The organism is Leisingera sp. ABM4_103 (assembly GCF_056158685.1).
On record NZ_JBSWTU010000004.1, the window covers coordinates 1 to 57,671 of the forward strand.

Sequence of the window (57,671 nt, forward strand, 5' to 3'; positions counted from 1 at the left end):
TGAATATGGTATCTTGGAACGGCAGAGTGAACCGCATGGCCGAAGGAAAGGCACCCCGGGCCACAGGTGCAAACAACAGCATTAATAGGCCAAAAGAAGACGTCCAGCGGATCCGGCCGATGCGGCAGGCGCAAAATCATATGTGGAGCAAGCTCATTAAGGCAGCACCGGAAAATTCGCCATTGTTCGGGCGGGTTGCTGCATTCAGCTGGGGCCGTGTGGAAGCCGCCCTTTATCAGTAAAAGCCGCTTTGCAGGCATCCGCCGGGGAAGGGCGGCGCAAATGCCGGCGGATCACAGCGCAAAAATGTCCTGCCGCTCGGAAAATCCCTTAAACTCCACTTGCTGAATTTTTTCTGCCACGGAGGGATCCGGCAGGCTGTTCCGGGTTTGCATGTCAACCAGGATCCTGCGCCCGGAAGCCTTGGTGTGCGCTTCCAGCCGGGCTGCCAGGTTCACGGTCTTGCCGACACAGGTGTACGCGGCCCGCTCGTCTGTTCCGGCATAACCCGCCACCACTTCCCCGGTGGCAATGCCGGCTCCCAGCCGTATTTCCGGTGAGCCAGCCGCGCTCTGCTGCTGATTCAGAACCGCTATCATGCTGAACATTTCCTTGGCCGCGGCCACCGCGTTCAGCGCCGGGTTTTCCAGAGGCCGCGGCGCGCCGAACAGGGCCATCAGCCCATCGCCGATCATCAAGTTCACTATACCGCCGTTGCTGCCGACGGCGTCGAACATCAATGTGTAGTATGTGTTCAGCAACTCGATGGTGGTCTCTGGCGGCAGGTCCTCGGACAGCGCCGTGAAGTCGCGGATGTCGCAGAAAAGGACTGATGCGGTTATCCGCCTGCCGCCAATGGCAAAGCCGGAGTTCTGCAGGTCCAGCGCCACCTCTTGGGTTGCAAACCGGTCCAGCAGCCGTTTCTGTTCATCACGCAGGCGCTTCTTTTCCAGGCTTGAGTTCAGCCGGGCGCCCAGCAGCACCTGGTTCACGGGCTTGGGCAGGTAGTCCTCCGCGCCCAGTTCAATACAGCGTACGATATTGTCCAGCCCCTCCAGCGAGGAGGTGACAATCACCGGTATATCGCGCAGGTCCGGGGCCGCCTTGATCGCCGCCAGCACTTCGAAGCCGTCCATTTCGGGCATTTCGATGTCCAGCAGGATCAGGTCAAACGCCCCGGTCCTGAGCTGTTCCATCGCGATCTTGCCGTTTTCCGCGGCCTCGGCCCGGTGCCCCAGCAGCTCGACATTGCGCGCAAGCAGCAGCCGGTTGACCTTGTTGTCGTCCACAATCAGCACCTGCCCCTGGGTATCAGCCATCCAGCAGCTCCCGCAGCGCAGCACCGGCGCGAATGTGCTCTGCATCCAGCGCGGCAAGATCCGGTACCGGACCGCTGAGCCCAGACAATTCCATCTGCCGCGCCAATTCCGCCAGCGCACTGGCGCCAAAGGTGTTTGCGTTGGACTTGAGCGAATGCGCTGCGCGGCGGAAACTGTTGCTATCACCCGCTGCCGCCGCCTGCTTCAGTTCCGCAATCATGCCCGGCGCCTCTTCCAGGAAGGTGGCGGCCAGTTCCGCCGCGAAATCCGCGCCGGTGGCGGCCTGCAACTCGGCAAAGACGGCGGGATCCAGGGGGCTGCCGCTCATGGGGTTTCCTTTCCGCGCGGTTGAATACCTTCCAGCGCCTCAATCAGCCGCTCGACACGGATGGGTTTGGCGATGTAGCCATCCATGCCCGCCTCCAGGCACATCTCCCGGTCGCCTTGCATCGCATTTGCGGTCATCGCAATGATCGCGGGCCTGTCGTCATCGGTGTATTTTCTGGTGATCCGCCGCGCGGCCTCCAGCCCGTCCATTTCAGGCATCTGCACATCCATCAGCACGACATCGTAGACTTGACGTGCCACGCTTTCCAGCGCCTCGATCCCGTTGCTGGCAAGGTCGGCGCGGTAACCCATCTGCTCCAGCAGCCGGACCGCCAGCTTCTGATTCACCAGATTGTCTTCTGCCAGCAGGATCCGCAGCGGGTGGCGCGCGGCGAGTTCCGGATCGGTCATTGATTTGCCCGCCGTGCCCGCCGCAGCCGGAGGCACAGGAGCCGAGGCAAACAGCCCGGCCAACGTATCGAACAGGTGCGACTGGCGCAGCGGCTTCGCCAGACAGGCCGCAAACAGCCCGTCCTCTGTCCCCGGGGCGCGTTCGCCAAGGCTGCTGAACAGCACCAGCGGCAGGTCGTTTTGCGTCTGCCTGATCCGGCGCGCCAGCGTCACCCCGTCCATTCCGGGCATATGCATGTCCAGGATCGCGAGATCGAATTCAGCATCTGCCGCCAGCACTTCCAGCGCCGCGCCGGCGGAGGCGACGGCGGTTGTCTGGGTCCCCCACTTACGGGTCTGCGCGGCCAGAATCTTGCGGTTGGTTTCGTTGTCATCCACCATGAGAATGCGCTTGCCGGCCAGTTCCGGCTGCTTGCCCAGAAGGCTGCGGGCCTCCGGTTTCGGCAGTCCGGTCGGTTCTGCAAGGATGGTGAAACTGAACACTGATCCCCGGCCCGGCCCCTCGCTGGCTGCCTGCATTGTGCCGCCCATCAGCTCTGCCAGCCGTTTCGAAATTGCCAGACCTAGCCCGGTGCCGCCATATTTCCGCGTGGTTGAGGAGTTTGCTTGGCTGAAGGACTGGAACAGGCGGCTCATCCCTTCCTCAGACAGGCCGATGCCGGTATCGCGGACCTCGAAATGCAGTTTCACCCGGTCATCTGCAGGCGGCTCTGAGGTGACTGACAGCACCACCTCGCCGGTGTCGGTGAACTTGACCGCGTTGGACAGCAGGTTGAGCAGGATCTGCCGCAGCCGGGTCAGGTCGGTGCTGATGGCAGGCGGCACGCTGTCGTCCATGATATAGGCGACATCCAGCTGCTTTTTCGCAGCCCGCCCGCTGATCAGGTCCAGTGCGGTTTCGATGCAGTCGCGCAGATCAAATGGGTGCGCCTCTATGGCCATTTGCCCCGCCTCAATCTTGGAAAAATCGAGGATCTCGTTGATGATCCCCAGCAGCGCGTCGCCGCTGTCGCGGATGGTCCGGGCATAGTCGGCCTGCTCACCGTCCAGTTCGGTGTCCATCAGCAGCCCGCTCATGCCGATCACTGCGTTCATCGGAGTGCGGATTTCGTGGCTCATCGTGGCGAGGAATGCGCTTTTTGCCTCATTCGCCATTTCTGCTGTGGCGCGGGCCTCCTGCACTTCCTGGAACAGGCGAACATTGCCGATGGCGATAACCGCCTGGTCGGCAAAAGACTCCGCCATTGCAATCTCATCCCGTGAAAACGCACGCGCCGCTTTGCGGATGAACCCCAGGCCGCCGATACACTCGCCATCCCGCAGCAGAGGAAGCATCAAGGAGGAGCGGAAGCCGCTGGCGTGATAGATCCGGCGGTCCATCGGAGGAAGCTTCACTTTTGACCAGTCGGGAATGTGCAGGATCTTCTTTCGGGTATAGGACTGCGACGGAAAGTTCTGTGCCGGGTCGATTGGATGCCGGGTCTGGTTGATTTCATCTTCCACACCGGCAGGCGACGCCACCGCCGCTTGCCAGAACTCTTTGCCATCGCTTTCAGTAACAATGGCCAGGTCGCAGGAGATCAGTGATACAGCGAGGCGCACGATCTCGTCGAAGACCGGCTTGGTGTTGGTCGGCGACTTGCTGATCACCCGCAAGACATCGGCACTAGCGGTCTGACGCGCCAGGGCTGCCTGGGTCGCGTTGAACATGCGCGCATTTTGAATGGCGATAACCGCCTGGTCGCAGAAACTTTCTGCCAGCCGGATTTGCTCGCTGGTGAAGGCGCGTTTGCTGTCCGCACGCGAAAACGCAAGCACGCCAACGCAGCTGCCGTCGCGCAGCAACGGCAGGTACAGGCAGGACTGCAAACCGAATTTTGCCACGGTTTCAACTTCATGCGGAGGCAGATCCGCTTCGGCGAAGTCCGGCACATGCACCATCTTTCCGGTTTCAAAGACCTGGCTCGGGAAATTGAGCTTTGGATCAATCGGAACCGGTTCGGGGTTTAAAGTGTCCATCGGCCCGGTCCTGCGCATCCCCGCGACAGGGGAGAAATGATCCCCGTCCCGGATCAGCACTGCGGCCCCGTCGCAGTCCAGCAGCCGCACCCCCGCCTCTGCAATTGCCAGAAACACCGGTTTGGCATCCTCCTGGGCGCTGCTGATTACCCGCAGGATATCGGCGCTGGCGGTCTGGCGGACCAGCGCATTCTGCAAATCCGTGAACAGCCGCGCATTGCTGAGTGCAATCACCGCCTGTGCTGCGAACGTTTCGAACAGCGCGATCTGCTTCGGGCTGAAGGCGTTCTTGCGGACATGGGCCAGCGTGATCACGCCAAGGGTTTTGCCGCCCTTGATCAGCGGTACTCCGAGGCTGGACAGGAACCCGCCCTTGCGCGCTTGCTCCCGCCAGCCGTAATCGGGATCGGCCTCAATGTCGGGAATATAGGTTGTTCGGCCGGTCAGCGCGGCCCGTCCGGTCGTCGTAGCCATTCCCGGCACAAATTCCTGTTGCGCCAGAATCTCCTCGAAAATTTCATTGGCATTGTGAGTGACGGCCACTTCATAGGCGCCGGTTTCCTCGTTCAGGAGCGCTACATAGGCAACTTCCGGGCTGCAAATCCGCACAGCTACCTTTAACACCGACTGCAGCACCGGCTCCAGCTCGTTGGGTGAGCGCGAGATCACACTCAGCACCTCCGATGTCGCGGTCTGATACTCCAGCGCTTCGCTCAGTTCAGCTGTGCGCGCCTGCACCTCTTCGAACAGCCGGGTGTTGCTGATTGCGATCACCGCCTGCGAGGCAAAGGTCTCCAGCAGGCCGATTTGCCGTTGCGAGAAGGCTTGCGGCTGGCTGTGCGCCATTACAATCACCCCCAGGACCACACCATCCTTGATCAGTGGCACACCCAGCGTGCTTCTGAAATTGCCGATCCCTGCCGCTTCCTTCCAAGTGTAGCTGTCGTCGTGCAGCGTGTCGGCTACATAGACCGTCTTTGCGGTCAGAGCAGTCCGGCCGATACAGCTGCCTTCCCCCGGTGCAATCGGATTGTCCTCAAGATAGCGGAGAAACCGCGGCCGCACGTTGTGCGACTGGCTGATCCGGTACAACCCGTCTGACGCGTCCAGCATGGCAAAAAACGCATACTCAGGGTCGCAAAGGCGGGAGGCCACCTGGAGTATGGCGGCCAGCACTGGCTCCAGCTCATTGGGCGAACGCGAGATCACGCTCAGCACTTCTGATGTCGCAGTCTGATACTCAAGCGCCTCGCTCAGTTCCGCCGTGCGTTCCTGCACCTCCTCGAACAGCTGCGTATTGCTGATCGCAATCACCGCCTGCGCCGCAAATGTCTCCAAAAGGCTGATCTGTTTCTCTGTGAAGGCGCCGGGCTGCGCGTGGCCAAGGGTAATGACCCCAGCCACGACACCATCCTTGATCAGCGGAACCCCCAGCGCCGAACGGAAATTACCCTGCTTGGCCGCAGTCTTCCACTTAAACCCTGCATCAGTCTCCGTATCCCTGATATACACGGTCTCCTTCAGCAGCGCCGTCCTCCCCGTGCAGCTGCCGGTTTCAGGTTCAAACGCCTGCTCCGCTAAGAAATGGCGGAAATCCGGTGTCATGCCGTGCGTCGCGGCAACCCGGTATTTGCCGTCGGTGTGATCCACCAGTGTCGCATAGGCGGTCTGCGGCCTGCAGATATCTGAGGCCACTTCCAGAATGATGTCGAGCACCGGCCTGATTTCGTTGGGTGAGCGCGAGATCACCCCCAGCACCTCAGACGTCGCGGTCTGATGCGTTAGCGCTTCCTGCGTATCTGCGAAAAGCCGCGCATTGCCGATGGCGATGCAGGCCTGCTCTGCAAAGGTTTCCAGAAGGTTGATGTCGGCCGCCAGGGCAGCCCTCCCCGTTGGCCACCCCAGAACAAGAACACCCCAAATGCCCGGCCCGGCCTTTACTGGGACGGCAACCATCTCCTTGTAACCGAACTGCCGCGCCGTTTTGCAGTCCGAATAGTCCGGGGCCTGGGCATCGGCCAGATGAACTGTACGGCCCGTGCGAATTACCGGCCCGGTAATGGATCCCTCAACAGGCGGCGCCGGGTAATTCGCCAGGTAGCCGTCCATGAACGCCTGCCCGAAGCCATGGCTTGCGCAGTAATGGATCATGCCGCCGCTATAGCGCCACAGCATGCAGAATCGTGCCCCGCACAACTCACTGGCGTTCTTAACTATGGTGTCAAAAACCGGCTGGATGTCTTCCCGCGACTGCCCGATTACCCTTAGGATTTCGGAGGTAGCCGCAAACCGCGCCTTTTCCTGCGCCAACTGCTGCTCAAGCGCTCTTACAGCATCTGCAGGAGGGATCTGCGGCTCTGATTGCGTTCTTCCGTATCCCATCAATAAGCAAAATCCGGTTGCCGGCAGTCCGGTGCAAATTCAGGATTTTGCCTAAGGCTGGTCTCAAATCTTAGCGGATTTTCGGGAAATATCACAGATTTTGTTGCTCAGCCCGCTCGCCGCGCCTCGGACGGGGTCATCAAATTGCGCAACGCTGTGCAAGCGGTTGGCCTCGTGGGCGGATGCAACCAGCGCTGAGCGCAGGCATGCTGTTCAAGTATGACGCTGTAATGCGGCGCGTCAAACCGGGTCTTTCTGAACGGCGCATTGTCCGAAGATTTCTTTCTCTTTGTGACACTGCTCACAGAGAAATCCCGGCAAACTGGCTATGCCGCACCAGTCCCGGCATCTTGACTTGCACCAGAGCTTGCACGGCCTGTAACTGTCACGTGACGCGGAACAGCAAGAGAACTGCCCCAACAGGAGTGATACGCATGCGCTTGCCCAACTCATTTGCATTTGCCGTGGCCTTGGCTGCGGGGTTTGGCGCCTTGCCTGCTGCTGCCATGGCCCAAGAGGGTCTGAAACCGGTCAAACTGCTGCAAACTTCCTCGGAAGCATTGCTTATGGAACGGCAGTTTTTTGGCCAAGTGGCGGCCAAGCAGACAGTGGACCTTGCGTTTCAGGTTTCCGGGCAAATCTTAAGATTTCCAGTAACTGAAGGCAGTGCAGTGGCGAAAGGCGGTTTGATTGCCGAACTTGACCTGGAACCGTTCGAACTGCAGCTGGAGCAGGCGCAACTTAGAAAGGAACAGGCTGACCGCACCGTAGCGCGCCTGAAAAACCTGACTGGCACCGTCAGCCAGGTCTCAATCGACGACGCCGAGACCGAGGCAGGGCTGGCACGTGTGGCGCTGCGCGATGCGGAGTATGAATTCGAGCACGCCACCCTGGACGCGCCCTTTGATGCGCTGGTGTCCAGCCGCGAGGTGGAGCAATTCACCACCGTCAGTTCGGGGGCTCCCATCGTGCGGCTGCACGACATGTCTGAACTGTACATCAAAGTTGGTGTGCCCGAAGTCCTTTTCCAAAGAGCGGAGGAAAGCGATATTCTGACGATTTCCGCAAACTTCCCTGGCCAGGAAACTGAGTATCCGCTGGAAATACTGGAATATGACGCCGAAGCCAGCAGCGTCGGCCAGACCTATCAGGTGACATTCCGCCTTTCCCCGCCTGAAGACCGCCAAATCCTTCCGGGAGCATCTGCAACTGTAAACGTGCGCGTGAACACCGGCGATACAGGCATCAGAGTGCCCGCCACTGCCTTGGTTACTGCAACCGATGGCAGCACCGGTGTTATGGTCTTTTCTCCTGCGGGCGCTGCGGAGGGCACCGTCGCATGGACCAAAGTGGAGGTTGAAGCCACTCAGAACGGAGAATTCCGCGTGGCGGACGGCCTTGCCGGAGATGAAGAGATCGTGCTGACGGGAGGCGGCGCACTGAAAGACGGTCAGCAAGTCAGACGCTTTACTGGCTTTGGGAACTGAGGGCAGGCTGATGGACATTGCACGCGGGTCGATCAACCGGCCTCTCTACACCTGGATTATCATGCTGGCTGCTCTGCTTGGCGGCATCTGGGGTTTCCTGAATTTGGGCCGCCTCGAAGATCCGGCCTTCACCATCAAATCTGCGGTCATCGCGACACAGTATCCCGGTGCCAACAGCGAACAGGTTGCGCGCGAAGTCTCCGAGCCCCTGGAATCCGCGATCCAGAAAATGGGCGAGGTCAAGCTGATCACATCCGTGAATCAGCCCGGCTTTTCCCTGATTGAAGTGGAAATGCAGGATACTTTCGACGGCACCGAATTGCCTGCCATCTGGACCAAACTGCGTGCGGAAGTCCGTGATGCCGCCCGCGCTTTGCCCGAGGGCGTCAGCCAGCCCGTTGTGAACGACGGTTTCGGCGATGTGTTCGGCCTGTTCTATGCGGTGACGGCGCAAGGTTACACGGACGCTGAAAGGCATGATCTGGCAACCTACTTGCGGCGTGAACTGCTGACGGTGGACGGGGTGGCCGATGTTGAAATCGCCGGATTGCCGCAGGAGGCGATCTTTGTCGAACCTACGCTGGCTGTTTCGGTCAATCAGAATGTTCCGATTGACGCGGTGAGCAGCGCTCTGGCCTCATCCAACTCGGTCCGCTCAGCCGGCAGCCTCGACGCAGGGCCCGCAGAAACCCTGATACGTGCGCCCGAAGGTTCGGACTCTGTCTCCGAAATTCAGGGCCTTGCGATTGGCTGGCAGGGCGAGGTGGTCAACGTGATCGACATGGCCGATGTGCATCGCGGCCGCATTGACGACCCGGATCTGATCATCCGCTTTGACGGGGTTGAGGCGTTCACCCTCGGTATTGCTGGCCTTGCCACCGAGAACATTGTCGAAGTGGGCAAGAACGTTGACGCCAAGCTGGCGGCACTGGACAGCCAGATCCCCTATGGTGTCGATCTGAAACCGATCTACCAGCAGCATGTGGTGGTCGAGCAGGCCTCGAACGACTTCCTTGTGAACCTCGCCATGTCGGTGTCCATCGTGGTGATCGTGCTGGCCTTGTTTATGGGTTGGCGTGCGGCTGTTGTTGTGGGCACCACCCTGCTGCTGACCGTGGTGGGCACGCTGTTCTTCATGAACATGTTTTCGATCGAGATGGAGCGGATTTCGCTCGGCGCTTTGATCATTGCCATGGGGATGCTGGTCGACAACGCAATTGTTGTCGCAGAGGGGATGCAGATCGCCATGCTGCGCGGCAAGTCCTCGCGCGAGGCGGCGCATGATGCGGCTTCGAAAACCCAGATTCCGCTGCTTGGCGCCACGGTGATCGGCATCATGGCCTTTTCCGGCATCGGTCTCAGCCCGGACGCCACCGGCGAGTTTCTGTTCTCTCTGTTTGCGGTGATTGCCATTTCGCTGCTGCTCAGCTGGTTCCTGGCACTGACGGCTACCCCGCTGCTGGGCCACTATTTCTTCAAGCAGGGCAAGGAGGGGGACAGTGATGCCTATGGTGGTATCCTGTTCCGAACCTACGGCGCAATTCTGCGGGCGTCGCTGAAGCTGCGATGGATAGTCGTCGCTGGGCTGATCGCCGTCACCGTGGTCTGCTTTATCGGGTTCGGACAGGTGCGGCAGCAGTTCTTTCCGGATTCCAACACACCGCTGTTCTTCGTCCACTACAAGCTGCCGCAGGGTACCTCGATCCAGACCACCTCTGAGCATCTGAAAGTGTTCGAGGACTGGCTTACTGAACGCGAAGACGTGGTTTCTGTGGCGTCCTTCACCGGTCAGGGCGCAACACGTTTCATGCTGACCTATTCCGCCGAAAAGCCGAACCCCAGCTACGGGCACCTCATCATCCGTACGGAAAACCTGGACGCAATCCCGCTTCTGCAGGCGGAGCTGGAAGAATTTGGCCAGTCCAAATTCCCTGAGGGTGAGTTCCGCACCAAAAGGCTTGTCTTCGGCCCCGGCGGCGGCGACCCGATCCAAGTGCGCTTTTCCGGGCCCGACCCCCGCATTCTGCGCAGTTTGGGCGAGGAAGCAATCCGGCGGCTGGAAGCGGCCTCGCCAAATATTCTGCTGCCGCGACATAACTGGCGCGAACAGGAGCCGGTCCTGAAACCTGTCTACGCCACTGATCGTGCGCAGACCGCTGGTGTCACCCGCGAGAACATCGCCGACGCGCTGAAATTCTCCACTGACGGCCTGCAAATGGGCGTGTTCAGGGAGCGTGACCGGCTGATCCCCATTGTGGTGCGCCGCGCACCAGAGGATACATACAATATCTATGATCAGGTCGTGTTCTCTTCCTCTGCCGGAAAGTTCCTGCCGCTGGAGCAGATGATCGACGGCATTGATGTTGAGGTGGAGAACACTCTGGTGCATCGCCGGGACCGGCTGCCGACGCTGACTGTCGGTGCGGACATTCCGCCGGACATGACCGCCGCGACCGTTTTTGCCGAGGTGCAGGAAACAATTGAGGCAATGCAGATACCGCCCGGCTACCTGATGGAATGGGGCGGCGAGCATGAAAGCTCGGGCGACGCCAATGAAAGCCTTGGCAAGCAGCTGCCGGTGACGCTCCTGATCATGGTGCTGATTTCGGTGCTTTTGTTCAACGCGATCCGTCAGCCGGTGATCATCTGGCTGCTGGTGCCGATGTCGGTGAACGGTGTGGTGATCGGGCTTCTGGGCACCGGTTTCCCCTTCACCTTTACCGCGCTCCTGGGGCTGCTCAGCCTGTCCGGCATGCTGATCAAGAATGGTATCGTGCTGGTCGAAGAGATTGACCTGGTACGCGAAACCGGCAAGCCGCTGCGCGAAGCCATTGTCGAGGCCTCGGTCTCACGTTTGCGCCCTGTAATGCTGGCGGCGGTGACCACTATCCTCGGTATGGCGCCTTTGCTGACTGACGCTTTCTTTGTGTCTATGGCGATCACTATCATGGGCGGTCTGGCCTTTGCCACTGTGCTGACGCTGGTGGCTGCGCCGGTTTTCTACCTGATCTTCTTCAGGGGTGTTGAAAGGCGCGAAATGGCAGAGGCCTGATCATATCCTGCAACTCGACCATCAATGCCCCGGCGGAATGCGCCGGGGCTTCCCTGTCAGGATTTGTTCGCGGGCCAGTTTCGGTCTTTTTCGAGTTTCAAAGCCACAAGACCACCGGCCCGGAAAACGCGATTGCGAAGGAATAGCTGCAATTCTAACAGACCGCTCCCTCTCAAGGACTTCCTGCCTGTTTTTCGGATGATCCCGCTCAGGATAGGTTGCCTGCATAGGCAGAGTTGAAGGCGCCTGCTGCGTTGCGAGGAGTCTAATTGCACAATGCCAAGGGTGTTGCGCTTAGGCTCAGGACCCATTGATTTCCGCCAAGAGGCATGAACACGAAGCTGCACGCCGTCTGCGACAGCCTGGGGTCGACCGATCAGCTTCTCTGCCACTGCCGGGCAGGTCAGCGACTACATCGGCGCACGGGCATTGGTGAGCAGCCTGCCAGATGTCGATTGGCTGCTGGGGGATCGCGGATACGACGCTGTTGGGTTTAGAGAAGCGTTGAAAGACAAAGGAATACGCCCCTGCATCCCTGGCCGGAAGCAACGAAAGAAGGCTATCAGATACGAAAAGCGACGATACAAACGGCGAAACCGCATCGAAATCATGTTCGGTAGGATCAAGGATTGGCGTCGGGTTGCAGCCTGATACGACAGGTGTCCCAAGGTGTTCTTGTCTGCCATCGCTCTCGCTGCAACCGTCATGTTCTGGTTATGAAACGATAACGTGTCCTGACCCTAGGGAGCTTTTGAAACCGTCTGTTCGCTGCAGGTCTGCAGAAGACGCGGGACGCGCAGACATCGCCGCCTATTTCAGTCGCGGCCAATGCCCCTGCATCAAAAGTGGGATGAAGTTCGCGCACATGTCGCCGGAAATTTTTCAGTGCAGCAGGTTTCACCGAAGCGGTCATCCAAAACCTGCCTGCGCCATGATTTTCAATCGCCATTCGCTGCGGCCTGCGTCAACAATCAAGACGCGGGAAAATGGCGTCGATCGCATATCAAGGGCAACTCACCGGAAAGGACGCCCCGGCAGGGCGGAATCAGCCGGGGCGATCAGGAACTGGGTTCTGCGCCGATGGGACTGGGACGCGGCGGGCTGCGCCGGCTTGCCCCGCGGCCGGCAATCCAGAGATTGCGGCTGCCGCGATGCCGCAGACCTACGCGCTCGCTGCATCGCGTCCCAGGCGGGGCGGCGGATCAGAACGCGCGGGTGTAGCCGAAGCTGAGGCCGTAGCTCTCATAGCCCGCGCTGCCCAGACCGTCGTAGCGCAGCGCCACCGACAGTTCGCCACCGTTGTCCCAGACCCGGGTGAGGCCGGCGTTCAGCTTGCCGCGCCAGCCCGAATAAGCGGGGAGCACGGTCTCGGCCACCGCGGTGCCGCTGGCGGAGGACCAGACGCCCGCGAACCCGCCGGTCAGCAGCAACTGCCCCGTTCCCAGCGCCACCGGCCGCGCCATGTCGAGACCGAAAGATGCCTGGCGCAGGTGGATCTTCTGCGCCCCCACCAGATTGCCGAGGCTGTCGGTATAGGCCTTCTGCTCCTCGTTCGCATAAGCCGCGTCGAGATAGGGGGTAAGCCGGACGCCTGCGCGCTCCAGATCCCCCGCCAGGCGCAGCTGCGCCAGCACGCGGGTGGTGTCGAAGTCATCCTCGTAGGTGCCGAAGGGGGCGATGCTGTTGCTGGAGCGGCCGTAGAGCAGCCGCACGCTGGCATAGAGGTGCTGCCCGTCCAGGCGTGCCACCGCGTAGGGCCCGGCCAGCCAGCCGGTGCCGCTGGCGGAGCTGGCGCCGTCGTCCTCGCTCTGGTGGTCGAACTGCAGCATCGCACCCAGCAGGAGTCCGTCTTTCACCATCAGATGGCCGCCTGCCGCGCCGAAGGCTTGGCGGCTGTCCGCGCTGCCGTTTTCGCTCCAGGAGCCGCGCAGCTGGAACCAGACCGGCTGGCCCGTCCGCGAAGCAAAGGCGAAACTGCCAACGCCTCTGCTCACCTGCGCCTGGGCCGTGCCGCTGCCGGCGCCTGCCTGCGACAGGAAGCCGGTCAGCTCAGGCTGACTGGAGATCAACTGGTTAGCGCGGTTGTAGAGGAATCCTGCGATCTTCTTCTGGGTTTCGGTCACCGTCGTGTCCGCAATCACCAGCGTGTTGGAAGCGGTGGTATCATTCCCTGCCGCATCTTCAGCTGCGCCTGCGGGCACTTGCACGCGGATTTCACCGCTGCCGGTTGCGCGAAGCTGCGCCTCGTAGATAGCGCCGGAGCCGCTCAGCCCGGTCACCGCCGCGTTGCTTGCGGAGATGTCCGCGGCGGTGAAGCCGGTCACGTCCTCGCTGAAGGTCACGGTGAGCGTGAAGCTCTCCTGATAGCTGATGCCGTTGACCGGGCCGCCGCTGATCACCACGTCCGGTGCAGTGGTGTCAACCGTGGCGGTAGCGCTTGCAGTCGCCGAGCCGGAGCCGCTGGGGGTGGAGACGATCACGTCGCCGCTGGGCTGCGCGCTGGCCGAGGTGGCGCTGTAGGTGCCGGTTGCGCTGCTGCTGGCCGCCAGCGGCCGCATCGGGCGCGCCGCCGTGGTAGCAGTTGCGGTGGTCTCGACCTGGGAGCCGTCCGGGAAGGTGACCGTGACCAGCGCACCAAGCGCCGCTGTGCCGGTGACGGTGACGGTCCCATTGCCATTTACGGTGACATCGCTGATCGTCGGATCGGGCAGCGGGGAGCCATCTTCGACCGTGACGGTAAAGCTGACCTGCACAGCCGCATTGCCGTCGCTGTCGGTGGCGTCCATGGTCACCGTGGTCTCGCCCACCGGGAAGTCGTAGGTGCCGGTCAGCACGGTGCCTTCGACCGCGTAGGTGATCGCCGGATCCGTGCCGCTGTCATCGCTGACAGAGCCAAGACCGGTCACATCCAGCGAGACGCTGCTATCGCCAGCAGCCGCGGTTGCGGTCTGATCCTCGGGCGCCGTCAGCACCGGGGCTTCGTTGCTGGACACAGTCACGGTAAAGCTGACCTGCACCGCCGCATTTCCATCGCTGTCGGTGGCGTCCATGGTCACCGTGGTCTCGCCCACCGGGAAGTCGTAGGTGCCGGTCAGCACGGTGCCGTCCACGGCGTAGGTGATCGCCGGATCCGTGCCGCTGTCATCGCTGACGGAGCCAAGACCGGTCACATCCAGCGAGACGCTGCTATCACCAGCAGCCGCGGTTGCGGTCTGATCCTCCGGTGCCGTCAGCACCGGGGCTTCGTTGCTGGACACAGTCACGGTAAAGCTGACCTGCAGCGCCGCATTGCCGTCGCTGTCGGTGGCATCCATGGTCACCGTGGTTTCGCCCACCGGGAAGTCGTAGGCGCCGGTCAGCACGGTGCCGTCGACCGCGTAGGTGATGGCAACTGTGTTATCCGCATTGTCCGCGCTGGATCCCAGACTGGTCACGTCGAGAGAGGCGCTGGCTTCACCCGCAGCGGCCTGGATCGTCTGGTTTTCCGGCGCGGTCAGCACCGGGGCCTCAGCGTCGCTGACGGCGACGGTAAAGCTCACCTCGGTGGCGGCATTGCCTGCCGCGTCGGAGGCGTTCATGGTCACTGTGGTGTCTCCAATGGGGAAGTCATAGGCACCGGTCAGGGTGGTGCCGTCCACCGCATAGGTGATCGAGGGCGTCACGCCCGAGTTGTCCGCCACGGAGCCGAGCGCGGTCACGTCAATCGACGCGGTTGCGGCGCCTGCGTCCGTGCTGGCGGTCTGGCTGCCGGGGGCAGTGAGCACCGGGGCTTCGGCGTCGCTGACGGTGACGGTGAAGCTTACTTCGGTGCCGTCATTGCCTGCCGCGTCGGAGGCGTTAATGGTCACTGTGGTGTCTCCAATGGGGAAGTCATAGGCACCGGTCAGGGTGGTGCCGTCCACCGCATAGGTGATCGAGGGCGTCACGCCCGAGTTGTCCGCCACGGAGCCGAGCGCGGTCACGTCAATCGACGCGGTTGCGGCGCCTGCGTCCGTGCTGGCGGTCTGGCTGCCGGGGGCAGTGAGCACCGGGGCTTCGGCGTCGCTGACGGTGACGGTGAAGCTTACCTCGGTGCCGTCATTGCCTGCCGCGTCGGAGGCGTTCATGGTCACTGTGGTGTCTCCAATGGGGAAGTCATAGGCACCGGTCAGGGTGGTGCTATCCACCGCATAGGTGATCGAGGGCGTCACACCCGAGTTGTCCGCCACGGAGCCGAGCGCGGTCACGTCAATCGACGCGGTTGCGGCGCCTGCGTCCGTGCTGGCGGTCTGACTGCCGGGCGCGGTCAGCACCGGGGCCTCAGCGTCGCTGACGGTGACGGTAAAGCTCACCTCGGTGGCGGCGTTGCCTGCGGCGTCGGAGGTGTTCATTGTCACCGTGGCTTCCCCGATTGGAAAGTCGTAGGCGCCGGTGAGCGTGGTGCCATCCACCGCATAGGTGATCGTGGGGGTCCCGCCAGCGTTGTCCGCAACCGACCCTAGCGCGGTCACATCGAGCGAGGCGACCGCCGCGCCCGCATCCGTGTTGGCGGTCTGGTTGGCGGGGGCGGTGAGCACCGGGGCCTCGGCATCCGTGACGGTCACGGTGAAACTCACCTCGGTGGCAGCATTGCCCGCGGCGTCGGAAGCGTTCATCGTGACCGTGGTGACGCCGATCGGGAAGTCAAAAGCGCCGGTGAGGGTGGTCCCGCCCGCGGCGTAGGTGATTGATACGGAAGTGTCGGTGTCGTCACTGCCGGAGCCGAGCGACGTCACGTCAAGCGAGGCCGTAGCCGTGCCGGTGTCGGTATTCGCGGATTGATCGGCCGGCGCGGTCAGGACCGGGGCGGTGGTGTCGGTCAGTGGTGTCGTGGTGTGGCCGTTGGTGCTGAATTCGTGATTGCCCACAGAAAGGCCGTCTGCGTCCTCCGCGAGGGTGAAGGAGAAACCCATGTAGGTGTCGTCTGCAAAGGTCCCGTCGGCGCCATTCTGAACCAGATTGGAAATATGCGATACGTTTGCCCCAATACAGCCGGCGATGGCACTTTCGGTTATTGCGGGGGCACCGTTATCAATTGAGCTTGCGCTGAAATACGCCCCGCCCGCAACGTAACTTAAATTTACGGAGACATACCCGTTTTCGAGATTGGCATCAATATATGAATCAATAGCGCAGCCATTACTGCCTGTGTAGTAATTGTTGTAGCCAGCATCTGCGTTCGTGAACGCGAATCCGAAGGACGGCACGAGGCTTAGCAATGTCAAGCTGCCAATGCGTGCAAAATAATCAAGTTTCAATTTAACGCTCCAAAACCACGGTTTTCCGCAACTCCACTCCTTAGCCCGGAGAAGACTACTCAATTGTTAACAAGGTAAGCATGCAGAGCATCTTTCCGCGGTAAAAATGTCGTAAAAAATCAATACCATGGCGCGAACTCCTGGCCCTGGTTCGCGGTTCGCTCATCGGGTTACGCCGCGTTAATTGCGCCATTTGGCTGTAATGAGGTTCAGGTGGGGCGGTCCCGAAAACGGCAACTTGGGTTGGATTGCAAGCAACCGCAGCTCAAGGATCCAGGCCGCGCGTTCCGCCCAAGAGGGTGAGATGGCGTAACAATACTCCGCCGCTTCACGTCCTATGCTGGTTTTTGAACGCCTGACCAAAGGGTTGAAAACATGACGGCAAACAGTCGTCCGATGACCTATGTGGGCCTGAACGTCTCCCTCAGAAATCGAAAAGGTGAGGTGTGATTGAGCAAAGCGGCCATCCGGGCAGTCATAGCGAATTCATACTTCGTCCCGCATTCTGTGAATTTGAGCTTTCATTGTTGCTGCGTGATTCATGAATGGCCGGATCTCCCGCTGTGCCGCGAAACGAGGATTTGTGCGCATGCAGAAAAACCGGCAATGTGCGCGCATGCAGAAGAAACTCGAGAGATCCGGTATGGGCTCACTGCCGCCGCATGGCGGCAGTGAGCCCAATTAGTCCCTAAGTTAAGGCAGTTAGGACAATCGGATTAATTACATCCGGTTTGGTCATCGCTGCCATGTGACCACCGTGCTCAATCTGCTTGAAGTGCCATTCAGGAATATGCTCTTCCATCAGCTCGACTATCTCACGAATGGACCGGACCGTATCACTTGCTGATATAACAGTCGTATCGTTGGGCAAATCCCTCTGCCATTCAGCAAATGACTTTACCTCATTCATCACGGCATCCCATTCATGGAAGTTTGGAACTAAAGCGCGTGCGAATTTGGCTTTTCGATCATCAGGCATAGCATCCCAACTTCCAGCGCCGGTCCAATAATCCGCAAACACTGCAGCGGCGGTTTCCCATGCCCCGGATTTCCCATTGGACTTGATCGTATCCCGCAAAATGACCGCTTCTTGGTAAGCTTCGAACCGTCCTGATTTTTCCAGAAGATAGAATGGATTAGGCTCGATGAGGACCAAACGGTGAACTTTGTTCTTGAACATAGCAGCCGCCATCATCGCAACACTGCCGCCGAATGAGTGTCCAACGATCGAAACCTTGCCAGCTCCTTTAGGCAAAAGGGGTTCGATTAACCTAGCGTGGTCCGCCAGTCGTTGTGTGCCATCAACTTCCCATGACCGGGTGTCGCCATAGCCAAACAGGTTGATTGCAATGGTATGGAAATCGTTAGCAAGCGTCTCCATCAGGCGCCGCCATTGTTTTGCACCTGCAACACTTGAGTGAATAAGGATTACCTTTTCGCCACTTCCCAATTCGATGAAGTCGGTCTCTTCTAGCTTCATTGTCAGCCTCCAAATGGCTTAATCAACTAGATGTAACATAAGACTGGTAAATTCAGAACAAGCCCAGGATCCGGCGAACCCTCATCGGCAGCTTCGTCCGGCCGCCTGGTCACTCGATGCCAGCTTCATGCTGCGCCCTTGACGTGAGGCAGTTTTCGGTCGCGGCAGCGCGGCGAAAATTGCGCCCTGATCTGGCTACTGGCATGGATTTGCAAAGCGTGCATTCTGCGCTCCGCTGCCCCCTGCGCATACCGCAGCATCACATGAGGCAGCTTAGCCCTGCCGCGGTTCCGCTTCCGGGAAGAGACCCAGATGTTTCGCACGCGCAGCATCGTTGGCCCAGGGTCTTCGGTCTACGGCCGCTTTGGGCTGCCTGCTGTCATTCACGCCTGGTGCGGCGAATGCCCGGTCAGAGCTCATTTTACCGATCTAGCATTTGCAGCAATTTGCATTTGCAGCGAATTTGCGCAAGTTATGCCAACCCAAAGCCGGTTAGGAGGGAACGCAGAAACTGTTGCACGGCGGCCTGCAAAACCCGACCTTGCTCCACTTCGGAGCACGATTGAAACTGAGATCAGGCGACTAGGAATAGACAGCCTTTAACAGAAGCGTCAGCGCGGGCCTTCTAAGAAGTCGGAAATGTACACAGAATATGCATCGGCCAGAGGTGTTCCGCCAGGTAAATCGTTGGGTGCGGGCAGCACCGTTCAGGCCGGGGCGCCGCCGGTAGGTCGGCAGGCTCCACTCTTCGGGAACCTAGAACACGCGCCGGCCAGATCGAAGCTGACGAAGCGTTCTCAGATCCGTGCAGTAACTCTCGGCGCTCAAAAACACAGCCCGCCGGTGAACTCTTTCACTGTGAAGCAATGTCAGGCGACAAAAACAGCGTTCTCCAACAGTCGGAAAAATGTCTTTCGTAGTTGTGAGCGTGCCCTGGCCCGCGGGGGCTCGGTGGTGCAGCAAAAAGCTCCTCTAGTGCGCTCTGCCAGGGTTTAATTCCTGCGCCGTCAACCAGTGCGGCTCCATGGGGCAAATGATCCGTAAGTCCATCGACGTTGCTGACAAGCAGCCTGCGTCCCGCTGCCAGGGTTTCAATCGCAACCAGTCCGTAGGCCTCCCATCGCGACGGCATCATAACCGCGTCAAGACCGGCCATGGCTGCCACCGGATTGGACGAAAAGCCTTTGAAACGAATGCGGGGATCACCGGCGGCAAGGTCACGGAGCATCCTCTCCTCCGCCCCCTGCCCGTAGATATGAAGGGCAAGGTTGGGGTCGCTGAGTTCGCGGAAAGCCTTGATCAGGATATCGAACCCCTTTTGCGGTTCCAGCCGTCCAATGGCGCCGATTGTTTTCACCGCGACCTCTGGCGGTGCCAGTTCCCGGAAAGCAGACAGATCAACGCAGGAGGGAATGACATGCAGAGCGTCCGGCCGCACGAAACCCTCATCCATCAGCCAGTTCCCCTGCGCGGCACTGACGGCAACGACATCGTGGAACAGGGCATATGAAAGCTTGAGGAGAGCACCGAACCGCCGTTTCCGCCTGACATTCAGAGCTGTGAAGCTTTTGGTGTAACTGTGCTCGACATGAACAAGCCGTGCAGCGGGGTTCAAGACACGCAAGGCGGCCAGCAAGGGTAGAAGGCGCCAGCTGATCGCAAGATGCGAAACGATCACATCCGCTTCCACCCGCCCTATGCAAAGCCTGTTCCGTTTCACCTCCAGCAAACTGTGATCAGTCTCGCGCGTAAGATCAGGCGTTGTCATCATGTGGCCGACGACGCGCATCACACCGCCTGCAGTGGTGTCATCAACCAGGTGGGTTACGCGGATAACGGTCATGACATTGCCTCCGTCCGGTGTGCCCGTGCGGCCAAGTCTATTGTTTTCTGCAAAGCCTTCGGCCCGGTCACGGCAAGCAGCCCAGTCGCCGCTAGGGTTGCGCCGGATTTCAACGGCTCCTCCCAAAGCGGCCGCAGGGAACAGGCGAGCCACGCCCTGGCAAGACGTACTGCGCGGCGGCTGTCCAGATCGCTGATGGCGCGACGGTTGAGGTAGCGGAGCTGATATGCCCGCGCCGCTTCTGTTTCTTCCGCAAAAAACTTGGGGTTGAACTGAGAAAGCTTGCGAACCATCCGCTCCCATGCGGCAAGCTGGCGGTCTGTCGCCGCCGAAAGCCCGCCTGAATTGATCCGGTAGCGTGTGAGCAGGCCCGGGATCCCCTCAAACGCCCAGTTGGTCGTCAATGCGATCCGCAGCCAGCATTCGATGTCCTCGGATTGGCGGAAAGTCTCGTCGAAATACCAGTCGCGCTCGGATTCAGACCGGGGCCGGAAGGCAATTTCGTCAAACACTGCCCGCCGGATCACGGCCGCAGAACCGTTTCCGACCGGGTTGCGCTTGAAAATGTGTTTGGCATCAATGTTTTGCAGCCGCGGCCGCTGCGCCTGGCCCGTAAGGGCGCCATCTTCCGAGATGAAAGCAGATCCCGCATAGCTTACGCCTACATGGGGCTTGGCCTCCAGATGGCTGATATGGCGGGCCAGCTTTCCCGGCTCCCACATGTCGTCTGCGTCGCAAAACGCCACCACATCGCCCTGTGCGCCAGCAATACCCGCGTTCCGCGCTCCAGCAAGGCCGCGGTTTTTCTGGTGAACCACGCGAAACCGCGGGTCGCTGCAGAAGCCCGCAGCAATCGCGGCGGTTGTGTCTGTGGAGCCGTCATTGACCACAATGACCTCAAACTCCGTACAGGTTTGCCTCTGCAAGGAAAGAAGAGTGTCAGCGAGCGTTTTCTCGGCATTGAAAGCAGGAACGACAATCGATGTGAAGGCCATGGTTGTGAACCTCGAAAAAGTTAACGGGAAAACAGGTTCCGGCGCAGCGGCCGGGGCAGGAACGGCGCCAGAAGAGAGCCGGCCAATGTCAGGCCGCCCCTGCGGAACGGGGAGAAAAATCCGCGCGGGCTTTTGAGAATGCCGGACACAGCTTGTTTCAGCGCATAAGCCGGAGCCCCATTCAGACGAAGCGCCCGGCGGGCAAGGTAGCGGTGGTGAATAGCATGAGAGGCGGCGCTCGGAACCACGCCAAATCCGGCGGCGGTTGCTATTGCCTGTTCACGGCCTGCCCGCATTGCCTCAAGATCCGTCGACAATCCGCCAACGGAAGTGCGGTAGTAGGTATGCAGGCTGTCAATTCCGGTCACCCGCGCGCCGCCGCCAACCAGGCGGATCAGCCACTCCAGGTCTTCGTTGTGGACCATTGCCTCGTCAAAGCCGCCGGTCGCCGCAAAGACCCTGCGCCGCACGGCAAAGTTCGACATAGTGCAGACCGGGTTTTCCCCCAGCAGCATGGCGATGGTCAGATCCTGCACGGGAACTGTTGAAAACACGCGGGCATCTGCCGGGTTGGCGCGGAAGAAACCGATCCGTCCATAGGCACCATCGACGGACCCCTGCCGGAAGCCCGCACGGAGCTGCGACAGCTTATCCGGGTGCCAGATGTCGTCCGCATCGCAGAACGCGATCACATCACCGCCGGCGTGCTCCATAGCGCCGTGGTTGCGGGCTGCACTGGGGCCTTTCCCGGTGTTTTGCACCAGCTGGATCCGGGCATCGGCGTCGGCAGCGGCCCGCACCAGGGCTCGGGTCTCATCCGTGGACCCGTCATCAATCACGATCGCTTCCCAGTCGGTGCAGGTTTGTGCCTGGAGCCCGGCCAGAGTTTCCCGGATCGTGGCGGCAGCGTTGAAGCTGGGAATGACTGCGGAGAAATACGGCATGGTTCAAACCTCTGCGGTGCGGTGGCGGAAGGCCCTGGAAAGGGTTGGCAGCGATGCGCCCGTCATCATCAGCGCGGCGACGACGGCATAGCCTGTGGCGACCGCTGTCAGACCATGGGGCGCAAGCAGGCAGGTGTTCAGTATCAGCGCCCCGGTGGTAGCAAGCGTGACCCGGAATTCCTGGCCTGGATTGCCGTTTGCCCGCAGCCAGCCCGCGGTTGCGGACCACAGCGTGGTCGGGATCGCAACCAGGCACAGGATCGACACAACACCCTCGATGCCTGCCCAACCCTCTCCGAACAGGACCGGGACGTAGAGCGGGGCCAAAAGCGACTGCGCGATGACAGCAGGTGCGATGATCCCGATTGCCAGCAGCACGCTCTGGCGCAGCGCTTGCAGCTTGTCCGCGCTGGCACAGAGATGCGGGAACAGAACAGTGGAGAAAGCCACGGTGAAGGAGTTGGACAGGCTGAGACCGGCATTGAAGGCCATGAAATAAAGGCCAAGCGTCTCTGCCCCCATCAGGGCGCCCACGATAACCTTGTCGGCCTGCAGGCGCAGCGCCTTGACCAGTTCGACGCCCAGAACCGCCCATCCATAGGCTAGGAACGGGCGCAGCGGCGCATAGCCTTGGGACGGATCGGGGCTCCACGGATGCAGGCGGCGCATGGCGACCAGCCAGAACGGCGCTGTCAGCAGGCGCGGCAGCACCAGCGCAAGGGCAGACGGCCAAAGCAGCGCCAGCACCACCGACATCAGGTTTGATGCCACGATCTGCGTGCCCGAAATGGCGGCAGTCTGGCGCAGCTTTCCTGCCCGCATGGCGAGGCCGGCCTGCACCAGTCCGGCGGGCATGAACAGGTATTCGCCTGCCAGAAGAAGCACCAGAGCCAGCAGCATGACGCTGCCGCCGCTGGCATAAAGCACAAGCCCTGCCAGCGACTGAAGCAAAAACAATCCGACGCACCATGCCCAGAAAATGCGGTGCGCGGTGGCACAGGTCTGCTGCAGCTGAGCCTGCGGGGCCGCGATGATCTTTTGAATGACGCCGTTTTCCGTCAGCGACTTGACAATATCGGCCGCCGCCAGGGCAGCCGCGGCAATGCCGATCTGATCCAGGTCGAGCGTGCGCGCCACCGCGACAACCACCAGAAGCCGCGAAACCTTGGCTGCCGCCTCAGACGCGCCGTAGGCAAAGAGGTTCTTTGCGAAGGAGGGAAATTGCAGGGTGCGGGGCATAGGGACCTGTCCATAAGGCTGTTGGATCAAGTCATACCGGGCGTGAGAACCCGCTGTCCCTTGCCCCCCAGGACAGGGCAACGGTGCAACAGAACTGTCGCATATCCGAACGGATAGCGCCGCGATATCAACGGGCTCTCGACCGCTGAGGCCGAATTCCGTATCACCGGTACAACCCGCAGTGATCGCTTGAGCAGTAGAATGATGAAGCCCCTCAAAAATGGAACGGCAATTCTGGCGGTTTTGTCTTTGAGCGGCTGCGCGCAGATAGATCCGCCAGACAACCTGGAGCCGATTGCCTCTGGCGACGGGTATCAGGCGCAATACCGTGAACCGGAGGTGTCCCGCAGCGAAGCCGGTTTCCTGCAGTCTCAGACAATGAACGAGTCCAGGTGCCGGCCCGCCGCCGGCGGAACCGGCGGCAAGTGGGCCGGAACGGCGCAGGCTGCGCTCGCAGGTGAGAGGTTCACCCGCAATGATCTGGTCAATGTGCGCATCGGCGATGATGAGACCTTCAATGGTGACTACGTCATCTCCAGGGATGGCTCGCTGAAACTGCCTTTCCTGTCACCGATCCGCGCCCAGGGCCGAACGGCCATCCAGATCGAGGATGATATTGCCGCGAAACTGATCGCCGAAGACTTCTATTCTGACCGCCCGCGGTTGTCGGTCCGGGCAGCTGATTTTGCCTCGGTCACAGTGGGCGTTTCGGGTGCCGTTTTCGAGCCTAAAGCCGTGGAAATCGGCGGTGTGCCAGGTGACGAAGTGGATTCCCGCAGGCAGGGCGCACTGGGGGCCTCGACCGAAGCCCGCAACCTGTCTGCCGCATTGCGTGCGGCAGGCGGTGTACGCCCGGATGCGGACATTTCGGCAGTCGAGGTGCGGCGCGGCAGCAGCCTCTACCTGCTGGACATGCGCGGAGTGTTCGAAGGCCAGAACGCCGTCGACATCATGCTGCTGACAGGCGATCAGGTGCATGTGCCCAGCCGCGGATGCTTCCAGGAAGACCTGATGCGGCCCAGCCCCATCAGTCCTCCGGGGGTGACACTGTTCTTGTCGAACCTCACCCAGCCGGCAGCAGGCAACGCGCTCTCTGCTATTGGCCGCGAGGTGCGCGAGTTTCCCTACGGCACGCGGTACCTGCAGGCGGTGGTGGACACCAACTGTGTAGGCGGAGCACGCGCCACCAGCGCGCACCGCTCCTCGGTTCTGTTCTCCCGCAATCCGGTCACCCAAGTGTCTGTCGTCATCGAGCGGAGGATCGAAGACCTGCTGCGCCGCGCTGACCGGGACGATTATGACCCCTTCCTCCTGCCCGGAGACGCCATTGCCTGCTATGACAGCACAATCACCAATCTGGGAGAGGTCGGCCGCCTCATCGGCGCCTTCAGCTACTAAGCCAGATTGAGCACCGGCTTGGTGGAGGCCCAGGCCTTCCTCAAGGGGGGCAACGCGTCTTCTGCCGCTTGGTAGTCCTGGCTGAGTGACGCTTTCTCGAGACAGATCAGCGCACTGCGCAGCTCCGGAAGCCCAAAGGTCGCGGCGCTGCCGGCAATCCGGTGGGCTTCGACTGCGGTTTCGTTCGCAGCCAAATCCTGCCCGTTCTCTAGGGCTTTGAGGAAGGCTTCCATTTCAGCTGCAAAGCGGTTCAGGAGAGGTTTTAGCGCCTCGGCACCAACCGTTTCTTCCAGTTCAATTAGCTGCTGCGACCGCAGCGCAGCACCTTCCGGTGCTGGCGGAGGCGGAGAAGGATGGTCTGCAATCAATTGCAACAGGCCTTCACGCGTCAATGGTTTGGTCAGCACATCATTCATGCCGTCCTTCAGAAAGGCTTCCTGCTCCTCAGCCATCGCGTTTGCTGTCACGGCAATAATCGGCGCGCGCGCTGACGCGCCGCCACCGCTCCGGATCGCCCGCGCGGCGCTGCGCCCGTCCATGACCGGCATGCTGATATCCATTAGGATCAGGTCAAAGCCAGTTTCTTCTGCCATCTCGACCGCTTCCCGGCCGTTGTGCGCTTCGGTCACAAAATGCCCCTGTGCTGTCAGCATCTCCCGGGCGACATGGCGATTGATCTCGTTGTCTTCCACCAGCAGGACATTTGCCCGCTTCCTGGCGGGCGCATCAAACCGGGCCTCTCCCTTCGGCTCAGGTTCCGCAATGGCCTGAACAGGGAAGCTGACATTGAAGACACTGCCTTCTCCCGGAGTGCTTTCGACAGTGATCCGGCCACCCAGCGCTTTCACAAACCGCTGGGCAATCCCCAGACCCAGCCCGGTTCCCCCGACTTCCCGGTCATAGGAGCTGTCTCCGGTCGCGAAATCATCGAAGATATGCGGCAGTAGGCCCGGATCGATACCTATACCTGTATCCCGCACCGAAATACACAGGATGGTCTTTCCCTCGGCAGCGGCACTGGCCTGCGCGGTGATGGAGATCCGCCCATCTTTTGTGAACTTGACTGCATTGCCGACGATGTTCATCAGAATGTGCTGAATGCGGTCCCGATCCGCGTGGACCCAGTTGAGCGGCGCCCCTGTCCAGCCCCACTCCAAAGTGCTGCCGTTGCCCGCCGCTGCACCGCTTAGGCTGTCCACGATGTCCTTCAGCAGAGTGCTGATATTCATGTCCACCGTGTGCAGCCGCAGCTTGCCCGCGTCGAATTTAGTAATGTCCAGAACATCCGAAATATGGCTCATCAGCAGTTTGCCGGACGTCTGCATATTTCGGATGTAGCGGGATTGCCGCGCGCTGAGCCGTGTTTCCTCCAGCAGTGTCAGGTTGCCCAAGAGCCCATTCAGCGGCGTACGGATCTCATGGCTCATGGTGGCCAGGAAATCGGTTTTGGCTTTCTCGCCGGCCATCGCACGGTCGCGGGCCAGAACAAGCTCAGCCTCTGCCTGCACCTGACTGGAAATATCACGCAGGAACGCGATGAAGATTTCCCCGTCCTTGGTGTCCGCCGCCTGGATGGCAAGCTCCACGGGGAAAACTTCGCCGTTTGCCCGCTTCGCTTCAAGCTTGAAGCGCCCGCTACCTACAACACGCTTTTCGCCTGTTTCGCGCAGGCGGGCCATACCGGCCTGATGCGCAGCCCGGTGATGTTCCGGAACAATCAGTTCGCCCAGATCGCAACCCACTGCATCTTTCGCGGAATAGCCGAAAATCTGTTCGGCAGCGGCGTTGAAATCCGTGATGCGCCCTGACGTATCCGCCACGACCACCGCGTCAAGAGACGTGCTTGTCACAATGTTCATGCGCTCACTGGCTTCGATGACTTGTGTCCTGCGCCGCACGTTCTGAGCGTTCAGCACCGCCAAGTAACAGGCAAGCACAGCGAGCGCTGCCACCAGCGCGGCAATGGCAATCGCTAAATGCATCAGGGTGCCCGAAAAGGCCTCGCGCCGGAAGTCGGACTCCACAGCGAAATAGTTGAGGCCGGATACGGACAGCCGCCGCACATCCGGGCGCACAGCCCCGGTTTTCTGTTTCAGCGCAGGCAATAGGGCCGGGAGGGCACCTTCTTCGCTGTCAATCACAGGGACGGCGCGGTCAAGGAAGGCTGCAACTGTCGCCAGATTGGCCGCGAACTTCGGCACTGCGCGCAATTCGCTGTAGATGGATGCCTGCTGCAGCGTGCGTATTCGGCTGAAAAAGACGTCGAACTTCTGCCGGAGGCTGCGAATATCCGGGCTATTTCCCTGCAGCGCCTGCGCCAGTTCAAGTTCGAACTGGAGAAACTCCACCTCGGTCTGAGAAAGGTTCCATTGAATGTTGTCGGAACTGGCAGAGTTCAGCCGCGTGATGTCGCGGGACACATTCAACGCCAGAAAGGCAATGGCTGCCAGGCCCAAAAGGGCGGGCAGCACAAGGGCAGACAACCGTAGCCACATCTTTCTGCGTTGTGTGCCGCCCATTGCCATAATCCTCAAATGCAGGCAGCCAAGCTAAAAGCGCCGGGTTCAGCGCTCGCTACTCTATCACTTCGATGCGGTCGAGCTGCCAGATACTGCGGGAATAAACCACCTCTGATTGATATTCGGATTTGCTGTCGTAAGGGTAAACAATCCATAGCGGCCCCTTGTCACGCACCGACATTTCCTCGCCGTTAAGCTTGTAGGCAATGATCGGTCCCCCTTCGACAGCATCCGACAGCGGGATGTCCACTGCGTAATCGTTAATGGCCGTAGCCCGAAGCTTGGTTCCGGTGATGCCAAGATGGTCAACCAGCTGCTCCAGCGGCACACCTTCAAAATGCTGCACGCCTTGCGTCCAGATTGTCGACGTTTCAAACTCCACGGCACCCAGTCCTTCCAGCATGGCCAGATCGAACTGCGTTGCTTCCCCGGCGTTTTCCGCTTTCGGCGCGCCAGATACTGTCAGCACTACCTCTCCGGCTGGCTGGTCCAGATTTCCCGCTGCCAGCGGCTGCGCGGCGAACACGGAAATTGCAACTATCTTGAGCGCTTTAAAAAGCATTGCGCGACCTCCTTTGCTGGTTGACCCAGATATGACACGGCGCGGCGCGGGCGCCAAAAGGTTAGACGGATACCCGTCTATCCTTTCGAATAGGTCCCGCATTCATGCCGCTTGCGGAACCGGGGCAATACGCCCGGCAAGAAAGTCAGACAGTTCATGGGCCAGTTCCGGCCGGTCCAGAGCAAAGGCCGCCGTCGCCTGCACGAATCCTTGCACGCTGCCGCAGTCGAACCGTTCGCCATCAAACCGGAACCCGGTTACACCTGCTGAGGGAAGGTCCGCGTTGATGGCGTCCGTCAGTTGCAGCTCTCCGCCAGCGCCCGGGCAAATGGCCCCGAGAGCCTCAAAAATCGAAGGCTCCAGAATATACCGGCCAACGACGGCATGTGTTGATGGTGCCTGCGCTGGATCCGGCTTTTCAACCATCCCGCGGGCGTGAGCGAGTTTTCCGGCTTCCTTCGCGACATCTAGGATGCCGTACGAAGAGGTCTGCTCGCGCGCAACTTTCATGGTTGCCACCATGTGGCCGCGACTCACGGCATGCGCCTCCACCATCTGGCGCAGCGCCCCGCGCGGCGCCCTGATCACATCATCGGGCAAAAGCACGGCAAAGGGTTCATCACCAACCAGGCGTGCGGCCAATCCCACGGCGTGGCCCAGGCCCAGCGGCTTGCTTTGGCGCACGAAGGACAGGGCGCCTTCCGGCATCCGGGTCCGTGCGATGGCCGCCAAAGCCGCTGTCTTGCCGCGCGCTTCCAGCGTGCTTTCCAGAGCGGCGGCAGTGTCGAAGTAGTCCTCCAATGCTCCCTTGCCTGCGGCAGTGACAAAGATGAACTCTTCGATTCCCGCTTCGCGGGCTTCGTCCACTGCGTATTGGATCAGCGGACGGTCCACCAGCGGCAGCATTTCCTTGGGGATGGATTTGGTGGCGGGCAGAAAACGGGTTCCCATGCCGGCAACGGGGAAAACAGCTTTGCGAATATGTGTCATTGGATACCTCCTGAAGTGTGGGATCAGTAAGCGCCGCGGCCGGAAATCACCGCGCCGAAGGTTCTGAGGATGAGCTGGAGGTTCAGCTTGAGCGAGCGCGCCTGAATGTAGCTGAGGTCCATCTCGATCATTTCCTTGAAGCCGACAGAGGCCCTGCCCGACACCTGCCAGACACCGGTGATGCCCGGTTTGACTTGCAGGCGCCCAAGCGCCCGGGGCGGGTAATCTGCAACTTCGCTCGGCAGTGCCGGGCGGGGGCCGACAATGGACATTTCGCCCCGCAGCACATTGAACAATTGCGGCAGCTCATCAATGGAGGTCCGGCGCAACCAGCGGCCGACACGGGTAATCCGCGGATCTTGGCGCGACTTAAAGCAGAGACCGTCCCGGTCTGAGACGTTCAAGATCTCCGCCCGCCGGGTTTCCGCATCTGCCGTCATCGAGCGGAATTTAAACATGGTAAAGCTCTTGCCGTTCAGCCCGACCCGCGTCTGTTTGAAGATCGCCGCTCCCTTGCTATCTGCCCTTACTGCAAGCGCTGCCAGCAGCAGCAATGGTGACAGCAGCAAAAGCGCCGAAAGTGCAACTGTGATATCTAGTGCGCGCTGCTGGACGTCGGCGAGGCGCTTCTGCCGCAGCGCTGCCAGCCCCGCCTGGGCCAGGAAGCTAACGTTACCGGTCAGGTAGCGGCGTGCCATCCGGCGCGGCTCCATCGCCAGCCGCCAAACCCACTCCATCCTTGCCGCCCTGACCAGTTCCGGCGCCCGTGCAACCGAGCCGGACAGAAAATCGAACAGCGCGCCTACCCCAAGGGTGAGGTCGGCCTTCAGGTCACCTGCATTGCGGTGCAGCCAAAGTTCCTGCATTGGCACGCCAAGCGCGACCAGCACGATGTCGGCATCGCTTTCGTTGATGTCCGCGACAACGGCCCTGGTGTCCTGTGCTCCCGTATACCCATCGCGGGTGCCAGCAATGCGCAGGCCGGGAATGTCATAGACCAGCCGCCCCGCGGCTGCATCCGCAACTCCCGGCCGCCCGCCGAACAGGTAGACCGATTTGCCCAAGCTGGCCGCACGCTGCAACAGCTGCGGCACAAAGTCGGTGCCGTTCAAATTGGCCGTCAGCGAATGACCGGTGAACTTTGCCGCCAGTTCAACTCCGATGCCATCAGGCAAAAGGATATCCGCACTGGCGACAGCTTGGGCATAATGCGGGTCGCGGCGGCGGATATTACAGCAATGCGCGTTCATAAAGAACACGCGCCGGCGGCCAGGCGACAGCAGCTTGGCAACAGCCTGTTCAGCGCTGCTGTCAACCAGATTGAAGCCCAGAGCAGGCAAGTAAACTGTGTTCAGGCGGCGGGGGTTGACCGCAAGGCCAGCCCCGAAGTTGGAAGAGGAATACGCAAGTGTCATCTGCTAAGTCCTTGAGCTGTCGTTGGTTGCTCTCAGGCTGTTGCAGGCGGCCCTGCCTCTCAACGGAGCGGGCGGACAGGTTGCAGGTCCGATGGCATCCCCGGCTTGCCTTGCGGCGTGCAAACCTACCCGCCCGGATCAGAACCTATCCAAATGCTTACCAAGCTGCGGCGGATACGCACGACTTTTGCCGTGCAAGCGCCGCATTCACGCGGTACGTGTAGTGGAAGGGATCAAGGAGCATGTTATGAGAGTATTGATTGCCGACGACCACGACCTGCTGCGCGACACGCTTGTTCTGTTCCTGGAGGGGCAAGGGTCCATCAAGACCAGCACCGCGGCGGATCTGGATCAGGCATGCAAGCTGATCGAGACCGAAGATCCCTTTGATCTGATCCTGCTGGATCTGAATATGCCCGGCATGAACGGGCTGGCGGGCCTCAAGCGGGCGATGGCCATGAGAAACGGACAGCGGGTTGCCCTGATGTCGGGGGCAGCCACACGCCAGATCGCGGAACAGGCGCTGGAGGCCGGCGCCGCCGGGTTTGTGCCAAAGACCCTGCCGGCGAAATCAATGATCAATGCAGTCAAGTTCATGGCGATGGGGGAGCAATATGCACCCATTGATTTCATGACAGCCGCAGATCCGGAAACGGACCACCCGCTGGCGGAAAAGCTCTCGCCGCGCGAGCTTCAGGTTCTGAAAGGCCTGACAGAGGGCAAGTCCAACAAGGAAATCGCCCGCGATCTGGACATTACAGAACCCACCGTGAAGCTGCATATGAAAACGCTGTACCGGAAGCTGGAAGTGGCAAACCGCACCCAGGCAGCACTGGCCGCGCGCGAGGCCGGGCTGTTCTGACTGCCTGCAAGGGGCGCAGTACAGAAACCTACTCAATCGGATAGCTGCAAATACGGTTGCGCATCGGGATAGCCTTGCGCGCACACGCGGCGGGAAAGGCGTCAGCATAGTCTCTGGTTGAAGGAGACTGACATGCTGCAGAAACTTGCCGGAAAATTTAATGCTCCGCGGCGGCTTTGGCGCGGCATCTCCCTCCGCCGCATCATCGTCGGCGGGCGCTTGGGCGACACCAGCCGCATCCGCCGCTATCTGGCGTTCTTGCTGCTTGGGCTGGCACTGATCTGGGCACCGATCAACGGATACCTGCAAACCGCACCCCTTGCCTTCAAATCGCATGCCTCGCTCATCCTGCCCGGCTCAGGTGCCTCGGCCTCGTTGAACCTCAATGGCATCGGTCAGGCGTCCTCCTATGCCAATTCCGCCTTTGCCAGCAACTCCGTCAGCCCGACCGAAACATACAAGCGCCTGATCGGTGCCGACCGTATCCTTGCCGCGGCTGCCGCCGCAATGGGACTGACCCGCCGAGACTTCGGCAAACCGCGGATCCGGCTGGTGGATCAGACCAGTCTCATCCACGTGGAGATGACGGGCCCCAGCGCAGAAAACGCCCAGCAGCGCGGCAACGCTCTGCTGCAGGCTTTCTTCGATGAACTGGACGCGCTGCGCAAGGATGAGCAATCCACCCGCGAAGACAGCGGTCTGGCCGCTATTGATGACTACCAGCGGTCGGTTGCTCTCACCCGCTTTGATATCGAGAAACTGCAACAGGCTTCCGGGCTGCTGTCAGGGGATGAATTCGATGCGATGGTCGAAGATACCCGCGAACTGGAAGGCCGGGTCGAAGACCTGGCAGGCGAGCTCGAGGAAAAGGCGCAAAGCGTCGCCGCGCTCGAACGCACGCTTGGTATTCCCGCCGCCGCCGCGGCAGCAACCCTGAAACTCTATGCCGATGCTGATTTCCTGGCCCTTATCGAGGAAAGCGGTGCGCATGCAGCAAAACTGGCCGAGTCCCGCGCCTCCTATGGCGAGGGGCATCCGAAGGTCCAGACCGCCCGCGCCGCCCAGGCCGCGGCAGAAAGCAGCGCAATGGAACGGGCCACGGCTGTCACCGGCATCGGCCTGCAGCAGCTCGCGCTGCTTGACCTGGCCCCGGACGGGGCGCGCGCGGAACTGCTGGCGCAGCTTGTGCGCATGGACGCAGAGCGCATGGGCACGGGCCGGCAGTATCAGACTCTGTCACAGCGGCTGGTGTCGGAGCGGACCCGGCTGCAGCAGCTGTCTGCCAGCGCGGCGCGGTTGAAGGATCTGCAGCGCGACTTTTCCGTCGCCGAAGCGGTGTTTGCTTCTGCCATCGCCCGTGCCCAATCGACGAAATCGGATGTTTATGCTTCCTACCCGCTGGTTCAGGTGCTTGAAAACCCGTCCCTTCCGGAACGCCCTTCTTCGCCGGACCGGAAGATCGCCTTTGCCGCGGGGGCCGCGGCCACCTTTATGCTGCTGATCGCGCTGGTGCTGGGCTGGATCAGATCCGCGGTCATCAGCCGTCTTCTGGCCGCGCCCAAGGCGGCCCAAGCATGACCCCGCAGAACCCGGCAGAGCGGATAATTTACCGCTCCATGGCGCTGACCTGGCCCTTCTACGCTGTTGGCGCGCTATACGTCGTCGGTCCTGTTCTTGCCTGGGTTCTCGGCGCGCTGGCGGTGCTGGCACTCTACCTAGGCCCGGCGTTCCGGCCCGACCTGCGTGCAACCGGTCCCGTTCCGGTGCTGATCTGGGTTTGGATCATCGGCATGGCCATTATGCTGGTGGCCCTGTGGATCGGGCACCTCGACTGGGGGCTCGGCCTCAAGAAAACAATCAAGTCATCGATCGGCTGGGCCAAGGGCTGGGCGCTGCTGGCGTTGTTCCCGCTGGTTGGCGCGGTGCTGCCGATCCGCCGCGAGGTTCTGATCCGCGGTCAGTGCGTGATCGGGGCCTGGACGCTGGCGCTGGCACCGGTCCTGTTGGCAGCGCCCTATCTTGGCCTACCGGAACAGATCTTCACGTCACCGTTGAAGGCAGTTGGCGGGCCGGGTCCGGAGTATTTCAGCGTTTACCTGTTCACTTATGATCCGGCCAGTTGGACACCCCGTTGGCAATTCTACGCCCCCTGGTCCCCCTTTGCGGCCCTGCTGGGCGTCATCATGGTGCTGTTTGCACTGGAAGAAAAAAACCGAAAGTGGATGCTGGCCGGTGTGGCCGCTGGGGTCCTGATGATTTTGGCGTCAAAGTCTCGAATGGGTCTGGTGGGGCTGGTGGCCTGCACCGTTGCGCCGCGCATGATGCCCCTGATCCTGCGCGGCTGGGCCTGGCATGTAACGGCAGGGCTGACCGCCTCATTGGCAATCACCGGCGGAACCTTGGCGGCGCTGGCCGCGGATGCGGTGGCCGCGTTCAAGGGTGCCCGGGCAGACAGCACCCGGGTCCGCGAAACATTGCAGCGGATCGCCAGTGAACGCTGGCAGACCGAAGCCTTCTGGTTTGGACACGGCACGGTACAGCCCGGGTCCCATGCCGTGGAATACATGCCCATCGGCAGCCATCACACCTGGTACGGACTGCTGTTTGTCAAGGGGGCTGCCGGGTTTGCTGCCCTTGTTGTTCCGCTTGTTTGGCACATCGGCGTTGTCATGGCGGATGCAGCAAAACACACGCGAGGCCGCCTGCCGCTGGGAATACTCATGACAATGCTGCTGCTCTCATTCGGTGAGAATATTGAAATCGAAGCCTATATGCTTTGGCCAGGCCTGATCCTGCTGGGCGTGCATCTTCGCGAAGCTGGAGCGGCTTAGGCTCAGGACCCATTGATTTCCGTTTGGCCGCGTGATTCACGGTGCTCAAAACGAGCGGTGAACATCTCTGACCTTTTCTGGCTGAGCGACGAGCAGATGGCGCGTTTGGAACCCTTCTTTCCGAAGTCGCATGGCAAGCCTCGGGTCGATGACAAGCGGGTTTTGAGAGGGATTATCTTCGTCAACCGCAATGGGTTAAGATGGCGCGATGCCCCTGCAGCCTATGGCCCGCACAAGACTTTCTACAGCCGCTGGAAGCGCTAGAGCGAGAAAGGCATCTTCGCTCGGATGATGGCGGGTCTGGCCGCCGGGCACGGCGAAGAACAGGCCGTGACGATTGACGCTACCTATCTCAAAGCCCACCGCACAGCGACCAGCATGGCCGCGAAAAAGGGGGGCGCGGCCGCCTGATCGGTCGAACCAGGGGTGGTATGTACACCAAACTGCACCCATCTGCGACAGCCAGGGGCGCCCGCTCGACCTTTTCGTTACCGCCGGTCAGGTGAGCGACTACATCGGCGCGCGGGCATAGCTTTGCGGCCTGCCAAACGTCAAATGGCTGCTCGGGGATCGGCATGCTGGCTTTGAAAGAGAGCGGGGCGGTGAAAGGGCGCAAAGGCAACCCGGCGCCAATCTATCCCTTCAAACAGGGCTTCGAACTGGGCCTTCGTCAGGGTCATTGTCCCATCCGACAATTTGGGCCAGTTGAAACCAGCGCCTTCGATGCGCTTGTAGATCAGAACCAGGCCAGTACCGTCCCACATAAGCACCTTGATCTTGTCACGCCCCTTGGAGCGGAACACGAAGAAGGCACCTGAAAACGGATCGAGTTCAAAGTTGCTCATGACGTAGTTGGCGAGGCCATCAATGCCCTTTCGGAAATCGACAGGCGTGGTCGCCAGATAAATCTTGAATGAGTTTGACAGCGCGAGCATGAGGTCAGGCCGACAACCCGAATGAGTTTCATTAAGTCGGCTTCGGGTGCCCGCTGTATCTGGTACGGTTGTCGCCAAGGGGCTGTTTCCGGTTTTCCGAGTCGTGCTGCTTCGCTTTTGCTTTCTAGAGCTTGTTTGCTGCGGAGCTTAGCACCGATGTAGCACCGACTGGATACCACAAACGCAAGGAACCACCCGAAGGTGGCTTCAATGGTCCGATTTTATTCAGGAATTTTTGGTTGCGGGAGCAGGCAACCGCCGTATCCTACCTGCCCTCTCCGCAATCATTTAAACGTAAGATAGCTCACAGCTAACGGCAACTTTGTGCATACTGCGAGGCTATGAAATGCGGTCAGAGTCTCCAGGCTAAACATCCCGGCGGACCTTAAACCACCCTTGCAGATAATATGGGATGCCGCACCGTGGCTCGTCAAAGGAGGCGTTCGACGCAGCAGCGTAAGCAGGGACCCAGGAAATGTCGGCACACCGAGCCCGGACATAAGCATGAGACCCGGCAGCAATCAGGCCCAACAAAAGCGGTACCAATAGATGGCTGAATGACAGAAGGTGTCCAACTGGATACCGATTTGTACAGTTCGTACAGCGCGGAAGCTGCCGTTCATTTGCTTTGCGGCAGCAGTCAAAAGGGCTCGAACCGAACTTGCGACTCGGCATCGTGCTAATCATCGGTCTGGACGATTGCCATCGCTGTCGCAGATGACCGCAGGCAGCCCGGAGCGGACCAATACCTAGCGTCCAGCTAGGCCGGTCAGCATATGCAAGTCGCGGCGGTTTCCAGGCATTTTTTGCAGATGCGGCCCGCGAATAGGAGCCCATCGAAGCGGAGCAACCATCAGGCGTAGACCACGGCGTAGACAAGTCCCAACTTTACGTGTCGAAAATTGTGACAAGGCGAGCGATTCAACCATAGACAACCCAAAGGGTGACTTTTCTTAAATTTTCTGTTACCGTAGGAATCAAATTTCGAACAAAAGGTGCGTCACGCGCTTTGTAGCAGCATCCAATTTATTGCTGCTCTGATGAATATTAGATTTCTCCACATGATTACATGTGTCGACTATAAAATTTGCAATCAGATCAATCGAGGAGCGGCTTTAGACAAGCGAGGAGGGGCCGTAGATATGGGGAGTTCCATCAAACGTGACAGCGACATATCTAAACTTCACCCTGCTATTCGCGAAAAAGTCGCTGCGATACAAAAAAATCTTCAAAGTGAAAAAATTCCATTCGAAGTGTTCGAAGCGTTTCGCACGCCGGAACGCCAGGCTCAACTTTTTGCAAAGGGGCGAACTAAGCTGGGCAAAAAGGTGACATGGGTTGGGCCGTGGGAGTCGATCCACCAATACGGCTTGGCGGTCGATTTTGTACTGAAGATAGATGAAAAGTGGTCCTGGGACGACAAAGGCGCCAGAGCCAAATTTTGGGAAAGAATGCACGAGCTGGCCAAAGAGAATGGCATGACCCCTCTTTTCAACAAGAAGGGGCAATTGATCGAGAAGCCACATATTCAGTTAATCGGTGCCTCCGCCACTGAGATGCACAACGGCATATACCCCGAAGACGGCGATGAAATATGGGCCGAATATCTGAGCGACCTGATCGACAATTGGGACGGCCCGGGTGCCGCGCCTCCTAAACCCGAACTAGCCCCTGAACGCCCGCCACTCGACCCGGCAATTCTGGCAAGCCTCGGGATTGAGCAGGACAGCAAGGGGCCTGACCCAATATTTGACGCGGCCTTTGACCCTCGTTTTCAGAAGTTCCACGAATTTATCAAGCGATGGGAAGGCGGTTTCGCAGACCATCCAGCTGACAAGGGCGGCCCCACAAATATGGGGATTGCCATTGGGACGCTGGCCGACTGGCGCGGCACCGATGTGACTGTGGAGGATGTGCGCAATCTCACCCGCGCTGAAGCCGACGAGATTTTTCGAACCAGGTACTATGCAATGTGCCGCTGTGGCGAGATGCCCGAGAGAATGGCCGTGGTGGTTTATAATTGCGCGGTACTTTCCGGACCCAAAAGAGCCATCAAGTTCGTGCAGGAGGCCTTTAACGACCTGGGCCTTACCGTCGATGGCAAAGGTCTTGAAGTTGATGGGGTCCTCGGACGGCTGACAATGGGGGCTGTACAGCAAACCGATGCGGGTGTTCTGGCTGACGCATTCATGGATCGGCAAGAAAAGTATCTGCGCAGCCTAGGCACATTTTCCGTCTTCGGGGCCGGCTGGATGAACAGGATGGCCGCACTTCGCGAATTCGTGAACACACTGCCAACAGGAGCGGGTATACGCCCGACGACGAAGATGAGCATTTCGGAGAAAACCTCAGATCTTAAAGATCTTCTTACTGATGCGCTTTCCGATTACGAGGGCAACAAGAAAGCAAATATTTTAGAAGTTGCGGAGCTAATTCTGCAATCTGATACTGTTGACGGCTCTACAAGAGCCCGAAACAAGGCCCTGCTAAAGTTGCTTTTGAAAAACACGCTATCGGACAAAGATGAAGCAGTGGATGTCGCAACCCTGACCACTGGACCGGACGGAAAACCGCCTCTGACACCTATAAACGCTGCACTCGGTGAAACGATTGGCAAAGCAATGAACGGCAAGAAATCGGTGTCAGGGATACTCGGCCTGTTGCTGACAGCAGTTCTGCCACGCCTGGGAGTTTCAGGTGATATAATTCAGTTTATTTCCGCGAATACAGAATTGTTGCTAACAGTGTTTTCGCTACTCACGGGGTGGGGAATGTTCGGCAAGCTGGACAAAGCAATACGTTTGGTCGGGATGGTAAAGTAGCGGAGTTTGGGTCAGGACCCTTACGCTAAGCGCAAACGCCCGGATTGTTGGACATAGTGCGGTTGGTACCGACACGCTGGACTCAATCCATTTGGTGAAACTGGCCGGGTTGGAGCAAGCATTTTCCGACATAGGTAAAACGCATAATTTGATGACCGTCGAATAACGCAAACTGCTGGCAAGGGAAGATCAACAAGACGACGTTTCAGAGCTTATCAACGACTCAGATAATTTTGAGGGTAATGAAATGGACGATGCAACCCGCGAAGTGCGTTTTGCAGTGGTGCTCTATGGCGGGGTATCCCTCGCAATCTACATGAACGGCATTTCACAGGAATTGCTGCACATGGTTCGCGGAAGTGCCAGTCCTGGTGTCCTCGGTGCGGCAGATGAAGAAAAAGCCCGGGAGCAACTCAACGATGTCGAACTCATCTATCGCGATCTTTCGGAAGTACTCTCCGGTAACGGTCGGCGGACCCGTTTTATTATCGACATCATTTCCGGCACTTCGGCCGGTGGTATCAACGGCGTTGCCCTGGCAAAGGCACTCGCTCTTGGCACGCGCGATCTTAAAGTGTTGCGCAGGGCATGGGTCGAGGAGGCCGATTTCGAGAATTTGCTGAATGATCGCATCATGGCTTCAGCCATTGGAAGAACAGAGTCGCTGCTCGACGGTCACTACATGTATAACATGTTGCTCAAAACTCTCGGGGAAATGAACCAAGGCACGAAAGTACAGCCATTAGTAGACGACACGCTCGACCTCTTTGTGACGGCCACCGATCTCGACGGGCGTTGGGCACCAATTTATCTGACCGACAAAAGTATGGACGAGAGGATCCACAAATCCGTGTTTCGTTTCCAGTACATCGCTGGTGACGATAACGCTGCATCACCGCAACGCAACGATTTTGGAGCGGATGAGGATTCTTTGCTCGCCTTTGCCGCGCGCTGCACATCGTCCTTTCCCGTCGCATTTCCACCTTCACGTCTTGACGACATACCTGAGAAGCTGCGCAATCGTCCGCGCGACTTCGGCGACATGCCCGCTGGCGCGAAGGGTGATTTTGAGTTGCGGCTCTTCGCGGATGGCGGCTATCTCGACAATCGGCCGTTTAGCCATGCCATCGATCTCCTTCCCTTCCGGACACCCACGGTTTCGGGAGAACGCAAACTTCTCTTCGTCGATCCTTTCCCTGTGACCAAGGCAGAGCGAAATCAGGAAACAGAAGTGGACTTCCTGCGCAACGCAATGCTTGCCACCACGACATTGCCCCGCCGCGAGGTCATCCGCGAAGACATTCACGACATAACGGAAATGAATTGTCGGCTCAGTCGCCTGGGTGCTCTTCAGGACCGCTGGGCAAAGGATCAGGAAAAACTCCAAGTCCTTGGTAAAATTACACCGCATGACAAGAAGCCTGACAATTTCGAGGAACTCGATCTCGCCGAATTGGTCGGTTTGGGCTACGGTCGGCACTACCCGCTCTACCATCACCTCCGGGTCTATGGCACGACAGACCTGCTGACAGACTTCGTGACTCAGATAGCAGGCTACGAGCTGAAGTCCGACCAGTGGTCATATCTGAGACAGGTCATCCGTGCATGGCGCGACAACAAATTCTATGCATATCACCCTAAAGGCGGTAGTTCATCCCAACCCGGGTCTTGCCAGAGCGAGACGTTCTACCTGACTCAATATGATCTCGAATTCCGTTTGCGCCGCCTCAGCCATCTGCGCGTCGTAATCGATACTGCGCTGAAAGAGCCCAGCGCAGAAGAAGATTTGCTTTGGGAAATGCTGGCTATCATCAAGCGCGAACACTGGAACTTGCGCCGTCTGAGATCGCCGGCGTCCGAAGAGCTAGGCGACTTGCTTACCCCCGGAGAAATCGCGGAACTTAGAGACACGCTCAGAAACGGGTACGAAGAGGTCATGTCCCGTATTACGCTGAAAGATCGCTATTCCGCAGCAACAGACATCTATCTTAATCGAGTGAAGAACCAAGTCGATAAGGCGATGGAAAAGATCGGCATAAAACTACGCAAAGTTTCCGATATAAGCAGCAAGCGAATACGTGATTTCCTTGAGGTGAATAAATTGACTACAATCTTGGAGGCTTATGACCGGTTCCATTGGCACGACAACGTTACCTTCCCCTTCTTGGAAGGCACTTCCGCACAAGAGAATGCCGACGTTCAGGTGTTCCGCATTAGCCCGGCAGACAGCGAGATCAACGATGACCCCGCCAAGCTCGCGGGCATCAAGGTCCGCGCCTTTGGAGGCTTCCTGAATCGTGACTGGCGCGAGCACGACATCCTCTGGGGTCGGCTCGACGGAGCGGAACGAATAGTTGCTGCCTTGATGCCCGAGCCGAGCCAGTCGGAGGAACGGGCAAATTACACGAAAAAGCTGCAAGAAGCGATTCTCAAAGACGAATTTGAGACACTCAATTCCGGCGATGCCCGTCGGCTGGCGCTCGCAAAGGCGCGGTTACGTAAATCACAGTTTGACGATGACGAAACCGTCGAACAACTCATGGCCGGAGCGCTCGGCGAAAGAAAAACTAGCCCATTCGATGTTCCGCGATTCAAAAAATATGCGGCTATTCAGCCGGCCGGACCGAATGCGATCGCGATATCCAACTGGTCCAGTAGGTCTGCCCGCATTCTTGCCCGGATGATCGACGGCCTACCGTCCTCCGGATTTCTGGGGTTCGCGGGCCCGAGAATTGCCCACCCACTGCGTACAGGTGGTGTTCTTTCAGCCCATCTCGCGAACTTCGCGCTCCCAGGTAGTTTCCAGCGCATGGTTGCCAACCATATTCTGATGCTCTCCATGCTTGCGGGACTGTTTGTATTTGTCATAGCAGCTATCTCTGGTTCAGCACAATCAGCAGCAATTGGTGGGATCATTATGGTCGTAGCTACGGCGTTGTGGGTCTTGCTTTACACTTTTGGCCGAATTCTCAGGGAGCACCCCCCGCTGCCCCTGTTGACTTGCCGGATCGCCTCCACAGTCTTGGTGACGATTGTCTTGCTGCTTGCGGGTTTTGGAGCTTTGAACCTGTGGACCGAATGGCAGACACTATCGGGCAACTGAAAACATGTCACTTCGGCGACGGGATATTTGGGTGCCGACAGACTAGCTACTCTGTTCGCCATGCGAACTGAGCGTTCCCCTTTGGCCGTGAATTGCTCATTAAGAATCTTGCGATTGAGTTATGGAAATTTTTTTCATTTTATGATAGCATCGTTATCGTTCCTCATGTTAAAATCGGGAGTTGGCCGATGCCTAAATCGATGTTTGCTGTTGTCGCGATTTGCTTGTCAGGTTCTACCATAACCTCAGTCATTCGAGACACTGAAGAAAGGCGTCCTTGGACCAACCCGCCCGTGTACTACTGTGACCCCAGAGTCGAGCGTTGCTAAGCCAATAGCTCATTTGTCCTGTAAGTTCGGGGCGCGGCTGAACTCCTGGAAGCAATCCAATGAATGGTCAAGTAACTTCAGCGATCCTCGCAATCGATCCTTTTCTGTTGTCCTATGTTTTGGGATTGGCCATTCTCTTATTCTTCGTTCGAGAACGCCTTGACGTGCCGAGCAATTTGGCTGGCATTTCGACCGAAGGAATGGTGTCACAATTTTTGCAAAGACTACCGCCGTCCTCAGTCCGGGTGACGCGCTATTTCTTCTTTGCCTGCCTAGTTTACTTCCTTGGGTTGGCCATTTTTTTCACCTTTATCTGTATGCTGTTCGCCCTAGGGGCCGAGGGCCTGACGCCAACTGAAGCCGGATTTTCTCAGGACCACGCCGTCGGTGGCCTGGGCCTAGTGGCCGCCGAGCCGCCGAATGTGGACGGTGGAATAGTGGACGCGCTGATCGGGTTGACGTCCCGAAAGTCGTTGATTTCTGACTACCCATGGAATCCGCTAGTGATGGCTCTGGGCATGATCGGCTTATTGCCCAGCTTACCTTACGTAGCGCGGTTCGAAAACTGGATCAGACACTGGTCGCTTTGGGTTGTTGGCATTCCCAGCTCCGTGATCGGGTTGTGGAACGAATTGAAATTGGTGAACGTTAAACCAATTTTGGACGAGGTCGATGTCGACAGAACCGATGTGGCGGAGCTAAGTGAAATTTTCCGTCGCTTTACAAAGGTCGATGAGGCCGCGACCGCGGATTTTCAAGAGAAACTAGCGAAGATCGTAGCTTTTGGAGAAATCGACAGTGAGTGGCCGGAACTGAAGATTAAAACATTGTTCACCGACAAGGCACCTACAGGTCTGAGCGACAATGTTATCCGCATTTTAACTGAAGTGGACCATCTGCGCAGCCTGAGCCTAGCTGTAGACGCGGCGGTACCGGGCGACACTCCGGCCGGGACGGCGCGCATTTCTTGCGCGGCCCGAGGCACGGATGCAAGCGCGCCTGCGGCAGTCGCGGCACCGGATCTCACCGATGCAGATGCGGCATCCGAGCATGCTTCTTCAGCGACCAAAGCCGAGGCGGTCGACGTTCCCACTCAAAATCGAACACCAGATGCGATCGAACGTGCGACGGAAACTGAAATTGAAAAGGCGCGCGAGATCGTAGGGGAGCGGTGGAAAGAAATTGCGAAGCAACTGCGCGGCACCGAGTTTGAAGCGCCAGGACAGGCCGATTTGTGTTGCCTGATGATGGCGCTCTATGCAGAACGCTCACCCAATTTGAACAAAAAAAGCACCCCTTTCGTGGCGCTAGAATGGATCCGCCGCGCACGTGCGGCCAAAAGAGGAACTGCGAGCTCGGTCAATCTTTATCTATTTGCCGGATGGCTAGCAATCATGCTGGCCAGCTTAGTGATGTATTTTCTGTCTATCGCCAGCGAGAATACAGCGCTGCAACTGGTTATGCCGGCGGGCAACACCCGCACTCAGGTCATCTTGAGTATGGCGCTGCGGCTTATGGTGATGCTGCTGCCATCCGTTCTCGCCGTCTATATGATACGCGAAACACTCGACCGAGAGGCTAAGTGGCACCCTTGGACCGAGCTGTTGGCTCCGCGCACGTTTCAATACCTTGGCGTTGCAGCGCTTGCATATGTGTCAGGGTTCCTGGCACATTTACTCTACATTTTCGTCGATCCCTACATCAGCGGCATTGTTAGCCAAACTTCTGGATTATCTAACTTCTTTTCCAGCCGGAACCTGACTGAAGCGGCCTTGGCGGCATTGTCAGGTACGGTTCTGGCTATTGTATTATGCCTGACTTATGATCAGGAGGAGCGTGAGAACAACCTCAAATTCGCTCTCTTGATGATCTTCTTGGGAACCCTGCTAATCTTGTTGCTGGGAATGGCTCTGCTCTTCGATCCACTCTACCTAGATTTACGCATTCTACCGCCACAAGATTTTGCAATAAACGAGCAGATAGTTCGATGGCTGATGACCATTGGTGTCGGCTTCATGGTGTTTGTTTTCGTGGTCGCTTCAATTCAGAAGCGGAGAAACTCTTAAACGATAGGAACTTAAGAACGATGAGATGGGCATACCCGCGCCGTAGTTGGGAAGCGGCTATTGTTATCCTGACTTTGCATCTATTGGCCCCGATGGTGAGTGCTGATGTTCCGCTCAAAGTCGGTTATCGCGCGGATGCGGCGCCATTCGTCTACATTGAAAACGGCGAACGCACTGGGTTCCTCTATGACCTCTGCAATGCAATCCTTCTAAAGTCAGGGCTGGATTTTGTTTGGACTGAAGTTCAAGCCAGTAATCGAATAAATTCGCTTTCTCCCGGGCCTGGAGAGGGAAAGGTCGATCTTCTTTGCGATCCACTGACTGTCACCTTAGTTCGCTCCGAGACGATCCTATTCTCGCCTATTTTGTTCGTGTCAGGCGGGTCATATCTTGAGGTCAAATTTGACGAAGGAACACCCGCCCAGATAGCCTATCAAAAGGGGCGTGAGGCTTGGGAGAAAGCAGGGCAGGCACTGACTCATAACGGAGAAACCATTGATTTCTCCTCCAGTCCGGACGCAATAGCAAAACAGCAGATTGTGCCGAGTTGCGACAGCCTGCGTCCAGGTCAGATCGGCTCCATTCGTGTCGGCATCATCAAAGATAGCACTGCACCAGAGATCATCGCAAATGCGTTACGCGCCAAGGAACCGCAATTGCTGAAACCCTCACCGTGGGAGACAGTCTGTTACAAGGCTTTTGACACTCATTCGTTGGGGATTGCAGAACTTTGCGAAGGTACGGAAACAGACGGCTATCCTCTTAGCTACTACTTTGGTGACCGCGACATTCTGCTGACCTATCTGAAGCGTTTCAGTGATTGCCCTGATGTGGTTGCTTCAAACAAGTTCTTGTCGGTCGAACCCTATGCGCTAGGACTGTCAGAGCGGGTTTCGCGTGAGGACTACATCAAGATTCAGCGCGCGCTTTTGCAGGTCTTTTCGGAACCCTTTGAAGACAGTGGAACCACGCAGCCATTCTACCTGTTCTGGAAGTATTTCAAAGAGTCTCGCCCTTCCGACAGCCTTACGTCTACCTTTACAAGCTTAATCGTACCTGAACGCTGAGCTAATGGGATGAACTGCCTTCCTGCCAACCCGCTGCTACTGTGGCGGGCATAGGTGGAGAGAGGAGCATCTGATGTGTTGATTTCCGCTGAGAAATGACCCGGTATTTTCACCGAGATTTGACCCACCCTCAGTATGCGACTTTGCTCATGACCTGGTCAATGTAGCGGACTCCTTTCTTGTCTTCTTGGCAGCCTCGGCGCTCGCCTTGAAGCGGTAGCTGTCGTTGCCGGTTTCCAGAATGTGGCAGCGGTGAGTGAGCCGGTCGAGGAGCGCGGTTGTCATCTTTGCGTCGCCGAAGACCTGGGCCCATTCCGAGAAGCTGAGGTTTGTGGTGATGATCACGCTGGTGCGCTCGTAGAGTTTGCTCAGGAGGTGGAACAGCAACGCGCCGCCGGACGAGCTGAACGGCAGGTAGCCGAGTTCGTCGAGGATGACCAAGTCAATCTTGGTGAGCATCTCGGCCATTCTGCCGGCCTTTCCAAGCGCCTTTTCCTGCTCCAGCGCGTTGACGAGTTCCACGGTCGAGTAGAAGCGCACTTTGCACCTGTGATGCTCGATGGCCTGGACGCCGATGGCCGTTGCGATGTGGCTTTTGCCGGTGCCCGGTCCGCCGATCAGGACAACATTCTCGGCGTTTTCCATGAACGCGCCACGGTGCAACTGCCTGACGGTGGCTTCATTAATCTCACTGGATTTGAAGTCAAAGCCCGCGAGGTCCTTGTAGGACGGGAAGCGCGCCACCTTTGTGTGATAGGCAATGGAGCGCACTTCTCGCTCTGCCACCTCGGCCTTGAGCAACCGGGACAACATCGGCGTTGCGGCCTCGAACGCTGGCGCGCCCTGGGCGATCAGATCATCAACGGCCTGCGCCATACCATGCAGCTTGAGGCTGCGCAGCATGATCACAATCGAGGCGCCTGCAGGGTCATGACGCATGGCGCTTCTCCCCCGCCTGTCTCAGGTTGTCATAGCGGTCGACGTTGGCCTTTGGTGCCGTTTCCAAGGTCAGGGCGTCTGGCGGATCGACCTCGGGAAGGTCGGGCTGCTTCTTGTCGATCAGCCTGTGGAGCAGGTTCAGGATGTGCGTCTTGGTGGGCACGCCGGCTTCCAGCGCCAGTTCTACGGCGCACAGAACGGTGTCTTCGTCGTGATGCAGAACCAAGGATAGGATATCGACCATCTCCCGGTCACCACCCTCCTTTCGCAGGATGTGATCCTGCAGACGGCGGAAGGCATCAGGCAACTCCGTGAACGGCGCGCCGTTGCGCAGGGCCCCGGGTTTTCGCTGGATCACCGCCAGATAATGGCGCCAATCATAGATGACCTTTCCAGGTTTATGGTGTGACCGCTCGATGATGCGGTCATGGATGCAAACGGTTTGGCCTTCGGCCACCACCACCAGCCGGTCCGGATAGACATGCAGGCTGACACGGCGGTTCGCAAAGCTGGCGGGCACGCTGTAGCGATTGCGCTCGAAGGTGATCAAGCACGTCGGCGATACCCGTTTACTGTGCTCGACAAACCCATCGAAAGCCGGGGGCAGCACCATCAGCATCGGCTTCTCTGTTTCCCAGGCATCAGCAATCGTGCCGGGCAGGTCCCGGTGTTTTGTCTCGGCCCAAAGGGCCACACAGCGATCCTCCAACCACTGGTTCAGTTCATCCAGATCCTTGAAGACAGGCATGACCTGCCACAGGCGGTTGCGCGCATCCTGTACGTTCTTCTCAACCTGCCCTTTCTCCCATCCGGCTGCCGGGTTACAGAACTCAGGCTCAAAGACGTAGTGGCTGGCCATGGCCTTGAAGCGGGCATTGACGTCACGCTGTTTGCCTCGACCAACATGTCAATGAGCGTTCAAAACTGACCCGGTTTCAGCGTTTGAATTTGACCCACCCCTTGTGGCGCAAAGGCCCCAGGCGGGCCGCCCTCATATAGCGAGTCCGACTGGGGGCTTTGCTTGCGCGACGTTTATGTTTTTCTGCGTCGCTTGCTCTGTGCGAACCGGTATGACGTGTTGCCTGTCTCGATGATTGCGCAGTGATGGGTTACGCGATCCAGAAGCGCGGTTGTCATCTTGGCGTCACCGAAGACCGAGACCCATTCGCCGAACTCCAGGTTCGTCGTGATGATGACACTGGTCTTCTCATAGAGCTTGCTGATCAGATGGAACAGCAACGCGCCGCCGGACTTGGGGAACGGGATGTAGCCCAGCTCGTCGATGATGACGCAGTCCAGGGCCGAGAGCTGCCGGATGATCTTCCCGGCATTGCCCTCGGCCTGTTCCTTGATCAGGGCGTTGATCAGGTCGACGGCGTTGAAGAAGCGCGCCTTCTTGCCGTTGCTGATCAGGGTGGTTCCAAGCGCGATGGCGATGTGGGTTTTGCCGGTGCCGGTTCCGCCCACCAGGATGAGATTATGTGCCTCTTCTGTGAATTGGCCTGAGCAGAACGGCTCGATTTGGGGCTGGGTGACGGCGGCCGCGCTGTAATCGAAGGTGGCGAAGTCCTTGTGGTGGGGGAACTTCGCAATCCTCATTTGATACTGGATGGAGCGCACCCGCCGCTCTACAGTCTCAGCGTCGATCAGTTGCTTTATCGCTGTGGTCAGACTTGGTGGCTTGCGCGCGGACAGCAAATCATGGGCGCAAGCTGCCATCCCGTGCAGCCTCAGGGCGGTCAGTTGGTCGATGAGGGCGTTCATGCGGCAGCCTCCTCAGCCGAGCACAGCGTCTCATAGCGCTTGCAATCGGCCTCGGGCCGCAAGGTCAGCTGCGGATAGGTATAGGCGTCGCTGAGCGGCGTGATGACCGGCTCCACCAACTGGTTAATCAGGTTGATGATGGCGGGCAGGCGCAGGGTGTTTTGTTCCACCGCCAGTTCGCAAGCCGTCTCGACCACCTCGACCCCGTGATCCTGGGCCAGCAGAAGCAGATCGACGAACTCCCGATCCCCGCCTTTGCCGGCCATGTAGTGCTCCCTGATCTGATGCATGGCCTCAGGCAGTTGCCAGTCCACAAAGGGGGCGCCGTCGCGCAGGGCGCCGGGCTTGCGATCCAGCAGCGGCACGTAGTGCCAAGGTTCAAAATAGCTGACATTGCGGGTGAAGCGACGCTTGTGCTCGGCGATGACATCCTGGCCCGACACCAGCACGATCCGGCCTGCATAGGCGCGCAGCGACACATGTTGCCCCGCGAACCGGGACGGCACGCTGTAGCGATTGCTGGCATATTGAACCAGGCAGGTGGAGCGAACACGAACGGTCTTTTCCACGTATCCGTCAAATGCTCGCCCCAGAGGGCGCAGTTCGGCGCGTTCGTCTTCGAACAGCTCTGCAATCGTGCGATCCGATTGCTCGGGATGGGGCCGGTTTGCCAGCTCTTCACAGCGCAGGCGCAGCCAATCGTTCAGCGCATCGAGATCATCAAAGGCAGGTTTGGGCACAAACAACCGGCCGCGCAAAAACTGGACCTGGTTCTCGACCTGTCCCTTCTCCCAGCCCGCAGCCGGGGTGCAGGCCACCGGCTCCATAACGTAATGGTTCATCAAGGCAAGGAACCGGGGATGGAATATCCGGTCCTTGGAGCGGGAGACATAGGTCACCATGGTCTTGGGGTTGTCGATGATCACCCGGCGTGGAACCCCGCCATAGAAAGACAGCGCCTGCGCAAAGGCATCCAGCACCATCTCCTGGGCTTCGCCGGGATAGGCGACGACAAAGGGCTTGCGGCTGTGGCACAGGCGGAAATGGGCAACCTTCACCTTCTGCTCGATACCGCCCAGGACAACCCGTTCTTCGCTCCAGTCAAATTGCAGCGCATCGCCTGCCGCAAAATGCAGCGGGATAAAGGCCTCGCCCGAACCGGCACCGGCCCGCCTCAGATCGCGGACAAATCGCTGAACTGGCGAATAGGAACCGGTGTAGCCTTCCACCACGAGCTGCTCATAGAGCTTCTGGGCCGTCCGCCGCTCCCGGCGTGGTCGCTTCTGGTCCTGATCGAACAGCTCCTGAAGCCGAAGATCAAACCCGTTGCACAGTTTGTGCCGAACCGGCGGGGCCTGGCGCTGGTAGCTCGGCGGGCTCTCATCCTTCAGATACTTCTTGATCGTGTTCCGCGATAATCCCGTCGCCCGCGCAACAGACCGGATGCTGCGTCCCTCAACCAATACCCATCGTCGGATCTTCGACACGCTTTCCATCAGTAACACCTGCTCTTTCCTCCGCACTTTTTGTGCGGATGTTAACGAAAACAGGTGGGTCAATTTTACTCGCTCATAACCCACCCAAGTGGGTCAATTTTGCACGCCGATTTACACGCTGCGCAGCGGATCATAATAGGGCAGCGCCTGATGGCGCGCGCCGGCGGCCGTCAGGATCGGAACGTAATTGCCGTAGGTCGGGGCTTGCAGCCATACGGTTGGCGGCTCCGGCAGCTGCGCCAGAAGATCGGCCATGACGCGCAGCGCGACCGCGCCGCCCGATGTCTGCGCGGCCACCCAGCCCGCGCTGTAGGCGTCCCCAAGGATTTCACGCCCCAACAGGCTGCAATACTCCGCATCTCCGGTCAGGGCGAGGTAAGCCTTGCTGGTCTGGGTTTCGATCAGCTGCTGTTCGGCCAGCTTCACGGCCTCCAGAACCGGGGTGCGCCCGTGTTCATCCTGATAGATTCCGACGGTCAGGTTCAGCTTGTCCCGACGCGGGTCCTGCGCAAACAAGTCGGTGCCGATCATGATCGGATCGATGGGGTAGTCTTCGACTTTCTCGAACATCACTCGGCCTTTCCCAACGCGACAGCCCGGTCCCGGCAGGCGGTCATCGCGCGTGAGACCATGTCCGCAACGCCATCCTGCTGCATCGAGGTGATGGCGGCGTGGGTCGTGCCATTCGGCGAGGTCACCCGGCGGCGCAGATCCTCGGGCGGCACGTCGCCCTGAGCGGCCATGGAGGCCGCGCCAAGCGCGGTTTGCAGGGTCAGCGCGGTAGCATCTTCGCGCGTCAGCCCGAGGCTGACGCCTGCGCGGATCATCTCTTCGATCAACAGGTAAAAATAGGCCGGGCCGCTGCCGGAGACGGCCGTGACCGCATCCAGCAGGTCTTCGCGCGGGAGGACCACGGACAGACCAAAGGCTTGGACGATAATCTTAGCCCGGGCGCGCTGCGCCGCATCGACGCGGTCATTGGCGAAGCTTCCTGTCGCGCCGAGCCCCAGCAGGGCCGGGGTGTTCGGCATGGTCCGGACGATGGCCATGGGCCCGAAGAGCGCCTCAAGCCGGGCAATCGACACCCCCGCCGCGATGCTGATCAACAGCTTGCCCTTAAACGCGCCCGCGACCCGCTCGGCCACCTGCGCGATGACCTGCGGCTTGACCGCAAGGACCACGGTGTCCGCATCGGCGCATCCCGCTGTCACATCGTCCGTGGTGCGCACGCCGTAGGTCGCCTGCAAGTGCGCCCGCTGGTCCGCGCCGGGATCGATGACGGTGATCTGCGCCGGGGCCATGCCTTGGGCAATCAGCCCGCCGAGGATGGCGGAGGCCATGTTGCCGCCGCCGATGAATGCGATGGTCTCCATGGCTCAGAACCGGGTGATGACGGTGGCGCCGACTGACTGGAACCTGTCCATCTCCATCAGGGCCTGTGGCGCCTCTGCAAGGCTGATCTGCTGCCCCACCAGCCGCGCCGGATCGAGCCGCCCGCTCGACATCATGTCCAGCATTGCGCCGTAGCGATGCGCCTGCATCCCGTGCGAACCGAGAAGTTCGATCTCCTGCCCGACGATATTCGGCATCGGGATCGCGGGGGCTGCGTGCTCGCCCAGCATCAGCCCCACCTGCACGTGCTTTCCGCGCGGCCGCAGGCAGAGGATCGAGTTCGTCATGGTCACGGGGTGCCCTAAAGCGTCGAGGGAGACATGCGCGCCGCCTTTTGTGGTCTCCCGTATGGCGGCGGGCACGTCGGCTTCCTTGCCGTCGATGACCGCCACGGCGCCAAGCTCCTTCGCCAAGGCCAGCTTGGCCGGGTCGAGATCCACGCCGATCACATTCGCCCCTGCCGCCGCCGCAATCATCACCGCCGAGAGACCCACGCCGCCACAGCCATGCACCGCCACCCACTGGCCCGCGCTGATCTTGCCTTGGTCAATCACCGCCCGGAACGAGGTGGCAAAGCGACAGCCGAGGCTGGCGGCGGTGGCAAAATCCATCGTCTCGGGCAGCGCCACGAGGTTCAGGTCTGCCTGATGGATCGGTACGTATTCCGCAAACGACCCCCAGTGGGTAAAGCCCGGCTGTTCTTGGTGCAGGCAGACCTGCTGGTTGCCGGAGTGACATTCCGAGCAGCTGCCGCAGCCGCAGATGAAGGGCACGGTGACCTTGTCGTCGGGCCTCCAGTTCTTCACGTCCTTGCCGACGGCCTCGACCACTCCGGCCAGCTCGTGCCCTGGCACATGCGGCAGGTCGATGTCGCTGTCATGCCCCATCCAGCCGTGCCAGTCGCTGCGGCAGACTCCGGTCGCGGCCACCTTGAGCACCACGCCATGCGGCTCTGGCGTTGGATCGTCTACGGTCGTGAGCTTGGGGGTTTCCTGGAACTTTTCGAAAAGGACGGCTTTCATGGCAGGGACTTTCAGATTGGGGTGATTTAGAGGGCAGATTACCGCCCGGCACGTGAAATACCTTTGCTATTCTTCTTCACTGGGGCGATATTTGGGGTAGTATCCCCTATGCGTGACCGGGAACGAGAAAGAATCCGTCCCATGCCCGAGATAGACGGCGTCAACGCCGAGCTTCTGACACTGCTGCAAGACGACGGCCGAATGACCAATGCAAAGCTCGCCGAACGCATCGGGATGAGCGAAACCCCCTGCTGGCGGAGGCTGAAACGTCTCGAGGAAAGCGGCATCATCGAAGGCTACCAAGCCAATCTGAATCGCCGGAAGCTGGGCCTCGGCGTCATGGCCTTCGTCCAGCTGCGCTGCTCCGAGCACGACCAAGCGGCCACCGCCGAGTTTCAGCGTATCGTGCAAACGACGCCGAACATCCTTGCCTGCCACAACACCACTGGAGCGGACGATTTCCTGCTGATCGTGGTGGCGAAGGATCTCGACGACTACAGCGCCTTCGTCGACAGCACGCTACGACGGCTGCCCGGGGTGACCAGCATCCGCTCCAACCTGTCGCTGAAGGAGATGAAGGCGTCGAGCAAGTTGCCGGTAACGTCAGTTGCCGGCAATTGAGCAGCCTGCTATTCAGTCGAATACCGGAGAGCCTGTTTGGCGTCCTTGGCGCTGCCGGCCCTTAGCTGCCGTCCAAAGCTTAGCGTCTTCTGCAGCGCAGATTCCTCTAACCGGACTTTCGGTTTGCTGCACAGCATTCTTGGCTGGCCGGTGCCTACCCAATTCAACCAGATTGTCCGTCGCTGTGGGGGTGAGAGATCAGCGCTGCCGTTCGGGTATCCCTCTTAGGCATTCCTGCTGGCGATGGCTGTGCTGGACGCTGGCATAGTGACTAACTCCGAATTCCTTTGGCCCACCAAGATTAAGATACCATCTTCAAGAACGTCCTTCTTGCATTGATAAATGCTCATGGCATCGCCGCAGGGGGACGCGCACATAAGGTGTTGCGGCACATGTTTTCCAGAAGTGGTGATGCCATTTGCGAAACAGGGTGGGAAATTTTTCGCGCGTCAATTACTATGACGGAAGCCTTTCTGGCAGGGTCGCATTGACTTTGCCATACCCAGTGCAGACAAAGCGGGCCCCTTCATGGATGACAAAAAGATACGGAACATGGAGGAATTCGCGGCGGTCAGCGGCATTTCCCGTCCGACGCTGTCGAAATTCTTCAACGACCCGTCCAGCGTAAGGGCCTCGACCAGGCAGCGCATCGAAGCTGCGCTCGACCGCTACGATTACCGGCCCAACCTCTATGCAATCAATCAGAACCGCCGTCTGACCAAGAACATCGGAATCATCGTTCCCTATCTGGCTGACCCCTTCTTTGCGGAAATCGCCCGAAATATTGAAGAGCACATTCTGAGCACCGGGTACCGGCCGGTCCTGCTGGGCTCCCACGGCAGCGCAGATCAGGAGATCGAAAACCTCGAGAATCTGCGGCTGCTCAAACCGGCCGGTGTTCTGCTGGCGCCCTTGGGGCGGGCATCGGATCAGGCGCGCATCGCCGCCTTTTGCGAAGAGGTTCCGACGGTGTTGTTTGACGCCAATGTCGGCTCCGCGGGTCTGGCATTTGTAGGTTCAAACAACAATCAAAGCATTGACCTTATTGTAGATTACCTGTGCAGGACAGGCGAACCACCGGCATTCTTTGAGATGAAGGAGCCCTCGAACCCTAACGCCTACAAACGGCGCCACGCCTATCTCGCCGCCATGGAACGGCTGAACCACACACCGCATTTGATCCAGGCCGCCGGTGACGGCTGGGAATTTGAAGAGATCGGCTTTCGGGAAGGAACTCGGGTGGTCCGTGACAGGAACCTGCCAACCGATACGATCCTGTGCAGCAATGACCGCCTTGCTATCGGCTTCCTGTCGGCGGCCTATGAGGCTGGGATAAGGGTTGGTCTGGGCACAGACTGCACCATGCGGGTAGCCGGGCATGATGACCACCCGTTCTCCCGCTACACTTGCCCGACATTGACGACGGTCTCGCAGGATTACGAAGCCATCGCCCGGAAAAGTGCCGAGACACTGATGAACCTTGTTGAGGCGGAGAACCCGCCTGATTCGCGGGAGGAAACCCTGTTTGATGGCCGGCTGGTCATGCGGGGGTCCGCTTAAGCTGCTGATTTTTCGGGCAAGCGCGCCAAACTTTACGCGCGTAAAAATTAAATTGACGCCAGCACACCAACGCCGGTAATCTTGGAGGCGACATCTCAACAGGGAGGTAGAGGATGTTTGCTAAGTACGCATTGGGTGCGGCAACGGCCATTTCACTGATCGCAGCAGGCAGTGCCTCTGCCGAGACCATCACCATCGCCACCGTAAACAACGGCGACATGATCCGGATGCAGGGTCTGACAGACGATTTCACCGCCAAGACCGGCCACGACGTCGAATGGGTGACGCTGGAGGAAAACGTGCTGCGCCAGCGTGTGACCACCGACATCACCACCAAGGGCGGCCAGTTCGACATCATGACCATCGGCATGTACGAAACCCCGATCTGGGGCAAGAACGGCTGGCTGGTGCCGCTGGATGACTTGCCTGCTGAATATGACGCCGATGATATCCTGCCGGCCATGCGCGGCGGCCTGAGCGTCGATGGCACGCTTTATGCCGCGCCGTTTTATGGCGAAAGCTCCATGATCATGTACCGGACCGACCTGATGGAGAAGGCGGGCCTTGAGATGCCAGAAGCCCCGACCTGGGAGTTCGTCGCCGAGGCCGCCCGCGCCATGACCGACAAGGACAACGGGATCTATGGCATCTGCCTGCGCGGCAAGGCCGGCTGGGGCGAGAACATGGCCTTTTTGACCGCCACCGCCAACGCCTTTGGTGCGCGCTGGTTCGACGAGAACTGGCAAGCCCAGTTTGATCAGCCGGAGTGGAAGGAAACCCTGGAGTTCTATGTGAACCTGATGAACGACGCCGGCCCTCCGGGCGCGTCGAACAACGGTTTCAACGAGAACCTGTCACTGTTCCAGCAGGGCAAATGCGGCATGTGGATCGACGCCACCGTGGCGGCGTCCTTCGTGACCAACCCCAACGACTCGACAGTCGCCGACAAGGTCGGCTTCGCGCTGGCGCCGGACACCGGCAAGGGCAAACGCGGCAACTGGCTCTGGGCCTGGGCGTTGGGTATCCCTGCAGGCACCCAGAAAACGGATGCTGCCAAGGAGTTCATCCAGTGGGCCACTTCCAAGGAGTACATTGAGCTGGTGGCCGCGAAAGAAGGCTGGGCCAACGTGCCGCCAGGTGCGCGCACCTCTCTGTATGAAGACCCCAACTACAAGGACGTGCCATTTGCCCGGATGACGCTGGAAAGCATCCTGTCGGCCGACCCCACAAATCCGACGGTAGACCCGGTTCCTTATGTCGGCATCCAGTTCGCAGCGATCCCCGAATTCGCCGGCATCGCTGGCCAGGTCGGCCAGGAATTTGCAGCTGCGCTGGCTGGTCAGCAAAGCGTCGATGAAGCTCTGGCCAAGGCTCAGGCACTGACAACCGACGAGATGGAAGCCGCAGGCTACTGATCTCCCGCACGGACACCCGGGGGCGGCCAAGCCGCCGCCCTCTGGCCCCAGCGATCCCCCAGAGCGCATAATCGTCCAAGGCGGCACGCGTGCCGTCAACGGAGGAGGTACACCAAATGGCAACGCAACACTCCCAACCCGCGGACCGGCTGACGATGGCCCCGCCCGCGCCCAAGCCGGCAAGCCAGCCCGCTGCGGCGGACCACCAGAGCGGCACGAAACACGCCCGCACAGCCGCCCGGCTGATGATGGCGCCGGCCGTGATCCTGCTTCTGGGCTGGATGCTCGTGCCACTGACGATGACGCTCTATTTCTCGTTCAAGAAGTTCCTGCCGCTGCGGGGCGGCGATCTGGGCTGGGTCGGCTTTGACAACTACGTCCGCTTCGTTTCCTCCAGCGCCTTCTGGCCCAGCGTACAGGCGACACTGGTGATCGTCGGCGGTGTTCTGGCGATTACCGTGGTCCTGGGCGTTCTGCTGGCGATCCTGCTGAACCAGCCGATGTGGGGCCGCGGCGTCGTCCGCATCCTGGTGATCGCGCCCTTCTTCGTGATGCCCACCGTATCGGCGCTGGTCTGGAAGAACATGTTCATGGACCCGGTCAACGGTCTGCTGGCGCATGTATGGCGGGCCCTTGGCGCCGAGCCGCTGGTCTGGCTGACCGAGGCGTCGACGCAGTCGATCATCCTGATCGTCAGCTGGCAATGGCTGCCGTTCGCAACGCTGATCCTGCTGACCGCCATCCAGTCGCTGGACAGCGAACAGCTGGAGGCCGCGGAAATGGATGGTGCGCCGCCGGTGAAGCGCTTTGCCTACATCACCCTGCCGCACCTGTCGCGCGCCATCACCGTGGTGGTGCTGATCCAGACGATCTTCCTGCTTTCGATCTTCGCAGAAATCTTTGTCACCACCCAGGGCGCCTTTGGCACCAAGACCCTGACCTACCTGATCTTCCAGCGCGTGCTGGAGAGCCAGAACATCGGGCTCGGCTCGGCCGGCGGTGTCTACGCCATCATCCTCGCCAACATCGTTGCCATCTTCCTGATGCGCATCGTCGGCAAGAACCTGGACGCGTAAGGAGGCCCTCATGGCACGTGCAATCACATCGCAACGCAAAGCCCTGAATACTGCCCTGGCATGGGGTGTGGGCCTCTTGATCTTCTTCCCGATCCTCTGGACCATCCTGACCAGCTTCAAGACCGAAGCCCAGGCTATCAGCGACCCGCCGGTCTTCCTGTTCTTTGACTGGACGCTGGAGAACTACTCGGTGGTGCAGGAGCGCTCCGACTACGGCCGGTTCTTGTGGAATTCAATCATCATCGCCGGGGGCTCCACCATCCTGGGTATCATGATCGCGGTGCCCGCCGCCTGGTCGATGGCCTTTGTGCCCTCGAAGCGGACCAAAGACATCCTGTTGTGGATGCTGTCCACCAAGATGCTTCCAGCAGTTGGCGTTCTTTACCCGATCTACCTGCTGTTCATCAAACTGGGCTTGCTGGACACCAAGATTGGCCTCGTGATCGTGCTGATGCTGATCAACCTGCCGATCATCGTTTGGATGCTCTACACCTACTTCAAGGAAATCCCCGGGGAGATCCTCGAAGCGGCCCGGATGGATGGTGCCACCCTTCGCGAAGAGGTGCTGTATATCCTGACGCCAATGGCCATTCCCGGCATCGCCTCGACGCTGTTGCTGAATGTGATCCTGGCCTGGAACGAAGCCTTCTGGACGCTCAACCTGACTGCGGCCAAGGCAGCACCGCTCACCGCCTTCATCGCCAGCTATTCCAGCCCTGAAGGTCTGTTCTACGCCAAGCTGAGCGCGGCCTCCACCATGGCCATTGCCCCGATCCTGATCCTCGGCTGGTTCAGCCAGAAGCAACTTGTCAGCGGCCTGACCTTCGGCGCTGTGAAATAAGGAGACATCAAAATGGGACGCATCACTCTGGACAAAGTCTCCAAAAGCTTTGGCGACGTGCAAGTTATCCCCCCGCTGGATCTGACCATCGACGACGGTGAGTTCACGGTCTTTGTCGGCCCCTCGGGCTGCGGGAAATCCACTTTGCTGCGGCTGATCGCCGGTTTGGAGGACGTATCCTCCGGCCAGATCCGCATCGACAAGCAGGACGCCACCCATGTTCCGCCCGCCAAGCGCGGCCTGGCGATGGTGTTTCAGTCCTACGCGCTCTATCCGCATATGTCGGTGCGCAAGAACATCGCTTTCCCGATGAAGATGGCCAAAGTCCCGGTTGAGGAACAGAACCGCCGCATCGAAGCCGCCGCCAATGCGCTGAACCTCACCGATTACCTGGACCGCCGTCCCGGCCAGCTGTCTGGCGGGCAGCGCCAGCGGGTGGCCATCGGGCGCGCCATCGTGCGGGAACCTTCGGCCTTTCTCTTCGACGAGCCGCTGTCGAACCTTGATGCGGCCCTGCGCGTGGGAATGCGGCTGGAGATCTCCGAACTGCATGAACGGCTGGAAACCACGATGATCTACGTGACCCATGACCAGGTCGAAGCCATGACCATGGCTGACAAGATCGTAGTGCTGCAAGCCGGGGTGATCGAACAGGTCGGCTCGCCGCTCGAGCTTTATCACACTCCGCGCAACAAGTTCGTGGCCGGCTTCATCGGCTCACCCAAGATGAACTTCATCGAGGGCAAAGAAGCCGCTAAACACGGCGCCCACACCATTGGCATCCGTCCCGAGCATATCGAGGTGTCCGGCGAGGCAGGCACCTGGTCGGGTGTGGTCAGCGTCTCAGAACATCTGGGATCGGACACATACTTTCACGTCCACGGCACCGGTCTGGCAGAAACCATCACCGTGCGCGCTGACGGCGAAGTCGGGTTCCGCCACGGGGACCGCATCTTCATGACCCCGCGCGCCGATGTGATTCACAAATTCGACGCAGAAGGGCTGCGGATCGCATGAAACGGCTGGCAGGCAAAACAGCGCTGATCACCGGCAGCGCCCGCGGGATCGGCCGCGCCTTCGCGGAGGCTTATGTCCGCGAAGGGGCCCGTGTGGCCATTGCTGATATTGATTTCAACGGCGCGCAGACAGCGGCTGAGGAACTGGGTGGCGGGTCGATAGCCGTCCGGCTGGATGTCACCGATCAGACCAGTATCGAACAGGCCGTTGCCGAAACGGTCTCAGAGCTGGGCCGGATTGACATCCTGATCAACAACGCGGCCGTCTTCACCGCCGCTCCGGTTAGTGAAATCACACGCCACGACTATGAGCGCACCTTTGCGGTCAATGTCGCCGGAACCCTGTTCACTCTGCAGGCAGTGGCGCGGCACATGATTGAACGCGGCGAGGGCGGCACGATCATCAACATGGCCAGCCAGGCCGGCCTGCGCGGAGAACCGCTGGTTGCCGTCTATTGCGCCACCAAGGCTGCCATCATCAGCCTGACCCAATCCGCCGGCCTCAATCTGATCCGGCACGGGATCAACGTGAACGCCATCTCTCCCGGCGTGGTGGAGGGTGAGCACTGGGACGGCGTCGATGCGCTCTTTGCAAAATATGAGGGCAAGGCGCCGGGTCAGAAGAAGCAAGAGGTGGCGCAGGCGGTGCCCTATGGGCGCATGGGGCGGGCGGACGACCTGACCGGCATGGCCGTTTTTCTGGCTTCTGACGAAGCCAGCTACGTCGTCGCCCAAACCTACAACGTGGACGGTGGACAATGGATGAGCTGATGGAACGCGAAACAGCACAACTTACGCCGGTTAAACTGAGCCAGGAGGCGCTGAAGGATCTGCCCGAAGGTGTTGCAGGTCCCGG

The 57,671-nt window shown here is 59.5% G+C and carries 39 protein-coding genes and 3 pseudogenes (1 of these 42 running past the window's edge); 21 read left to right on the forward strand and 21 right to left on the reverse strand.

Annotated elements, in window-relative coordinates; translation table 11 throughout:
• On the forward strand, window positions 1-242 hold a 242-nt coding region (locus ACXAED_RS00965), incomplete at its 5' end, for a hypothetical protein (RefSeq protein ID WP_475046194.1).
• 51 nt (window positions 243-293) lie between these two features.
• Here ACXAED_RS00965 and ACXAED_RS00970 read toward each other — a convergent pair.
• Genes ACXAED_RS00970 through ACXAED_RS00980 form a run of 3 tightly spaced genes read right to left on the reverse strand, consistent with a single transcriptional unit; the run spans window position 294 to window position 6,458 of the window.
• Complete coding sequence (locus ACXAED_RS00970; protein ID WP_475046195.1) at window positions 294-1,319, reverse strand: adenylate/guanylate cyclase domain-containing protein; 1,026 nt, start codon at window positions 1,317-1,319, stop codon at window positions 294-296.
• Complete coding sequence (locus tag ACXAED_RS00975) at window positions 1,312-1,647, reverse strand: Hpt domain-containing protein (RefSeq protein WP_475046197.1); 336 nt, start codon at window positions 1,645-1,647, stop codon at window positions 1,312-1,314. Before ACXAED_RS00975 ends, ACXAED_RS00970 begins: the two co-directional genes overlap by 8 nt.
• On the reverse strand, window positions 1,644-6,458 hold the full coding sequence (locus tag ACXAED_RS00980) for a GAF domain-containing protein (RefSeq protein ID WP_475046198.1): 4,815 nt from the start codon (window positions 6,456-6,458) through the stop codon (window positions 1,644-1,646). The genes ACXAED_RS00975 and ACXAED_RS00980 overlap by 4 nt, the downstream gene beginning before the upstream one ends.
• 434 nt (window positions 6,459-6,892) lie before the next feature.
• Between ACXAED_RS00980 and ACXAED_RS00985 the strand changes: the two genes are divergently transcribed.
• From ACXAED_RS00985 to ACXAED_RS00995, 3 genes and pseudogenes are all read left to right on the forward strand, one after another.
• Window positions 6,893-7,945, forward strand: coding sequence for an efflux RND transporter periplasmic adaptor subunit (locus tag ACXAED_RS00985; protein WP_475046199.1), 1,053 nt, complete (start codon window positions 6,893-6,895; stop codon window positions 7,943-7,945).
• 10 nt (window positions 7,946-7,955) lie between these two features.
• On the forward strand, window positions 7,956-10,997 hold the full coding sequence (locus tag ACXAED_RS00990; RefSeq protein ID WP_475046200.1) for an efflux RND transporter permease subunit: 3,042 nt from the start codon (window positions 7,956-7,958) through the stop codon (window positions 10,995-10,997).
• A 326-nt stretch (window positions 10,998-11,323) separates the two neighbouring features.
• Window positions 11,324-11,717 (forward strand): annotated as a pseudogene (locus ACXAED_RS00995) (IS5 family transposase); the annotation flags it as partial.
• A gap of 482 nt (window positions 11,718-12,199) precedes the next feature.
• Here the strand turns inward: ACXAED_RS00995 and ACXAED_RS01000 are convergent.
• From ACXAED_RS01000 to ACXAED_RS01025, 6 genes are all read right to left on the reverse strand, one after another.
• The gene (locus tag ACXAED_RS01000) at window positions 12,200-15,928 is read right to left on the reverse strand and encodes an HYR domain-containing protein (RefSeq protein ID WP_475046202.1); all 3,729 of its coding nucleotides are present in this window, start codon (window positions 15,926-15,928) and stop codon (window positions 12,200-12,202) included.
• Window positions 15,929-16,961: 1,033 nt separating this feature from the next.
• The gene (locus ACXAED_RS01005) at window positions 16,962-17,753 is read right to left on the reverse strand and encodes an alpha/beta fold hydrolase (protein ID WP_475046203.1); all 792 of its coding nucleotides are present in this window, start codon (window positions 17,751-17,753) and stop codon (window positions 16,962-16,964) included.
• Between the two features lie 853 nt (window positions 17,754-18,606).
• Window positions 18,607-19,596, reverse strand: coding sequence for a glycosyltransferase (locus ACXAED_RS01010; protein WP_475046204.1), 990 nt, complete (start codon window positions 19,594-19,596; stop codon window positions 18,607-18,609).
• Window positions 19,593-20,591: a glycosyltransferase family 2 protein gene (locus ACXAED_RS01015; RefSeq protein ID WP_475046205.1), complete on the reverse strand. Its 999-nt coding sequence runs from the start codon at window positions 20,589-20,591 to the stop codon at window positions 19,593-19,595. Before ACXAED_RS01015 ends, ACXAED_RS01010 begins: the two co-directional genes overlap by 4 nt.
• A gap of 20 nt (window positions 20,592-20,611) precedes the next feature.
• Complete coding sequence (locus tag ACXAED_RS01020; protein ID WP_475046206.1) at window positions 20,612-21,535, reverse strand: glycosyltransferase family 2 protein; 924 nt, start codon at window positions 21,533-21,535, stop codon at window positions 20,612-20,614.
• A gap of 3 nt (window positions 21,536-21,538) precedes the next feature.
• On the reverse strand, window positions 21,539-22,774 hold the full coding sequence (locus ACXAED_RS01025; RefSeq protein ID WP_475046208.1) for an oligosaccharide flippase family protein: 1,236 nt from the start codon (window positions 22,772-22,774) through the stop codon (window positions 21,539-21,541).
• Window positions 22,775-22,975: 201 nt separating this feature from the next.
• Here ACXAED_RS01025 and ACXAED_RS01030 point away from each other — a divergent pair, with 201 nt between their 5' ends.
• Window positions 22,976-24,172: a polysaccharide biosynthesis/export family protein gene (locus ACXAED_RS01030; protein WP_475046209.1), complete on the forward strand. Its 1,197-nt coding sequence runs from the start codon at window positions 22,976-22,978 to the stop codon at window positions 24,170-24,172.
• Here ACXAED_RS01030 and ACXAED_RS01035 read toward each other — a convergent pair.
• The 4 genes from ACXAED_RS01035 to ACXAED_RS01050 all read right to left on the reverse strand — a co-directional run bounded on the left by ACXAED_RS01035 (window position 24,169) and on the right by ACXAED_RS01050 (window position 29,658).
• Window positions 24,169-26,691, reverse strand: a complete 2,523-nt coding sequence (locus ACXAED_RS01035) for a hybrid sensor histidine kinase/response regulator (protein ID WP_475046210.1) — start codon at window positions 26,689-26,691, stop codon at window positions 24,169-24,171. The two genes, ACXAED_RS01030 and ACXAED_RS01035, sit on opposite strands and share 4 nt — an antisense overlap.
• A 55-nt stretch (window positions 26,692-26,746) precedes the next feature.
• Window positions 26,747-27,253: a putative pterin-binding protein gene (locus tag ACXAED_RS01040; protein ID WP_475046212.1), complete on the reverse strand. Its 507-nt coding sequence runs from the start codon at window positions 27,251-27,253 to the stop codon at window positions 26,747-26,749.
• Between the two features lie 102 nt (window positions 27,254-27,355).
• On the reverse strand, window positions 27,356-28,243 hold the full coding sequence (locus ACXAED_RS01045) for a UTP--glucose-1-phosphate uridylyltransferase (protein WP_475046213.1): 888 nt from the start codon (window positions 28,241-28,243) through the stop codon (window positions 27,356-27,358).
• Window positions 28,244-28,266: 23 nt separating this feature from the next.
• Entirely contained in the window at window positions 28,267-29,658 is a 1,392-nt protein-coding gene (locus ACXAED_RS01050) for a WecB/TagA/CpsF family glycosyltransferase (RefSeq protein ID WP_475046215.1), read from the reverse strand.
• A 247-nt stretch (window positions 29,659-29,905) separates the two neighbouring features.
• On the opposite strand from ACXAED_RS01050, the gene ACXAED_RS01055 reads away from it, so the two are divergent.
• The 4 genes and pseudogenes from ACXAED_RS01055 to ACXAED_RS01070 all read left to right on the forward strand — a co-directional run.
• Window positions 29,906-30,520, forward strand: coding sequence for a response regulator (locus ACXAED_RS01055; RefSeq protein ID WP_019296427.1), 615 nt, complete (start codon window positions 29,906-29,908; stop codon window positions 30,518-30,520).
• Between the two features lie 132 nt (window positions 30,521-30,652).
• Window positions 30,653-32,098 (forward strand): GumC domain-containing protein, encoded by a 1,446-nt coding sequence (locus tag ACXAED_RS01060; RefSeq protein ID WP_475046217.1) that lies wholly within the window; start codon window positions 30,653-30,655, stop codon window positions 32,096-32,098.
• Window positions 32,095-33,351: an O-antigen ligase domain-containing protein gene (locus tag ACXAED_RS01065; RefSeq protein WP_475046218.1), complete on the forward strand. Its 1,257-nt coding sequence runs from the start codon at window positions 32,095-32,097 to the stop codon at window positions 33,349-33,351. Before ACXAED_RS01060 ends, ACXAED_RS01065 begins: the two co-directional genes overlap by 4 nt.
• 63 nt (window positions 33,352-33,414) lie before the next feature.
• Window positions 33,415-33,880, forward strand: a pseudogene (locus tag ACXAED_RS01070) (IS5 family transposase); the annotation flags it as partial.
• 22 nt (window positions 33,881-33,902) lie between these two features.
• Here the strand turns inward: ACXAED_RS01070 and tnpB are convergent.
• Window positions 33,903-34,364 (reverse strand): IS66 family insertion sequence element accessory protein TnpB, encoded by a 462-nt coding sequence (gene tnpB, locus ACXAED_RS01075; protein WP_475046219.1) that lies wholly within the window; start codon window positions 34,362-34,364, stop codon window positions 33,903-33,905.
• Between the two features lie 1,064 nt (window positions 34,365-35,428).
• Between tnpB and ACXAED_RS01080 the strand changes: the two genes are divergently transcribed.
• The 4 genes from ACXAED_RS01080 (at window position 35,429) to ACXAED_RS01095 (ending at window position 43,673) form a co-directional block, all read left to right on the forward strand.
• Window positions 35,429-37,108 (forward strand): glycosyl hydrolase 108 family protein, encoded by a 1,680-nt coding sequence (locus ACXAED_RS01080; RefSeq protein ID WP_475046220.1) that lies wholly within the window; start codon window positions 35,429-35,431, stop codon window positions 37,106-37,108.
• A 247-nt stretch (window positions 37,109-37,355) separates the two neighbouring features.
• Window positions 37,356-40,211: a patatin-like protein gene (locus tag ACXAED_RS01085; RefSeq protein ID WP_475046222.1), complete on the forward strand. Its 2,856-nt coding sequence runs from the start codon at window positions 37,356-37,358 to the stop codon at window positions 40,209-40,211.
• A 388-nt stretch (window positions 40,212-40,599) separates the two neighbouring features.
• On the forward strand, window positions 40,600-42,606 hold the full coding sequence (locus ACXAED_RS01090; protein ID WP_475046223.1) for a hypothetical protein: 2,007 nt from the start codon (window positions 40,600-40,602) through the stop codon (window positions 42,604-42,606).
• 20 nt (window positions 42,607-42,626) lie between these two features.
• The gene (locus tag ACXAED_RS01095) at window positions 42,627-43,673 is read left to right on the forward strand and encodes a substrate-binding periplasmic protein (RefSeq protein WP_475046224.1); all 1,047 of its coding nucleotides are present in this window, start codon (window positions 42,627-42,629) and stop codon (window positions 43,671-43,673) included.
• 147 nt (window positions 43,674-43,820) lie between these two features.
• Here ACXAED_RS01095 and istB (ACXAED_RS01100) read toward each other — a convergent pair whose 3' ends face one another.
• The 7 genes and pseudogenes from istB (ACXAED_RS01100) to ACXAED_RS01130 form a co-directional block, all read right to left on the reverse strand.
• Complete coding sequence (gene istB, locus ACXAED_RS01100; protein ID WP_475046226.1) at window positions 43,821-44,612, reverse strand: IS21-like element helper ATPase IstB; 792 nt, start codon at window positions 44,610-44,612, stop codon at window positions 43,821-43,823.
• Window positions 44,602-45,516 (reverse strand): annotated as a pseudogene (locus ACXAED_RS01105) (Mu transposase domain-containing protein); the annotation flags it as partial. The pseudogene ACXAED_RS01105 and the gene istB (ACXAED_RS01100), both read right to left, overlap by 11 nt.
• A gap of 128 nt (window positions 45,517-45,644) precedes the next feature.
• A complete protein-coding gene (istB, locus tag ACXAED_RS01110) occupies window positions 45,645-46,376 on the reverse strand; it encodes an IS21-like element helper ATPase IstB (protein WP_027234437.1) in 732 nt (243 codons plus the stop codon).
• Entirely contained in the window at window positions 46,373-47,872 is a 1,500-nt protein-coding gene (gene istA / locus ACXAED_RS01115; RefSeq protein WP_475046390.1) for an IS21 family transposase, read from the reverse strand. Before istA ends, istB (ACXAED_RS01110) begins: the two co-directional genes overlap by 4 nt.
• A gap of 111 nt (window positions 47,873-47,983) precedes the next feature.
• Window positions 47,984-48,442, reverse strand: coding sequence for an aminotransferase class I/II-fold pyridoxal phosphate-dependent enzyme (locus ACXAED_RS01120; protein ID WP_475046227.1), 459 nt, complete (start codon window positions 48,440-48,442; stop codon window positions 47,984-47,986).
• On the reverse strand, window positions 48,442-49,245 hold the full coding sequence (gene proC, locus ACXAED_RS01125) for a pyrroline-5-carboxylate reductase (protein WP_475046228.1): 804 nt from the start codon (window positions 49,243-49,245) through the stop codon (window positions 48,442-48,444). The genes ACXAED_RS01120 and proC overlap by 1 nt, the downstream gene beginning before the upstream one ends.
• A gap of 3 nt (window positions 49,246-49,248) precedes the next feature.
• Window positions 49,249-50,286 (reverse strand): zinc-dependent alcohol dehydrogenase family protein, encoded by a 1,038-nt coding sequence (locus tag ACXAED_RS01130; RefSeq protein WP_475046229.1) that lies wholly within the window; start codon window positions 50,284-50,286, stop codon window positions 49,249-49,251.
• Between the two features lie 141 nt (window positions 50,287-50,427).
• Between ACXAED_RS01130 and ACXAED_RS01135 the strand changes: the two genes are divergently transcribed.
• The 8 genes from ACXAED_RS01135 to ACXAED_RS01170 form a co-directional block, all read left to right on the forward strand.
• Window positions 50,428-50,907, forward strand: a complete 480-nt coding sequence (locus tag ACXAED_RS01135) for an Lrp/AsnC family transcriptional regulator (protein ID WP_475046231.1) — start codon at window positions 50,428-50,430, stop codon at window positions 50,905-50,907.
• Window positions 50,908-51,435: 528 nt separating this feature from the next.
• Entirely contained in the window at window positions 51,436-52,467 is a 1,032-nt protein-coding gene (locus ACXAED_RS01140) for a LacI family DNA-binding transcriptional regulator (protein WP_475046232.1), read from the forward strand.
• A 113-nt stretch (window positions 52,468-52,580) separates the two neighbouring features.
• Complete coding sequence (locus ACXAED_RS01145; protein WP_475046233.1) at window positions 52,581-53,882, forward strand: ABC transporter substrate-binding protein; 1,302 nt, start codon at window positions 52,581-52,583, stop codon at window positions 53,880-53,882.
• A 245-nt stretch (window positions 53,883-54,127) separates the two neighbouring features.
• Window positions 54,128-54,958, forward strand: coding sequence for a carbohydrate ABC transporter permease (locus ACXAED_RS01150; RefSeq protein ID WP_475046392.1), 831 nt, complete (start codon window positions 54,128-54,130; stop codon window positions 54,956-54,958).
• A 10-nt stretch (window positions 54,959-54,968) separates the two neighbouring features.
• Entirely contained in the window at window positions 54,969-55,799 is an 831-nt protein-coding gene (locus tag ACXAED_RS01155; RefSeq protein ID WP_475046235.1) for a carbohydrate ABC transporter permease, read from the forward strand.
• Window positions 55,800-55,811: 12 nt separating this feature from the next.
• On the forward strand, window positions 55,812-56,816 hold the full coding sequence (locus ACXAED_RS01160) for an ABC transporter ATP-binding protein (protein WP_475046236.1): 1,005 nt from the start codon (window positions 55,812-55,814) through the stop codon (window positions 56,814-56,816).
• Entirely contained in the window at window positions 56,813-57,586 is a 774-nt protein-coding gene (locus ACXAED_RS01165; protein ID WP_475046237.1) for an L-iditol 2-dehydrogenase, read from the forward strand. The genes ACXAED_RS01160 and ACXAED_RS01165 overlap by 4 nt, the downstream gene beginning before the upstream one ends.
• Window positions 57,574-57,671 carry the start of a mannitol dehydrogenase family protein gene (locus ACXAED_RS01170; protein WP_475046238.1) on the forward strand. Its footprint extends 1,438 nt past the window's final position, so 98 of the gene's 1,536 nt are visible here — the first part of the coding sequence; the start codon lies at window positions 57,574-57,576; the stop codon falls past the right edge of the window. The genes ACXAED_RS01165 and ACXAED_RS01170 overlap by 13 nt, the downstream gene beginning before the upstream one ends.

What these genes read in the sequence shown, in the direction of transcription:
- ACXAED_RS00970 (WP_475046195.1), bottom strand. Translation starts at nt 1,319, where the DNA reads ATGGCTGATACCCAGGGGCAGGTGCTGATTGTGGACGACAACAAGGTC.
- ACXAED_RS00975 (WP_475046197.1), bottom strand. Translation starts at nt 1,647, where the DNA reads ATGAGCGGCAGCCCCCTGGATCCCGCCGTCTTTGCCGAGTTGCAGGCC.
- ACXAED_RS00980 (WP_475046198.1), bottom strand. Translation starts at nt 6,458, where the DNA reads ATGGGATACGGAAGAACGCAATCAGAGCCGCAGATCCCTCCTGCAGAT.
- ACXAED_RS00985 (WP_475046199.1), top strand. Translation starts at nt 6,893, where the DNA reads ATGCGCTTGCCCAACTCATTTGCATTTGCCGTGGCCTTGGCTGCGGGG.
- ACXAED_RS00990 (WP_475046200.1), top strand. Translation starts at nt 7,956, where the DNA reads ATGGACATTGCACGCGGGTCGATCAACCGGCCTCTCTACACCTGGATT.
- ACXAED_RS01000 (WP_475046202.1), bottom strand. Translation starts at nt 15,928, where the DNA reads ATGGGTTTCTCCTTCACCCTCGCGGAGGACGCAGACGGCCTTTCTGTG.
- ACXAED_RS01005 (WP_475046203.1), bottom strand. Translation starts at nt 17,753, where the DNA reads ATGAAGCTAGAAGAGACCGACTTCATCGAATTGGGAAGTGGCGAAAAG.
- ACXAED_RS01010 (WP_475046204.1), bottom strand. Translation starts at nt 19,596, where the DNA reads ATGACCGTTATCCGCGTAACCCACCTGGTTGATGACACCACTGCAGGC.
- ACXAED_RS01015 (WP_475046205.1), bottom strand. Translation starts at nt 20,591, where the DNA reads ATGGCCTTCACATCGATTGTCGTTCCTGCTTTCAATGCCGAGAAAACG.
- ACXAED_RS01020 (WP_475046206.1), bottom strand. Translation starts at nt 21,535, where the DNA reads ATGCCGTATTTCTCCGCAGTCATTCCCAGCTTCAACGCTGCCGCCACG.
- ACXAED_RS01025 (WP_475046208.1), bottom strand. Translation starts at nt 22,774, where the DNA reads ATGCCCCGCACCCTGCAATTTCCCTCCTTCGCAAAGAACCTCTTTGCC.
- ACXAED_RS01030 (WP_475046209.1), top strand. Translation starts at nt 22,976, where the DNA reads ATGATGAAGCCCCTCAAAAATGGAACGGCAATTCTGGCGGTTTTGTCT.
- ACXAED_RS01035 (WP_475046210.1), bottom strand. Translation starts at nt 26,691, where the DNA reads ATGGGCGGCACACAACGCAGAAAGATGTGGCTACGGTTGTCTGCCCTT.
- ACXAED_RS01040 (WP_475046212.1), bottom strand. Translation starts at nt 27,253, where the DNA reads ATGCTTTTTAAAGCGCTCAAGATAGTTGCAATTTCCGTGTTCGCCGCG.
- ACXAED_RS01045 (WP_475046213.1), bottom strand. Translation starts at nt 28,243, where the DNA reads ATGACACATATTCGCAAAGCTGTTTTCCCCGTTGCCGGCATGGGAACC.
- ACXAED_RS01050 (WP_475046215.1), bottom strand. Translation starts at nt 29,658, where the DNA reads ATGACACTTGCGTATTCCTCTTCCAACTTCGGGGCTGGCCTTGCGGTC.
- ACXAED_RS01055 (WP_019296427.1), top strand. Translation starts at nt 29,906, where the DNA reads ATGAGAGTATTGATTGCCGACGACCACGACCTGCTGCGCGACACGCTT.
- ACXAED_RS01060 (WP_475046217.1), top strand. Translation starts at nt 30,653, where the DNA reads ATGCTGCAGAAACTTGCCGGAAAATTTAATGCTCCGCGGCGGCTTTGG.
- ACXAED_RS01065 (WP_475046218.1), top strand. Translation starts at nt 32,095, where the DNA reads ATGACCCCGCAGAACCCGGCAGAGCGGATAATTTACCGCTCCATGGCG.
- ACXAED_RS01080 (WP_475046220.1), top strand. Translation starts at nt 35,429, where the DNA reads ATGGGGAGTTCCATCAAACGTGACAGCGACATATCTAAACTTCACCCT.
- ACXAED_RS01085 (WP_475046222.1), top strand. Translation starts at nt 37,356, where the DNA reads ATGGACGATGCAACCCGCGAAGTGCGTTTTGCAGTGGTGCTCTATGGC.
- ACXAED_RS01090 (WP_475046223.1), top strand. Translation starts at nt 40,600, where the DNA reads ATGAATGGTCAAGTAACTTCAGCGATCCTCGCAATCGATCCTTTTCTG.
- ACXAED_RS01095 (WP_475046224.1), top strand. Translation starts at nt 42,627, where the DNA reads ATGAGATGGGCATACCCGCGCCGTAGTTGGGAAGCGGCTATTGTTATC.
- istB (WP_475046226.1), bottom strand. Translation starts at nt 44,612, where the DNA reads ATGCGTCATGACCCTGCAGGCGCCTCGATTGTGATCATGCTGCGCAGC.
- istB (WP_027234437.1), bottom strand. Translation starts at nt 46,376, where the DNA reads ATGAACGCCCTCATCGACCAACTGACCGCCCTGAGGCTGCACGGGATG.
- istA (WP_475046390.1), bottom strand. Translation starts at nt 47,872, where the DNA reads ATGGAAAGCGTGTCGAAGATCCGACGATGGGTATTGGTTGAGGGACGC.
- ACXAED_RS01120 (WP_475046227.1), bottom strand. Translation starts at nt 48,442, where the DNA reads ATGTTCGAGAAAGTCGAAGACTACCCCATCGATCCGATCATGATCGGC.
- proC (WP_475046228.1), bottom strand. Translation starts at nt 49,245, where the DNA reads ATGGAGACCATCGCATTCATCGGCGGCGGCAACATGGCCTCCGCCATC.
- ACXAED_RS01130 (WP_475046229.1), bottom strand. Translation starts at nt 50,286, where the DNA reads ATGAAAGCCGTCCTTTTCGAAAAGTTCCAGGAAACCCCCAAGCTCACG.
- ACXAED_RS01135 (WP_475046231.1), top strand. Translation starts at nt 50,428, where the DNA reads ATGCCCGAGATAGACGGCGTCAACGCCGAGCTTCTGACACTGCTGCAA.
- ACXAED_RS01140 (WP_475046232.1), top strand. Translation starts at nt 51,436, where the DNA reads ATGGATGACAAAAAGATACGGAACATGGAGGAATTCGCGGCGGTCAGC.
- ACXAED_RS01145 (WP_475046233.1), top strand. Translation starts at nt 52,581, where the DNA reads ATGTTTGCTAAGTACGCATTGGGTGCGGCAACGGCCATTTCACTGATC.
- ACXAED_RS01150 (WP_475046392.1), top strand. Translation starts at nt 54,128, where the DNA reads ATGATGGCGCCGGCCGTGATCCTGCTTCTGGGCTGGATGCTCGTGCCA.
- ACXAED_RS01155 (WP_475046235.1), top strand. Translation starts at nt 54,969, where the DNA reads ATGGCACGTGCAATCACATCGCAACGCAAAGCCCTGAATACTGCCCTG.
- ACXAED_RS01160 (WP_475046236.1), top strand. Translation starts at nt 55,812, where the DNA reads ATGGGACGCATCACTCTGGACAAAGTCTCCAAAAGCTTTGGCGACGTG.
- ACXAED_RS01165 (WP_475046237.1), top strand. Translation starts at nt 56,813, where the DNA reads ATGAAACGGCTGGCAGGCAAAACAGCGCTGATCACCGGCAGCGCCCGC.